The sequence below is a fragment of the Ruminococcus sp. genome, from assembly GCF_017549005.1.
Classification (GTDB): domain Bacteria; phylum Bacillota; class Clostridia; order Oscillospirales; family Ruminococcaceae; genus Ruminococcus.
In genome coordinates this window covers 1-57,671 of sequence record NZ_JAFYYT010000035.1, presented here as the reverse complement: position 1 = coordinate 57,671, position 57,671 = coordinate 1, and the positions used below count along the sequence as shown (strand labels likewise).

Genomic DNA, 57,671 nt, shown 5'->3' with positions numbered 1-57,671 from the left:
GCAGCTGTCCTCAACGGACAGATTTTTTGTCATTCTCACCTTTGCAAAAACCTTGTCCGTGTACTTATGGAAAGCATAGGGAGTCCTCATAGTAAGGAAGCAGCCTTTTTTCCTGTCCAGTATCTTTGCGATGACCTTGTTTATGTTCTTTTCCGCCGCCTCGTTCTGACGGGCGACCTTTTCCTTGTTGCTGAGGTCAAAGGTGACAGTCCAGTTATCTGGCATTTTTATGCTGTAGACCGCACTCAGACGAATACCGTTGTCGCGCAGGAGATGCCTTGCCTCCTCGCCGCTGCAGCCCACGGTAGTTCCGTAGGTGGACGCTATGAAAACATAGTGCTTTCCGCGTCTGTGAAGTCTGAGCTTCTGCAGGAACTCCCTCATCGGCACAGGCAGAGCCCACCAGTGGGTAGGAGTGACGATACCGAAGCATTCGCCGTCCTCAAGGGTAATATCATAGCAGCCGTCCTCTATGGATACGGCTTTTTCATTAAGCGCGGAGGCTATCCGCTCCGCCGCATATTTGCTGTTTCCCGTAGCCGAAAAATAAACTATCATATATTATCCCCCTTGTATCAGTATTCACTGTTAAGGTCATTGCTTCTCGAACATATCAGCTCCGACGCCGCAGATAGGACAGACGTAATCCGCAGGGACTTCCTCCCCAACGTATTCATAGCCGCAGACCGTACATCTCCATATGGTCTCGCCGCTCCCGGTCTTTCCCACAGGGACAGCGTCATGGCCGCCTGTTACCTTCTCGAAATCAGCCTTGCCGTGCTTGCATATCGGACAGATGAAATCGTCGGGAACTTCCTCTCCCACGTACTCATAGCCGCATATCACGCATCTCCATATGGTCTGCCCGTCGGAAGTTGTTCCCACAGCCTCGGGCTTTGGCTTGATATTGCTCTGATAGTATTCGTAGGTCGCAGAAGGCTTGTCGCTGAGAACTTCCATATCAGTCACCTCTGCTATGAACATGGTATGAGTACCGAGGTCTATGCTGTGCCATACAGAGCCGGATATATAAGCATTCGTGCCCTTTGTTACTATAAGGCAGCCGTTTTCCGCGCGTTTGCAGTCGCTAAAGTCCGCAAACTTGTCCGTATCTCTTCCCGACTGGAAGCCGAAACGCCTGAAAAGCGAAAAATCCGCGTCAGTGCTTATAACAGAAGCCGTAAACCTGCCCGTAGCCATAATGAGGTCGTGAGTGTAATTCGTCTTTGCAACGGTAAGGCTCACCTTATTCGGCGAGGACGTTACCTGTGCGAGAGTATTGGTGATACAGCCGTTGTCTTTTCCTTCGCTGCTGGCTGTAACAACGAAAAGTCCGTAGCTTATTTTGTACATTGCTTTCTTATCCATATTGCATACCTCCGTTTATTACGAAATTGATCAAGCACTTTCCGCTCCATCTTACTATAATTTTACCAAAACCCGGTGCTGCATTCAAGTATATTTTGTAAACAATCCCACTCCTTGACAATTACGGCAAAAGTGGTATAATAGATATGAAAAAGGGAGCTTGTTGAACAGGCTGAGAGGGAGTTAAAAACTCCGACCTTACCTGATTTGGATAATGCCAACGTAGGGAAATACTTATGGAAGATAGGTGTGTCTCTCTGCGGGCACACCTTTTTTTGCAAGCTTCTCAATGCCCTGCCGTGGAGTCTGAACGGAACGCCGGTGACGGCGTTCCCTAAAGGCAAACATCTAAGGGCTTGCAGCGTGACATCGGGGGCACCACTTTGTCTCGCTATACAAAATTAATGCTGGGGCATGAGCCCAAATCTGCTGAAAAGGAGCAACATATATGAAAACAGCATTAACGATCGCAGGCAGTGATTCCTGCGGAGGCGCCGGCATTCAGGCGGACATTAAAACAATGACCATGAATGGTGTTTACGCTATGAGCGCTGTTACAGCTCTCACCGCGCAGAACACGACCGGCGTGACAGGTATTATGGAGGTATCGCCTGAATTTCTGGCTATGCAGCTTGACGCTGTGTTTGCGGACATTCGTCCCGACGCAGTCAAGACAGGCATGGTCTCCTCCGAAAAGCTTATACGTATAATCGCGGAAAAGCTTAAACAGTACAAGGCTGACAACATCGTTGTCGACCCCGTTATGGTAGCTACAAGCGGCGCAAGACTCATCGCAGAAGATGCAGTCGAGGCTCTGAAGTCCGAGCTTCTACCTGCTGCGGCAGTTGTTACTCCCAATATTCCCGAAGCGGAGATCCTTGCGGATATGAAGATAGCTTCACGTGAGGACATGGTAAAAGCTGCCGAAAAAATAGGCGGAAAGTTCGGCTGCGCCGTGCTCTGCAAGGGCGGTCACAGTCTCAATGACGCAAACGACCTCCTATGGGATAACGGCAGCTGCACATGGTTCAACGGAAAGCGTATCGACAATCCCAACACTCACGGAACAGGCTGCACACTTTCAAGCGCTATTGCTTCCAATCTTGCAAAGGGCTTCACTCTTGAGAAGTCCGTGGAACGCGCAAAGGACTACATATCCGGAGCCCTTGCGGCAATGCTCGACCTCGGAAAAGGCAGCGGTCCTATGAACCATGCATTCGCTCTCTCCGGAGAGTTCGCTAAGGGGGCAGAATGATGGAAAAGAAACGCACTTCAGTTTATGAAAATGGACTTATATGGTTCGGTGCAGGCGTTTCCATTGCCGAGATAATCACAGGTACATACTTTGCACCTCTTGGCTTCGGCAAGGGACTCCTCGCTGTAATAACCGGTCATATCATCGGCTGCACCATGCTTTTCCTTGCAGGTCTTATCGGCGGCAGGACGCGCCGAAGCGCTATGGAGACCGTAAAGATGAGCTTCGGCAGCAAGGGCGGTATCTTCTTTTCGATACTCAACGTGCTCCAGCTGGTCGGCTGGACCGCTATAATGATATACGACGGCGCACTTGCTGCAAGCAGTATCTTTGACGCAGGAAAATGGATATGGTGCCTCGTTATCGGCGGACTCATTATCCTCTGGATAATGATCGGCATCAAGAACCTCAGCAGGATAAACACTGTGGCTATGGCTGCGCTTTTCATACTCACACTGATACTCTGCAAGGTCATCTTCTTTGACGGCAGCGAGCTGCCTGTCTCTGAGGAGAGCATGAGCTTCGGCGCTGCTGTCGAGCTCTCCGTGGCAATGCCACTTTCATGGCTGCCCCTTATCAGCGACTACACAAGAGAAGCCGAAAAGCCCGTGGCTGCAACAGCTGCAAGCGCTGTAGTTTACGGCATCATCAGCTGCTGGATGTACGCTATCGGCATGGGCGCTGCTATTTTCACTGCCGAAACCGATATCGCTCAGATAATGGTAAAGGCCGGTCTTGGCATAGCAGGTCTTCTTATCGTGGTATTCTCAACAGTTACAACTACATTCCTTGACGCTTACTCGGCAGGTATCTCCGGCGAGTCGGTACTGACAAAGCTCAGGGGCAAATGGGTTGCTGTTGCAGCTGCCGTAATCGGTACAACAGGAGCTATACTATTCCCTATGGAGGATATAACAAACTTCCTCTATCTCATAGGCTCGGTATTCGCACCGATGATAGCTGTTCAGATAGCAGACCATTTCATACTCAAAAAGGACAGCTCCGACAAGAGCTTTGACATAATAAGCTGTATCGTATGGGTACTGGGCTTTGCTCTTTACAGGTTCCTTATGACAAAGGATATCCCCGTGGGCAATACGCTGCCCGATATGGCTGTAACTATTATCATATGCGTTGCTGCAGAGAAAATATTTGCAGTAAATGCAAAATCACTAAAGACCAAAACAGAATAATCAACAGGAGAATAATACAATGAGAAATTACCATACACAGATGGAAGCGGCTAAAAAGGGTATCATAACTCCCGAAATGAAGATAATAGCCGAAAAGGAATATATCAGTGCAGAGGAGCTCTGCGCTCTCGTTGCAAAGGGAGAGGTCTGCATTCCCTGCAATATCAATCACAAGTCCATTTCTCCCGAGGGTATCGGTACGAAAATGCGAACAAAGATCAACGTTAACCTCGGTATCTCGGGCGACGCAAAGAACTACGACATCGAAATGCAGAAGGTGGATATGGCGCTGAAATTCGGTGCAGAGGCTATCATGGACCTTTCAAACTACGGAAAGACCAATACTTTCAGAAAAGCCCTCATCGAGAAGTCTCCTGCTATGATAGGTACTGTTCCTATGTATGACGCGATCGGCTACCTTGAAAAGGACCTCCTTGAAATTACTGCCGAGGACTTCCTCAGAGTCGTCCGCGCTCATGCTGAGGAGGGCGTTGACTTCATGACTATCCATGCAGGCATAAACCGCAGAGCTGTTGAGGCTTTCCGCAGAGACAAGCGCAAGATGAACATCGTTTCACGCGGCGGCTCTCTCCTCTTTGCATGGATGATGATGACAGGCAACGAGAACCCGTTCTATGAGCATTACGATGAAGTCCTCGATATCCTCCGCGAATACGACTGCACTATCTCTCTCGGCGACGCTCTCCGCCCCGGCTGTATAGACGACGCAACAGACGGCGGTCAGATAGCTGAGCTCATAGAGCTTGGAGCTCTTACGGAAAGAGCATGGGCCAAGGACGTTCAGGTAATGGTCGAGGGTCCCGGTCATATGGCAATGAACGAGATAGCTGCAAATATGAAGCTCCAGAAGCGTATATGCCACAACGCTCCGTTCTACGTTCTCGGACCTCTCGTTACCGATATCTTCCCGGGCTACGATCATATCACTTCCGCTATAGGCGGCGCTATCGCTGCTGCAAGCGGTGCCGACTTTCTCTGCTACGTAACTCCTGCGGAACACCTCAGACTGCCCGACGCAAACGACGTTAAGGAAGGTATCATCGCAAGCCGCATAGCTGCTCACGCTGCTGATATCGCTAAGGGAGTACCTCATGCCACAGACCGCGACAACGCTATGGCTGAAGCACGTCATGCTGTTGACTGGGAGAAGATGTTCGAGATAGCTGTTGACGGCGAAAAGGCAAGAGCTTACTTTGAGAGCACTCCGCCTGCTGACAGACACACCTGCTCTATGTGCGGCAAGATGTGCGCTGTAAGGACTACAAATATGATCCTCAACGGCGAAAAAGTCGAGTTCTGCACTGAAAAATAAGAATATACCGACTTCAGGGCGCACTTTATGTGCGCCTTTTCAATTCATTATTATGGCTTTGGCGAAGCGCTTTTCATAAGGGGGCTGAAATCGGTGGTTATTAAACGTTTTTCCGTTTAATAAGGAAAAAATATTTTTCAACTTTGTAAACCTGCACAATTGCAGATGTTTTTATTTGTCTGTTTTGCACCAATGCGTGTACAGCTTGTTTACTTGCTCACTTATTTTACTTGATTACTTACAACATCTATGCTATAATAATAAAGTATATCCAATGATAAACTGATATATTTCAGGAATTTATTTCGTCTATATATATGATACTTCAAGGAAAGGACCTTTTATCATGAAAAAAGTCATAATAATCGGTGCGGGACCTGCCGGTCTTACCGCTGCATATGAGCTCCTCAAGGACGGCTCTGGCGAGTACGACGTCACTGTTCTCGAGGAGACAAACGCTATCGGCGGTATCTCAAAAACTGTCAACTACAAGGGAAACCGCATGGACATGGGCGGTCACCGCTTTTTTTCTAAGATCCCCGAGGTAAATCAGTGGTGGAGCAATATGCTCCCGACTCAGGGTTCGCCATCCTCTGACGATAAATATCTCAAAAGACACGTAAATGTTGAGAAAGGCGGTCCCGACCCTCAGAAGGAAAACCGCGTAATGCTCAAAAGGCACAGGGTCTCGCGTATACTCTTCAATGACAGGTTCTACGACTATCCCATTTCGCTGAAACCCGAGACTATAAAGAATTTCGGCTTTCTCACTACTGTGAAGGTCGGCATAAGCTACCTTAAAGCTGCTCTGCACAAGCGCCCCGAAACAAATCTTGAAAACTTCTACATCAATTGCTTCGGCAAGGAGCTCTATTCCATGTTCTTCGAGTACTACACCGAGAACCTGTGGGGCAGACACCCCAGCGAAATAGACGCTTCATGGGGAGCTCAGCGTACAAAGGGGCTCTCTGTCGTGGGTATCATCAAGGACTTCTTCGGAAAGCTGTTCAAGGTAAAGAACCGCAAGGTCAATACCTCTCTTATCGAGGAATTCAAGTACCCGAAGCTTGGTCCCGGACAGCTGTGGGAAGTTACTGCTGAGGAAGTCAAGAAGTTGGGCGGTCACATCATAATGGAGGCTGCCGTTAAGAAGCTCCGCAAGAATGCAGACAACTCACTTACGGGAGTTACCTATGTGAAAGACGGCATGGAAACAGAGCTCCGCGGAGACTGCGTTATTTCTTCAATGCCTGTGAAAGACCTTGTCGCAGGCATGAACGACGTTCCCGGGGAAGCTGCACGCATCGCCGCAGGTCTCCCCTACCGTGACTATATGACCCTTGGTGTCCTCGTTCCCAAGCTGAAACTCAAGAACAGGACAACTATGAGAACTGTGGGCAATATCGTTCCCGACTGCTGGGTCTACGTTCAGGACAGGCGCGTCAAAATGGGACGTTTTCAGATATATAACAACTGGTCGCCGTATATGGTAAAGGATCTGGGGCACACCGTATGGGTGGGACTGGAGTACTTCGTTTCCGAGGGCGACAGGTTCTGGAACATGACAGAAAAACAGTTCTCCGACTTCTGCGTAAAGGAAATGGTAAAGCTCGGTCTTATAGACAGTGCGGACGAGGTACTGGATACTCACATGGAAAAGGTCAAGAAGGCTTATCCTGCTTATTTCGACACATATGAGGAAATGGACAAGCTCATCGCTTACCTCGATACTATCCCGAACCTTTACTGCGTAGGCAGAAACGGTCAGCACAGATACAACAACATCGACCACTCCATGGTCACCTCCTTTGAGGCTGTAAAGGCTATAAAGAGCGGAAGCACGGACAAGTCCGCGCTCTGGAACGTCAATACGGAAAAGGAATACCACGAGGAGAAGAAGTAATGGAAGAGATCAGGCAGATACTCCGCAGCAGACAGTTCAAGAAGCTGTTTGTGGGCAATACCGACAATACTGTCATACAGTTCTTCCGATATCTTTTCGTGGGCGGACTTGCTTTTTTGGTGGACTTTGCACTGTCATATGTCCTGTTCAGGTTCGCTTTTCAGGAGCAGAAGGAATTCGGCTGCATTGCCAACGCCCTTTCATTCATCGCCGGTCTTATCGTGAACTACCTCATAAGCACGTTCTGGATATTCAAGACCTCAAAGGTCGATAACAAGGTGGTGGAATTTCTCAGCTTCGCTGCTATCGGAGTGGTGGGACTGCTCATTACTGTTGGTATCACCAAGCTCTTTGAGATATGGCTGGGCGATACTACGAGCCTGTTTCAGATAATCGCAAAAATCGTTTCTACAGGCGTTTCATTCTTGTGGAACTTCTTTGCAAGAAAGATACTGCTCTATACTAAAAAGGAAGAACGATAAAAGAGCGCAGCTTACTGCGCTCTGTACATTACAGGAGATAAATCATGGATAATGAAAACAACATAAATGAATACAGCAAAGCTCCGCCCGAAGCCGCTAATGCAGAAGAAGTCATCAGCCTGACGGAGGAAACTGCTGAAACTGCCGAGGAGATAGTCGATCTTACGGAGGTCGCTGCCGAAAACGAAAACGGAGCAGCTGAAAGCGCAGCTCCCGAAGAAGAAAAAAGCACGGAAAGCATCTCCGCGGACAAAAAGGTTGAAAAATCCGGGAAATCAAAGAAAAAACGCTTCGATATACTCAGCAGGATCGTGATTTGGCTGGTAACGGAAGCTTTATTCCTGAGCGTGTTCATCATAACGGGTTACTACGTTACTACCGCTTCAAAAGCGGAATTTCACGCTGACTGCACAGACACTATCATGTGGGCAAACGCTACTGTGGAAAGCGGTCATCTCTACGATCAGGACTTCAAATATGCCTGCTTTCTCCCTTTCGGCACAAGCACTATCATGACTCCGCTGATACATTTTTTCGGACTCAGCATAAAAACTCACATAATCGGCATGACGTGCTTCTTTGTGCTGCTCACGCTGTTCCTGGTGCTGATGATGAGAGAGGTCACAGGCAGTCTGCCTGCCGCTCTTACGGGAACTTCCCTGTTCCTTGCACTGACCCTCTCAACTGAGAAAATGCGCGAGATATTCTGGGGACATACCATTTATTACTCCCTGGGAATATTCTTCCTGGCTGTCGGTACGTTCATGTACTTCCGCATAATGGCTCTTGACAGCAATGTGAAGTCTCTGAAGAAAAAAGGCGAAAGCACAAAGTCCAAGAAGATATGGAAGTTCATCGTTTTCTCTCTGCTCTGCGCTTTCATGCTGCTGACAGGTATGGACGGAGTAACGGGGCTCACGCTTTTCACTATCCCGCTGACAGGTGCGATATTTGCAGAACAGTTCCTCAACAGCAGGCAGAAGCTTTTCGGCACAAAAAGCCTGACTGTTCTGTTCAGAGTGGTCATGTTCCTGGTAATGGCTGTTGTGGGCGTTATCATCAACAATCAGTGCGTCGGAAAGCTCGTGGCAGGCTATCAGGACGCAAATACCGAATTTTCGGACATGAATACCTGGATAGACCATCTTCACTCTCTGCCGCTGGGCTGGATGAAGCTGCTCGGCGTTGATAATCTCCCCGATGTGATGTTCACGGACGAAAAGGGCATTTACAACCTCATCTACATCATGTCCTCCATTGTCTTGGCTGTCGTTCCAATTATCGCGACCTGCTGCTACAAAAAGTACGGCAATGACCGCAGAGGAAGAATGCTAAGGATATGGATATGGATACACTGGGCTGTTTCGGCTGTCGTACTCACGGGCTTCATCTTCGGTATCCTCGCAGCTGCTGAGTGGCGCATAATCCCTATGCTCGGTACTGCAATAATAGTCAGCATACTATTCGTATGCCGTGCTGTTTCGGAAGTTTCTGATATGTCAAGGATATCAGTACTGCTCATGATACCTGTTATAGCCGCTGGAATCCTCAGCTGTGCAAATGTCACTGAGATCAAAAAGGACGCCTACAAGAATAATCTTCAGTATCGGCTTGCTGACTTCCTCGAATCAGAGGGCGTGACAAAGGGCTATTCCACATTCTGGAACGCTAACTCTATCACAGTCATCACAGGCGAGAAAATTAAGGTCCGAGATATCTATGTTGATGAGAACGGCGCAAGACGGCGCGCTTATCAGTCATCCAAAAAGTGGTACAACGACGATCCGCTGCAGAAGGAGTACTTCCTGCTTTTAGGCAGCGATGAGCTGAACAAGCTGTCATCTTCGACCTTCTTCCTGGATCACGAGCCTGTTCGTCAGGCTGAGACCGTTGTAAACGAAATAACATATACTCTCTTTGTTTTCGATCATAATATCGTATAAAAAAGAAGCCATGAGGAAGCGGCTGCTCCTTCATGGCTTTTTCGTATTCTTTATTCAGCAAGCTTCTGATTGATAGCGTTTACAAGCTCGTCAGCGTTTACGCCGTGTACCATTGCTGCCTCTTCGATCGTCTCGCCCTGAGATGCAGGACATCCGAGACAGTGCATTCCGATGCTGAAAAGTATCGGTGATACGTCCTTGTCAAGCTGGAGAAGCTCTCCTATCTTTGTTTCCTTTGTTACCTGTGCCATATTTTTTCCTCCATTTTATGCTTTATGGAACTTGACAAATGTCAGCTCCGCTGATATAATATTATCATAGTCATTTACGTTTGTCAATGTTCTTATCTAAACTTTTACAAAGCGAGGTATTTTGTCCATGTACCAAGGCAGCAACAAATCTGCGCTCCTGTCTCAGAAGCTCATCTCCGACGCTTTACTCAGGCTTCTTGAAAATACTCCATTCAGCGACATAAGCATAAGCGACCTCTGCCGCGAAGCTCAGGTCTCGAGACAGACTTTCTACTCCCTTTTCGGGACGAAGGAAAACGTTATCATGTACGAACTCAGCCATAACTGCTGCTTTCTGCCCGAAAAGAACCCCGCTTCATGCCGTTCCGCAGTCTTCCGCGGCTTCTGCGAGGGCTACAGCAGATATATCGTCGATAAGAAGCATATTATATCCCTCCTTGTGAAAAACGATATGATACACTTCCTTTACGATGTGCAGTACCGCTCGCTCATGGAATGCAAGTACTTTATCAGTGATGTTTCCGACGAGAGCCGCGTTTTTATCGTGGACTTCATCGCCAGCGGTATGAACAGTATCGCCAAGAACTATATCCTCACCGATCAGAAAGCTGATGTGAAATTCCTCGAAAAGCTAATGTTCAGCCTCTTCGGCGGACTTTATTTCAAGAATTACAACTGATATCCAGTAAATATCAATGCCCGGAAGTTCTATGTGTGATACGCATAGAACTTCCGGGCATTTTTCAGCTGTTTATTCAGCTGTTTCAGTTGTATTTTCAGCTTCGGGCTGCTCAGCTGCCTCGGCAGCTGAATCTGTGCGGCCGTTTACGAGCTCTACTATCCTGTCTCCGTAGGAAGCGCACTTGTGCGAGTGTGTTACCTGAAGAATAGTTATTCCCTTATGCTTGTTGATGTCCGAAAAGAGCTTCATTATCTCTCCACCTGCATTGGAGTCAAGGTTACCTGTGGGCTCGTCTGCAAGGATTATCTCAGGGTCGCCGATAACCGCTCTTGCTATGGCAACTCTCTGCTGCTGACCGCCCGAAAGCTCGGAGGGCTTTGCCTTGCGCTTTTCGGTAAGTCCTGTTATGCGGAGTATCTCGTCGAGCTTTTCCTTCATTTCTGCCTTGCTCTTACCCTTTACGCTCGAAGGAAGAAGTATATTGTCCTCAACGTTGAGGTTCTGCACAAGATTGTAGAACTGGAAGATAAAACCTATCTTGTCAAGTCTCAGCTTGGAAAGGTCCTTTTCCTTCATCTTTCCGATGTCCTGTCCGCATACGTTTATGTTGCCGTTAAAGTATCTGTCAAGTCCGCCTATGAGGTAGAGAAGCGTTGATTTACCGCTTCCCGAAGCACCCATGAGAGATACGAACTCGCCCTTTTCAACATTCAGTGAAGCACCCGAAAGCACCTTTGTCATGCCCTCGCCCTTACCGAAAGCCTTGTATACATTGCTTACTTCTATTACATTAGCCATTGTTCTTTCTCCTTTATTCATATTTCAGCTGCGATACGAGGTCCATCTTCTTGACTGCACGTATCGGGAACAGCGATACCAGTGTGAATATCGCATAGAGGAATATCGCATATATCACGCACTTGCCTACAGGCACTATGTTAGGTCCTGCCTGTCCGATAGCCATGAGCATACGCCTGAATACTACGGACATGAATACTCCCACAGGTACTGCGAACAACAGCGCTGCGCCTGCTGATATGAGATTCTCAATAAGGAACATTTTGGAAAGCTTGCTTCTCGGCATTGCAACAGACGTCATTACCGCGCATTCGCGCTTTCTGCCCTCGAGTCCTATGAGCTGGTTGCTCACTACTCCTATGAATGTGAGAGCTACGCCGATAAGTATAAGAAGGTTGAGGACGCCCTTTATGCCTGCCTTTGATATCGCCATTGTCATATCATATTCCTGTCTTGTATAAACAATGCTCACATAATCTGCGGAGTGATCCTGTATCGTCTTCTTTACAGCCTTTGCGTCGTTTCCCTTTACAAGCATGAACAGCGGGAAATCATTGTATATCTCCTTGTAGGTCTTTTCGCTTATTACTAAAGAGCTTCCCTGACCGTTGAAGTAGTCAAAATCTACTGTTCCGCCGATCTTAAGAGTCCTTTCCATGGGAAGATATCCGTCGTACAGGAAGGTAATGTTGATCTCGTCGCCCATGCTGTAGCCGTACTTCTTCATGAGTATGGTGTCAACAAGTATCTCGTCATCGGCTGCTCCGTCCTTTGAGAGATCAACCGTCTTTATCATCTCGTCTACCTTTGACAGACCGAAGATGTTGGCGTCAAGCTTGTGGTCGTCAAGCTTTATCTTGTCAGTGGTCATATAGTGGAATACTGTTCTCTCAACTCCGTCAAGGTCATCAACGTATGAAATTATCTCAGGCTTGCAACCATTTATCTGCACGATAACGTCACTGTCGAAGAGACCGTGGTCGTAAACGGAAACAAGCGAATTTGTGAATATGTAAAGTACTATCGCAAGGGCTGCCGCTGTAAGGCAAAGCACCGAGCTTCCTACAGAGCTCTTCTTGGAGCCTGCCTCTATAGAAGCAAGATGTGCGATAGGCTTGCCTGTTTTCGCAAATATCCCTGTGAGGAGCTTTGCGATGAAGCGCTCAACATAGTTGAACAGCATTGCTGCCGCTGCGATAAAGCTTACAAAGCATACCATGCTGAGTACAAAGCTGTCCTTGAAGAAGAATGTCACCACGGATACTGCGAGAAGTATAAGTCCGATCATTGTGAATATCCTGCTCGGACGGTATTCCGTATCCTTTGTGTTGAAAATGATGTCGCGGATAGGCGTTTTTATAGCCTTTACCGTTTCCTTTATAGGGCAGAGGCACTCGATGAGTATCGCAACTAAAATAACGCCTATGTATACATACGGCTTCGGCGACGGGATAACAGGCTTGATAGCGTCAGGTCCGCCGAATACGAATACTGTATCGAACATCGGCTTCTTTACGAGTACGTAGACGCCTACACCGATAAGTGCGCCGATAAGTCCGTAAATGCTGTTTTCAAGAAGAAGCGCAAATGTGGTCATCTTCGACGATACGCCGAGACTTCTGAACGTTCCGACTACCGACATCTTGTCAACTATCATACGCTCGGAAACGGAGATAGTAACGAAGATAACAAGGAGCATACATACTGCAAAGAGTATGAGGAAGAGCCTTGTTATGCTCTTTATCTGGTCCTGAAGCTCCTTGCTCTCAAGCAGGTTTTCCACCTTTGCTGTGGGGTACTTGTTCTTTATTGCCTTTTCAGCTTCGCCTATACGGCTGTCGTCCTTAACGTCCACCAAAAGCTGGGTTATTTCGATATCGCCGCTGAGGGTGAGCTCCTTCATATCATCAAAACTGATAACTATGAGCTCGCCGTTTGTGAAGATGCCCTGTTTCTTTTCAAGACCTGCAACTGTGAAGTCAACAGCCTTGTCACGGTCGCCGTGAAGGGTTATGGTGTCCCCTTCCTTGAACTCAAATTCCTTTGCAAAACTATCGGAAATATATGCTTTTTTATTGCCGAGCTCAACTCCGTCGCGGAGAAGCCTCATATTCTTTGCCGCTTCCTCTTCAAAGCCGAATACGGGAAGAGTCGAACGGTTGACATAGGAAATGTCAAAGTCGATATGTCTGTCGAATGACGACTGCATTACAGCTATGGGGAGCACGTTGCTGTCGGGAAGTCCTTCTGCGAAATCATCGCCTACAGGTGACTTTGTGCTCACATTGAGGTCTGTTGTTCCCATCATGGAGGAGTAAAGACCTCTTATTATCGTGTTCAGAGAGCCGCTCATATCAAAGCTGAGCATGGCTGTGAAGCTGCATACCGCCACACAAATGATAAGGAGAAATGTCTTGAATTTGTGTGCGAGCATATTCTTAAATGTGTGTTTTAATATCAGTCTCATGGCTTACCACCTGCTTACCCTTTCCTCAGGGGGGAAGTACATCCCGTCACCCTCTTTGACGTCATAGACCTCAATGAATTTCTCGTTTGAGGCAAGCACAGCATTTACGCGGACGCTTCCTGGACTGTGTTCATCATAGTTCAGTGCCAATATACCGTCCGTATCCACCATAAGCGAGCACCATATCTGTGCGTAGTTCTCGAAAAGCACCTTGAGCTGCTCCTTATCGTCGATGATATTGGTTACGCACTCCAGAGCGCCGAGGTCGGCATAGTTCTCGCCGTTGGTCTTTTCACCCTTTACGTGGTAAACTTCCATAACTGTGAATTTGCTGTAATAATCAGCAAGCTTGTCTGCGCGCTCCTCCAGCACCTTTCTGTCTGTCTCGTTTATCCAGTCGGGGTCGAGTATTCCCTCGGGATTGAACTTGATACAGTTGGAGTCGAAGGCGTGACCTATCTCATGTGCCATTACCGTGCCAAGTCTGCCGAGGTTCTCAGCGTCGGAAGCCTTGGGGTCGAACATCGGCTTCTGCATGATGGCCACAGTTACGTTTATGGAGTTGCAGGGCAGATACTGGGCGTTTACAGTCATTGCGGACATATCAACGTCGTCGCGGTCCACCTTGCGTCTGAGAGTTTCTATTGATTTTTCGTTTGCTCTTATGTTTATCTTCTTACAGCTTTCAACAAAGTTGCTGCCGATGATATCGGTGTCCTTCTTAGTCTTTTCACTCGGTTTGGGAGCTGTTATAAGATGGATATTGTGGAGCTTCTTTAAAAGTGCGTCCCTTGTGCCCGATGTGAGCCAGTCCGCTTTCCTGATGAGCTCGTCGTAGCTTCCGATTATCTTATCGAACATCTTGTTCATGGCCTTGTCCAGCTCGGGAGTGTAGAAACGCTCCGCATACTCCTCGCTGAGCTGATCCTGAAGGAACATCTGTACGATACCTATTGCAATTTTGTCCTTTGCTTCCTTGCTGATCGGATTGTAATCGCCGAGGATATCGTTGCTTTCGCGTATGAGATCGCCGTTATTATAGAGATACAGCGCGAATACATAGGTCTTCCACTTTTCGAGGTTCTCCTCGGTGATAAGGTCGTTTATAGCCCTGAGCTGCTCCTTGTCGTAGATGTAGATACCGTCTGTAGCGTTTTCAACTCCGTCGCCGACGAAGAGCTCTATTGCAGAAGTATCAAGGTTGCTTACGATGCTGTCAAATTCCTCAAAGCTTGTCTTTTCGGTCTCCAGCAGGAGCTTGAACTGGTCAATATCGTCGGTATTTGTGGCGTTTGCGATATTGATGCCGAGGTATACCATCTGCTTTGCCTTTTCATTGGCAGTTTCGTAATCGTCCCCCATTACCCTGAGCATATCCCTTGCAATGATGTTGGCGGATTCGCAGTTTGATGACAGCTCCTTTATGTCTTTAAGTTCTGTATCAAAGAACGTATTCACCGGAGAGATACTGATACAATGCTTTGAACCGTCGCGGTAGTCTCTGCCTATCTGGAACTGGAATACGGAGTCCAGTCCGTATTCACGGTGCAGCTCGCCCCATATCTTGAAAAGCTCGTCTGTATCCTCAGCTGCAAGTATCCTCCTGCAGTTGCCCATTATTTCGTCATCGACGGCACTGGTCTCCTGATAATCCATGTACTGGTTGAAAAAGTCGCGGATTATCTTCCTGTTGCTTCCGTCGGCATACTTTTCATCGGAATTGACTATCTCCTTGATAAAATCCTCCAGGACATCATTTGATTCCTTCTCGCCGAAGCCCGATACTCCGCTTTCTCCATAGGGTATCTCAAGCTCATTGAGCGTATCGAAGTTCACATAATCATAGAAATTGTCCTGCGGTCTCAGATCTTCCTTGGTCTTTTTCTTGTCCGACTTTTCGTCGTCGGCAGACTCATCCTTTTTGTCCTCGCTCTCTTCAAGCCCGGAAACTCTGCTCTTGCCGCTGTTTTCGGAAACCGAACAGCCGGCTGCGTTAAGCGTCAGCATTCCTGCAAGAAGAAGCGAGACAAGTCTCAAATGTTTCTGCATATTCACCCTCCAATAATTATTGCAGCATATAATAATTTAATGATGCAGTTTTTATTATACACCTGCGGAATATAATTGTCAATTATTTCACGCCAAAAGTGTATATACACATTATACACACTATCAACATTTTTGTCAAGCCCTGAAATAAAAAAAAGGCAGCGTTTTTCAAACGCTGCCTTTTCGTCATATTTTCATTATTATAAGCTGAAATCCGAGAAGCAATACAAGAAGCGAAACATTCACAGCTGTGAATACGACCATATATTTTCCCGATTTCGCGCCCTTTGAACCTCTGTATATCTGAAATGCGATAAGACTCGCCATAGAAGCTATTATCGTTCCGAAGCCGCCGATATCAACTCCGAGAAGGAGCGCCGTTCCCTTTTCAGTAAATTCCGCAAGCATTACCGCTGCAGGTACATTGCTTATCAGCTGTGAGAGCAGAGCAGCTACTATCAGCTCCTTACCGGTCAGGATATTGGAGAAGAAATCGCTTACTGCGCCGATACGTGCGATATTTCCCACAAAGACGAAAAAGCACACGAATGTGGCAAGAAGTATGTAGTCCACTTTAAGAAGCAGCTTCACGTCGCATATGGCCGCCGCAGCAATTGCAGCTATCAGGCAGACCCAGTCGGGAACAAGTCTGAATACCGCCGCTATGCACAGCAGAAAAAGTACCGTATATACCGACGCCTTGAATATGGGTATCCTTTCTTCCTTTGGCTCGGGAACTTTGCACTTCTCCTTCGGCAGAAGCAGTGTAAGCCCCAGTACAGCCGCAAGTCCGAGTGTTCCAACTGGCAGCATGGTTTTCAGGAATGTCATCGCCGTAAGTCCGTATTTATCGTAAAGGAAGAGATTCTGCGGATTTCCCACGGGAGTCATCATGCTTCCCAGGTTTGCCGCCGCCGATTCAAGCACTACGGTAAGTATCAGGCTCTTTTCGTCATTGATACTGCCATATATCAGCAGCGTCAGCGGAACGAATGTTATCAGTGCAACGTCGTTCGTGACCAGCATTGCGCTGAAAAAACAAATGAGTATCATCACTGCTCCGAGCCTGCGTACTGTTCCTGCCTTTTGCAGTATCAGCCGCGTTGCTTTGTCAAATATGCCTATGCTCCGCAGACCTGCTACAGCCGCCATGAGCGCGAAAAGCTCGATGAGCACCGTTCTGTTGCAGTAGCCTGCGTACTCCCTGTCAGGCGGTACGATGAACATCGTTATTACCGCAAGGATAAATGATATCACCATTACAGGCTGCGCTTTTATAAACTTCCGGATCTTCTCCATAAAACCGTCCTTCCAATTTTTCATGCCTAATGATTATACCACTTTTTTCGCCCAACGTCAACAAAAAAACTCCTGTTTTCCAAGTATTGACACAGAAAATGAATTAATGTATAATGATAAATATAAAATCAAACTATCAGGGAGAAGACAATGGACTGCATTAAAGAAAGAAGAAGCATCAGAAAATACATCTCAAAACCTGTTGACAAAAAGCTTATCAATGAAATACTCAGCGCTGCTGTGCTCGCTCCGTCAGCTAAGAACAGACAGCCCTGGAAATTCATCGTTTACAGTGCCGGCTCCAAAGACGAGCTTCTGAACGCAATGGAAAAGGGTCTGATAAAAACAAAGGCAGAGCTCTCAAATATGCCGAACTCGGAATATTTGCTGTCAGACGCTTTCAATACGCTGAGGATAATGAGAGAAGCTCCGACAGTAATAATGGTTTTGAACACAAACGGCTCCTCTCCTTTCGCGGATATCGACACTTTTGCCCGTATCACCGAAATATGCGACAGCTTATCCATAGGAGCGGCTATCGAAAATATGCTCCTCAAAGCAACAGAGCTCGGACTCGGTACCTTATGGATAGCAAACACCTGTTATGCGTATAATGAGCTTGCAGACTTCATCGGAACCACCGATCTGCTTATCGGCGCAGTCGCTCTCGGCTATGCAGATGAAGCTCCTGCACCGAGGCCACGGAAAAGCCTTGATGAAACTGCCGAATACAGATGAAAACAGTCCGAAAGCAGTCGTTCTGACCGCTTTCGGACTGGATTTTTATGATAAAACTGAGTCAAAGGACTTTATCTCGCCCATGATGAACTTCTTGAGGAGCGTGAGATCCTCGCCGTCGATACTCTCGTCGCCGTTTATATCGGCTGCCGCAAAGCGCTCGGCGTCGCCTTCCAGAGCTGCCTTCCGCATTTGTGCAAGGTCGTAGATATCAACAGCTCCGTCGCCGTTGAGGTCGCCGGGGATAACCGCTGCAGCTGGTGTGTTTGGCTTCCACCAGTTAACGTTGAAGAGATAGCCCTCTTCGCCTGTGAATACAAGATAAACATCATGTCTGCCCGAAGTCTCACTGATAGCGCAGGTCTGAGTCGACCACTTCTGCCAGTCGCCTGTGCCCTTGACGTCGATACTGCCTATGAGCTTTCCGTCGGGAGCGTCAAGACGTACCTCCAGTGCTGCCTGCGCACCGTTTGAAGCAAGCCGGAAGTCGATATCCTTTGCGCCTGTAAGGTCAACGTCGCTGAAGCCGATGTAATCGCCGTTTTCGATGAAGGCTACGTCAAGTCCGCCCTCAGAGCAGGTCTCGGTCTCGACGCCTGACTTGAAAGCGCAGTCCTCAGCCTGTATAACGTCGTCTGCCTCTGCGCTGCCTGTACCGCTGAGACGGAGAAGATGTGAGGACTTGCTAAGCACCTTGCCGCTTGCGTCGAGGACGTATATCCTGTATTCTCCCTCCTTTGAAGGAGTCTTTATTGACCCCTTGCTTCCGCCCGACCTTGTCATGTCATCCCCTGCTTTGAACGTGGTCGTTCCGTCAGGAGCTATCCATACTGTGCCGTCGGTCCTTCTTACAGGAAGCTTGCTGCCGCAGGTTGTCTCGCAGCTTGCAGGAAATACATAGTCCGCTGCGGATTTGAGCCATGAAGGCATAAGTCCGCGGTAATCGTCGGATATTCCCGAATTGAGACATATCTTATACTGCCGGAATGGCCACACGTTGTCAGGAACTACGATAGGAGTGTCGATATCGCTGTACGGCGGATTCTTGCCCATTTTATTGACTGTAGCATAGGTGCGCTTGATGGTGAGGTGGTGCTTGTCGCCGTATTCCTCACAGTTTATGGTATAAGTAACATTCGGGCTTATTTCGAGGACGTTGTCGTTTTCCTCAATGTAAGTCGTTCCCTCATCGTTATGGAGTCCGTATGTTGGAGCTCCGAAGCCGCCTGCGGGAATACCCTGAACATAGTTCTCATTGATGACAGTGCCGGGCATCTGACCGATGGTATAGATTCCGCCGCTGTCGTGGAGACGGTTCAGAGAGTTGATAACTCTGTTATAGCATATCTGATTGTCACGGCAGGTGGTGCTGTCCTTGAAATTGCTCCAGCCCCAGCCGAGATGTATTCCGTTATAAGCAGTCTTTTCAATGGTATTGCTCAGTATCTTTACGGAGTCAACAAAATATGCGGTTATAGCCGCACAGCCGCCGAAGCCGTGTACTACGCTGATATCGTAAAGGAGATTCTGTGTGATGAGGTCGTTTTTGCACACTCCCTCAACGCCTTTCGGGAACTTCTCACGGTTCCTGCCGTCACCGTCGCCGATGTAGATATGCTGAGGGTGACCTACTGTGATACCGCTTGATGTGATATCGGTAACGAAGTTTCCGCTGACCTCTGAATTTATAACGTCGTTTGTCATGGAGATACCGTCAGCGCCCGTATGCTTGACAACATTGCCTGTGAGCCTGATGTTGTCACTGCTGGTTATATGTACAGCCGCAGGGAGAGTATCTACCATTTCGTAATTCTTGCTGTGCCAGTTTGAATCGGCAAAAGCCGTGTAGCACTGCGCTGCCTGACAGGTGGTCTTGCCGTGAGAACCTGCAACGTCAGTCAGCTGATAGTCGGTATTCGCAAAGGTTATGCCGCTGAAAGCGATATTCTCAACTCTGTCGCTCGTGGACTTTCCTGCTATCTTGATGAGACAGTCCGCAACAGGAGCTTCAACGTCTGCTGAAGTCATATCCTCGCCGTTCCTCGGGTAGTAATACAGTACCTTATCGGTCTTGTCGAAGAAGAACTCGCCTTCGCTGTCAACAAATGAAAAGGCATTGTAAATTGTGTGAGTTCCGCCGGTCGTAAAGCCTGCGCCCCAGCCGGGAGTCTGAGCTATGGCGCCGTAGGGCTGCTGCATGAGAAGTATCATACTTCCGCCGTCGTACTTTATATCACGGGAGCAGACTATATTTTCATTCCATGTCGTACCGTTAACGACCTCAAGGTCGTCGAAATTCGAGGTGATACGCGGCATTGAGCCTGCGTCGTAAACGATTCCGTCGCTCTTTTTTCCCGAGTCCCATGCCCAGTCAGCCTGTCCCGCCGTGATGTAATAATCGCCGTAGCCGCCTTTTGCCTGCACCTGCACGCTGCCCATGTTTGCACGTCGGTCGTTGACATAAAGGTTGCGGAGCTTTATATCCCTGTCCAGTGGGGCAGACCAGAGCTTGTCATTGAACTTCTTCCAGCCGGTGACCTTCTGAGCGCCGTTGATAACAGGCGTCTCGCCATTGTAAGCCTCATACCTTACGGTATGACCGCCATTGCCCGAGTCCCTTGTGTCGAACTCCACAGGCTTCGTGATACGGTAGTCGCCGCCGCGGAGATAAACGATGATATCGCCTGTCATGCTGCCGTTTATCTTTCTAACCTCGTCGCGTGCCTTTTCAATGGTCGCAAACGGTGAGCCCACGGTGCCGTCACCGCTGTCGCTGCCGTCGGGAGACACATAGAAAACTGCCTGTACGCCGTCCTCGGCGTTGGCGCTTCCTATGAGCGTTCCCATGTTCAGTGCAGAGATCGCCGTCACCATACTTATGGCGAGGGCTGTCCCTCTTTTTCGGATACTCATAAGTAATTCCTCCTTCTACACCCGTCCCCTGTTTTCTGTTGGGACATGGCATATTAAATTTTAATTCCCCTGCTATGTTATCACTTCAATTGTATAGGATAACCATATTTTTCTTCTATATGTTGATTATATCACATCAAACTGTGCTATAATACAAATATTATGTACTTTTTGGTAAAATGCCCACTTCCGTGTCTTGATTTTTTCCCGAACCTGTGTTATAATAAGCACTATTCAACGGGAGGATACTTATGTTAAAGGATTTCAGGAAAAAATTCATCGGAGACAAAGGCTTTTACAAAATGGTAATGTCAATGGTCGTGCCGATGATACTGCAAATGGCAGTTACAAACCTCGTCAGTCTTATCGACAATATCATGGTGGGCCGACTTGGTACAGAGCCGATGAGCGGCGTTTCTATCATAAATCAGTTCGTTTTCGTCTTCAATGTCACAATTTTCGGAGCTGTTGCAGGTCCGAGCATTTTCGGAGCGCAGTTCTTCGGTAAGGGCGACCATGAGGGACAGAAATACACATTCAGGTTCAGGCTCCTCGTCTGTGCACTGATAATCGTTATAGCCTCCGTCATCTGTCTGATGTTCGGTTCTCCGCTCATATCGCTTTTCATAAGCAAGGAGAGCGAAGCCGCTCAGGCGGCCGCTATACTTGAAAGCGGAACTGACTACCTCAGGATAATGATACTCGGCTTCATACCCTTCGGCATAGGACAGGCTTATTCCAGCGCTGCCCGTGAGTGCGGAAACACCAAAGCTCCTATGGCTGCGGCTATGTCGGCTGTGGGTATCAACGTACTCCTTGACTACTGCCTGATATTCGGAAAGCTCGGTATGCCCGAAATGGGCGTCAGAGGCGCTGCATGGGCTACTGTCATCGCAAAGACCTTTGAGGCTCTTGTGGTCATCGTATGGACTCATTCCCATACCGGCAGGAACAGGTACATTATCGGACTATTCCGCGGCTTCCGCATTCCTGCGCGGCTCATGGCGGACATCACCAGAAAAGGTATCCCCATGCTGGTCAACGAGTTTTTGTGGTCGCTGGGTATGTCCGTAGTTATGCAGTGCTATTCCGTAAGGAGCACCGAGGTTGTGGCTGCGAGAAACATTTCCAGTACCATTACAAACCTTTTCGGCTCAGTATATATCCAGATGGGAGCCTGCATAGCAATAATCGTTGGTGCAAGGCTCGGAGCAAACAAGCTCGGGGAAGCCCGTGACCTGGACAACAAGCTGCTTTTCTTCGCAGTTATTGCAGCTGCTGCGGTAGGGCTCGCAACACTGCCTCTGGCGCCGTTTTTCCCGAAAATATACAACACCGAGGACACTGTCCGCAGTCTCGCCGCTTACATGATAGTCATACAGGCTCTTGCAATGCCACTGTGGAGCTACACCAACGCCTGCTATTTCACCCTGAGGAGCGGCGGAAAAACAGGTATAACCTTCCTGTTCGACTTCGGCTTCACCTGGTTCCTGATGATACCGCTTGCCGCGGTTCTCTCCTACTGCACAGACCTTGACATACGCATAGTATTTGCGATAGTCACCTTCTCCGAAGTGGTAAAGGTCGCCATAGGATATTTCATGGTCCGCAGCAATGTGTGGGTAAAAAACATCGTAAACGATATATAAACGCAGAACACCGCAACTTTTTTACGAAAGCTGCGGTGTTTCTCTTAAAAGGAAGTCAATCTCTTGAAGTCTAAAACTATGCCTTGAAAACCGCACGCACAAAGTTGTAAAGATGTGCATGAATGGAGTTGTCGCCGTGATATCCGCCGTTTACGTAGTGCCATACGTGAGGGACTCCGTTTTTCGTGAAGCTCTCATGATATCCGTTCGGCGTTGAGTATACAACCTCGTCGTTGCTTCCTGCTGTGAGGAATACGAGATGCGGCTCTTCTCCATTCTTCCACTTGAAGTCGCCTGTAACGCCGGGGGCAGGACAGATAGCTCCGATATAGCTGAACAGGTCGGGGCGCTGCATACCTATGAGGAGCGATTCGCGTCCGCCCATTGAGAAGCCTGTTATCGCAGTATTCTCTCTGCCCGTCCTGACACTGTATGTCTTTTCGATATAAGGCATAAGATCCTTTGTGAGGTCATTTATAAAATTGTCATACGCTGCATTGTTTGCGTCGTCCATTGCTGAACAGTCAGCCTGCGTTGCACTGGAGTAGATGTAAGGGAACACAACTATCATATCCTCTGCTTCGCCCTCAGCAATAGCATTGCCTATTATCTGACGGGTATACATAGTGCCGTTGCCCTTGATTATCATTCTGTCCTGGTTTTCCCAGTAGCCGTGCATTACATAAAGGACAGGATACTTTTTGCTCTCATCATAATTGGCGGGAAGAAGTATATTGTACGGCTTGTTGCGCTTGCAGGTAGTCGAGTAGTAAGTACCGCTCTTTATAGTGCCGTATTTCACTCCCGATTTTTCCTGATGTGAGGAATCAGGCTCTTTATTTGCCACCTTTGCTTCGATAAGCTTGGTGTACGCTTCCATAGTATAGGCAGCAGTCTTATTATTGCCCGAGTCGTTATCGTCTGTCTGAGAAGCCTCGGACTTTGTGAACTCACTGATCTTTCCCAGTACAAACTTCTGGATCTGTACAAGGTCGGCAGCCTCAAACTTGCCGTTCTTGTCAACATCGGCAGCCTTTTCGGCTCTGCTGTCCGCAAATTTCTGACTTACAACAGCCTTTCTCGCTGCTGCCACGTCAAAGCTGTCAACCCTCTCGTCGCCGTTGAGGTCGCCGAGTATGGTTTTCACAGGCTTTGGACCGCCTATTGTCGTACCTGAAACTCCGCCTATGGATTCGTCAACGTAGAAGCTGTAATCATCGGAATCAGTCTCCACGTACATCTGCATATTTGTTGCATTATCGGGTATCTTATAGCTTGAATTTGCAAGCTGTACCCACTCGCCCTTGGGTACATCGTCAACTATGGCTATCTTGTCGTACTTGACCTCGTCTGTGCCGTCCTCGTACTGGAGAGTGAGGTAGAATTTCTGCGACGCAGGTCCTTCAGTATACTTTACTACCGTACTGAAGCTGTACTCCTGTCCTGCCTTGAAAACTGCCGATGAAAGGTTCCTTGAAGCGCCGTTCCAGCTTGCTTCTCTGCCTGTGCAGGCAAGGGAGCCGCTGCCCTGATAAGCCTCGGTCTTGTCAGCCGCTACCTTTGCGGAACCTCTTCCCGTCCATGATTCCGTGCCGCTCTCAAAAGTATTATGGAAGTAATAGCCGTTCTCGTCGGGCTCTATTACAACGGGCGTACCGCTGAGTACCTTGCTGCCGTTGCAGCCGTTCCAGGTCTGACGGTCATACTCGAAGAAGTCGATGTCAGCGTAGCCGCCTGTGGTCTTTGTAGGATAGCTGTAGATACCGCTTCTGTAGCCTGTGAAGAGCTTGAGGTCATAGGACATAGAGAGCTCCTGGCCAAGCTTCGTCCAGTTCATACCATCGTATGAATAGTAGAAATTAGCCTTGTCGATGTTGTTTGAGGAGCTTCCGTCAGAGCCTACGTTTGCGAACTTGAAGTCTACCTTGAGGTATACCTCGTCGCCGTTCATATTCTGCTCCGCAATTATCTTGTTGGAGCTGTTTCCTATATCGTTTCCGCCGTTGACGGACATATATACCTTCTTTGAGCCGCTGTCGTCCACGCGGACGCCGATACAGCCGTACATGAGCTGGAACGCCGAAAGTCCTGCATAGTCGCCGGGCTTCATGTTTGAAGCGTCAAGCTTTATGTAGCTGCTGCAGGCAGGTCCCTCTGTACGCATGGTAAGGGTATTACGCGCATTCAGCAGATTTGAAGCCATGTTCTTGTTCTTGAGTCTGAGCCAGCCCTCGCGCTCCGTAACCGACCATGCGGTGTTATCGGGATTGTGGTTCCACTGCCACTCGAGAGCGAGGTCGTTGGAGCTGTAATCGAAGCTGTCATCGCCTGCAAGGTCAGTGCCCTTGCCCGAGCCGATGTCAAGAGTAAGTGGAGCTCGTCCGTTAACGCCCATCATCGGCCAGTCGTTCTGCCATGTTACGGGAACGAGTACGGGAATACGTCCGACAGAACCGTGGTCCTGGAAGAGGAGTCCGTACCACTTACCGTCGGGAGTATCAACTATACCGCCCTGTGCACAGCCGCTTCCGTAGGAGCCGAGTCCCGAATCGAGGAGCGTCTTGTTCTCCCAGCTGCCTGTGAGGCTCTTGGAACGATAGCAGAACTCAAGACGTCCGTGACCTGACGGCCATGCGATACCGAGTATATAATAGTATCCGTTTATCTTATGAATGTGCCAGCCCTCGCCTGCGAGGTTGTCGAAATTTGTCTTGAACAGCTGCTTTTCAAGGCCGCCCTGCTTCCAGCCCGTCATATCGGAATTGAACTCCTTGATGTTACAGGTACCGCCTGCGCCGTAAACCAGGTAGTTCCTGCCGTCATCATCGAAGAGGATAGAAGCGTCGTGGTACATACCATTCAGCTCAACGCGCGACCACTCGCCATGCTCGATATCGTCAGTAGAGCAGATGTAGGACTTGTTGGAGCCGTAGCTTCCGAAGAAAGCATAATACTTGTTGTTCTTCTCGTTATAGCGCAGGCTTGTTGCCCACTGTCCGTGAGAATAGTCATGCTTGCCGTTTTTAAGGTTCTGAACGTCACCGTTTGCATAGGTGTCAAAAACGTAGTTGCATATCTCCCACGAAACGAGATCGTTCGACTTCATAATGGGAGCTCCCGGACTGAAAAACATTGTGGTGCTTACCATATAATATGTGTCGCCTACTCTGATAACGTCGTCATCAGGTACATCCGCCCATATTATAGGGTTTGAAACCGTTGATGCTGCCGATGCCTCTGTCTGCGGAGCACCTAAAACTCCGGTAACAGACGGCATGACAACAGCTGCCGCAAGCAATAGTGCCGCAGCTGCCTTTGACTTTTTGCCAAATCTCATTTTAATACCTCCTGAATCCATTTTCGTATTGTTTGCCTAACATATCCCCTGTTAACACAAAATGAATTATCATGCTCAATCTATATCGTTTTGAGCGTTTTGACATATTGTTGCCTGTTTCAACACTATTCCTTGTTCATTTTACCATTTGTTCAGAATTTATTCAACTGTTATTATGAGGATTAGGTGGACAAAACGAATATGATATGTTATTTAAAACAAATTACATCATAATTTTTTCACAATAATCATTATTTTGACATTTTGGTGATAACTGCTATATCACAAAGAGCTCCCCATATGCATTTTGATACATATCGGGAGCTCCACTATGTATTCAACTGAAAAACAGTATTCCAAAATATGATATCAAAGATTTATGATATATTGCTATTATGATTGTTCTGCAATCTTCCGATTACACATATTTTTCTGAAGTTTTTTTCTTTTTGTTCATTGACTTTCTTTTTAAAATGTGATAATATATATAATGTATTTATATTATTTACTTTTCAAATACCATTTCAAAAACAATCTCATTTAACAATAATATAAAACAATAATCATATATGGTGAATGTTTTTACTTTGAGGCGGTGAATATCAGAAAAGTATCAAAAAAATCAATGCATAATATATAGAAAGAAATGCAGGATCAACGTTAAAAAAGCTCAAGAATTATATTCTTTTCAGCTTTAATAATATTTATAAAAGGAGTATTGGTATGAAAAAAAAGAAAATCATCAGTGCAGCAATGGCTCTGACTATTGTTGCCGCACAATCTATTGGGGGAGTTCCTGAAAACAGCCTGAAGGCAAATGCATTCGGCTACGGCGACAGCATTCTCAGCGATTGGTTACAGGACGTTGGAACAGGAACAAATCTGAACAGCTATCTGGAAAGCTCTTACCTGAAGAGCGTTATCGGAAAGATCAATGACCTTATACGTCGTATGATAAAGAACGAACCCCAGGAAAAGTTTGTTGACGGAGCTGATAACTGGTCGTTCAGCAATTCTTCCGAGAACTTCGGTGATACATACTTCATGGGCAGTGAGTATTGGAACAAGCTCATGGACGGTTTAAAAAATACAGAAAAGGAACGTATAATCAACAATGTAAAGTATGCTCCCTGGGCAGGTTCATGTTATGGAATGGCAACTACTTCCGTACTTGCAAGCCGCGGAGTTATGCAGCCTGACAAATGGCAGAGCGACGCTGCTTCACTGCATGATATTGCAGGTCCTCCTACAAACGATGTTAAGTCGCTCATCAATTACTATTTTGCACTTCAGTTTACAGACCATACTAATCAGAGAATGGCTCTTGCAGTAAGCGGACTTGAGCCCGTAAAGCTCCTTAAGCTCATTAAGTGCCTTGAGGACGGTTCTCCTACATTGTTATGCTTCTACGGATACTTCAACAGAATGTACCTTGCAGGTCACGCTGTTGTTGCATACGATGTTGAGTACGGAACTTATGTCAAGAACGGCAAGAAGTATAACGGAAAGATCCTTATATACGATAATAACAGCGTAGACTACGATGAGGACTTCTGCCTGTATTTCAGCACAACAGACGGTTCATGGACTATTCCTGTATATGAACTCAGCTCGGATTATGATGACTATTTAGGATTAGTAACAGATGATATTGATCTTATCAATTATCACGGATATATTGACGGTTCTGACGAGCCTACATTCAGCAGATATATCGCTACTCTTCAGTCAGCTCAGATAAAGGGCAACTACAAGCTGGTCAAGGAATCTGACAAGAATGTATACTGCGCTAATTCCACATCATCTGATGATGATATCAAGCTTGTTCCGTCACTGGCGGATTATGACTTTAAGAACAGCTCGATCATGTTTGCACTGAACGATTCTTCTTCAAGCTATGTACTTAATGTGCAGACTCCCGAGGAGCTCGATCTTTCAATGTCATATGAAAACAGCTTGCTCAAGGCAAATGCTTCTTCAGGATCAGAGGCAAAGTTCTCACCGGCGGATTCAGTTTCTGTAAGCGGTAAAAACACGGATTATGATCTCAAGATAGTTCTTAATGACGGAGAAAAGGTAACAGACTGGTATAGTTTTTCAGTTAAGGGCAGCGGCGTAGACGACGCAACTCTTACTAAGGAAGATAACGGTTATGTGCTTGAGGCTTCAAATTTAAATGATGTCAAAGCATTTGCATACAATGACGATGTAAGGACTGACGTAACATTCTCAACTGAGTATACTAAGGTATTCCTGTTTGAAAAGGACGAGAATACTATCGGAGTTGCAGTCGATACTGACAATAACGGCTCGTTTGAGACAGAAATAAAGTGAAACTATAATAAACAGTCAGCAGACAGACTGATAACCATTCCACATAAATAGTAAACTAAAACAGACATGATCGATAAAGATCATGTCTGTTTTCATTTTGAAAAATGTTCCTTGCTAAAATTCCAGACACAAGGTATAAACCTTATACCTTGCGGATAAACAAAAAATCCCGATATATCATAATATTTATGGTATATCGGGATAGATCAGATGCTGGAAGCGAGGGGAATTGAAGAGAGCCAAAGCACTTTTTGTAATTTGTGCTATTTCGAGTAATCGCCTGTATTGCGTTGTTTCAGAGCAATTCGTTTAATTTCATTTTTACTGATTTTTAGTGATTTTTTACCACAATAAGTAACAAATAAATAACAAAAATCTAAAGCAGCGTACCTTTCCGTGCTAATAATAATAAAAATTAGCGTCGAATTTGTTGTTCTTTTGCATGATGTCACTCTCAAACGTACCACTTTTAAGGCGGTATTATATGTGATTTTGTAAATTTGATATATTTACTTAAACTGGAGTTTGAAAGAAATAGAATATCTTAGTCTGTTTTTTATTGACATAACTTATCAAAAATGTTATAATGTTTTATGTAATATTGCAGATATATTGTTCAGGAGTGATAAAATGAAAAATGCTCATTCAATAGATAATCGAAATCAAACAATAAAAGAGCATCTTATAGGCGTAGCAGAAAAAGCAGCCTCAAATTCAGTTGAGCTTATGCGTGATTATGCATATAAAGCAGGTATTGCGCATGATCTCGGTAAGTATGCGGAAGATTTTCAGAAAAGACTTAAAGGAAGTACTATAAAATATGAACATTCTGCCTGCGGTGCTATAGAAATAGGAAAACTTGTAAAAAATGAAGTAGATGAACAAATGACATATTTGCTTCAATACTGTATTGCAGGACATCATACAGGATTGCCTGACGGTGGTACAGCTGCTGATAATGCGGACACGGACAGTACTCTTCATGCCAAACTTAAACGCATGGAAAAATATAAAGGTACAGCTGATTACAGTTCATACAAGGACGAAGTAAAGCTTGAACTGCCTGATTATTCAGAGCTTACAGCAATTCTTCACAAATCTAAAGACACGACTGAATTGATTGAGACATACGCTTTTTTCACTCGTTATCTTTTTTCTTGCCTTACTGACGCAGACTATATTGATACAGAGATTTTTTATTCGCCTGATATAGAAAGAGGGCTTAAATCTGATTTTGGAGAAATGCTTGAAATAATTGATAAGAAACTCAATTCTTTCACGTTAGATACTCAGTTGAAAAAAGCAAGGAAGTCATTACAGGATCAAGCTTTTGAAAATTGTCTGAATGATTCGCGAATAAATATTCTTGATATGCCAACTGGTAGTGGAAAAACTCTTTGTAGTATGAAAATAGCTCTGAAAAAGCTTGTTGAGCATAAAAAGAAACGTATAATTTATGTTATCCCATATACCAGCATTATCGAGCAGACAGCTGAGATATTTGAAAAAATGTTTGGTAAATATACAGATATAGTTCAGCATCATTCAAATTACTGCTATGATACAGAAAATGATTCTACGCTTGAAAAGCTTAAGCGTTCTACAGAAAACTGGGATGCTCCTGTTATTATAACTACAAGTGTCCAGTTTTTTCAGTCGTTGTATCATTATAAAGTTTCATCGCTTAGAAAACTGCACAATATTGCCGATTCTGTGATAGTATTCGATGAAGTGCATATGCTTCCAAAAGAGTATTTACAGCCATGTCTGAGAGCCATAGGATATATTACAAAATATCTGAACAGCGAATGTATTTTTCTTTCGGCAACAATGCCTGATTATACCGAGATGTTTAAACGTTACATTGGTGATAATTCTTTTAAAGAGCTGATTACTGATAAGAAAGACTTTAGTTTCTTTCAGAAATGTATATATTCTAATATCGGAATGACTGACATGGAAAGAATTGCTGAAAAAGCTATGAGGTATGGTTCAAGCTTGATTATTGTTAATAGCAGAAAAACAGCCAGAAATACCTATCAGTTATTATCAGGCAGGAAGTATCATCTATCAACATATATGACGCCTCAGCATCGTTCCGAAACAATAGAGCATATACGCGAAGATTTAATAAATCTGCGTGAACATCCGGATACTGCTCCTAAAATAACAGTTGTATCTACTTCGCTTGTTGAAGCTGGAGTTGATTTTGATTTTCAGGCGGTATTCCGACAGCTTGCAGGACTTGACAGCATTTTGCAGTCGGGTGGAAGATGCAACCGTGATGGTAACATGGATCACGGAGATGTTTTTATTTTTGAGACTGATGAGAAACCTCAAGATGATATGAAAGTTCGTTCCAGTATAGTAAAAGATATGCTTGACAAAAGGAATGATATCTCATCCGAAGAATGTATAAAAGAGTATTACAATAGACTTTTTAGTTTTTCTGATGATGTCATAGAAGAGAATACTATTGCTAAGAAATGTAGCGGATTTGACAGAATACCATTCAGGACATATGCAGAAAGCTTTGAGCTTATTAAGGACGAAACGATAAGTATTGTCATAAATAACTGTGATGAAACATCAGATCTTTTAGCTCAAATTAGATTTGGTGGTAAAGATGTCCGAAGGAAGCTACAGCGTTTTTCTGTGTCGCTTAAATTACATGGAGAGTTTGATAATGCGCTGAAATCAGGATTGATACATGACACAGGATATGGTGTATATGTACTTTCAAATAATGATTATTATAAAAATGAAACAGGACTTGATATCAATTATCAGCCGGATTACATTTATTAAAGAAAGGGGAGGTCAATTTGAGTTATGGTTTTAAAATAATGGTTGAGGGCGATTATGCGCTATTTACTCGTCCCGAAATGAAAGTGGAGCGTGTGAGTTATGATGTTCCGACGGTCTCAGCTATGGAAGGACTGATAAAATCAGTCTACTGGAAGCCTGCTATTCGTATTGTTGTGGACAGGATAATAGTTTTCAATCCTATAAAATTCATTAACGTAAGAAGGAATGAAATAAAAACCAAGATTCCTCAAAGATCGGTTTTATCACAGATGAATGGTAATGGTAGTCCTGAGATATATGCTTCTGAGGCAAGAAGTCAACGTGCAGGTATGCTGCTTAAAGACGTAAAGTATGGTGTTGAGTTCCATTTCGAGCTTACAGGACTAAGGTCTGATCATGAAGATGAAAGTGAAGAGAAGCACTATAATATTATGCTTCGACGACTGCGCAATGGTCAATGCTTCAGACAGCCGTGCCTTGGCTGCAGGGAGTTTTCCGTAAGCAGAATAGAACTTGTTGATGATTTTGATTTGTCGCAAGTAGATACTTCACTGAAAGGTGATATTGATCTCGGTTTTATGCTATACGGTGTAAAGTTTGCTGACTGTGGTAAACCTATAAACAATAATTGGGATGAACCCAAATTTTCCGACAAAGCAGATCCGATGTATTACCGTCCTCATATGATAGACGGAGTTATTGATGTTTCAAAATACAGGGAGGGGATAATATGCTGATAAAAGCACTGTGTGATTATGCTGATAAGCAATCATCAAATGATGATTCAAAGAAAATCCCCGATGGTTTTGCGGAACAAGAGATACATTACCGTATAATCATTTCCGAGGCTGGTGATTTAAAGGATATAATTCCGTTTAAAGAGAAAAAGACGATCAAGGATAAAAAAGGCAACGATAAAACTGTTGAGGTACCGAGAAAAGCAATCCTTCCTGTAAGGACTCAGAAACCAGGAATAGAATCAAATTACATTGAGCATCGCCCGTTGTATATTTTTGGTCTGAATTATGATAATGATTCTTTTACTCCTGATGACAAAACAAATAAAGCAAGAAAATCTCATGCTGCATTTGTTGAACATGAACTTGCGTTTTTGGAAGGAATTGAATCTCCAGCTTGTAGTGCATACAGAAAATTCGTCGAAAAATGGACTCCTGAAGGCGGCGTTGAGAATCCTTTGCTGAAAGAGCTGGGAAAGGGATATAAGGGGTCATATTTTGGCTTTTCAATTGAAAATGAGTCCAATTACCTTGAAAAGGATGAAGAATATATCAGTAAATACTTAAAAGGTTTTTCTGAAAAAAATGAAAGCAAAGATGACGAGGTACAATCAATATGTGGTATTTCAGGTGAAAAAGCAGTTCAGGCAAGACTTCATGATAAAATTATGAAGTTTCCTGGCGGACAGGCGTCAGGCTGTCAGCTCGTATGTATGAACGACACTGCATTTGAATCCTACGGCAAAACCCAGTCGTATAATAGCAATGTTTCTGAAAAGACAATGAAAAAATATACAGCTATTTTCAATAAGCTGCTGTCAGATAAAAAACACTATTGTCTTTTAGGAGATATGGTGATTATATGGTTCGCTGTAAAAAATGACGATACAGCAGAATGTGATATTTTCTCGTCATTTTTTGGTAACACTAAAGACAAAAAAGCAGAAGAAGATATTGCTTCATTAATGGCACAAGCAAGAAAAGGCTTTACTACTGATATTTCAATAGACAAAAGTGTCACGTTTTATATTGCAGGTTTGACTCCGAATTCATCAAGGATATGTCAGAAATTTATATATAAAGGTAATTTTGGAGATGTGCTTGGTAATCTTTTGAAGCATCAGCGTGATATTATGATAAATGAAAGCAACACACGTCCCGTGTATTTTGGCAGTATTACAAGAGAATTGATATCGCCTAAATCGACAAACGATAAAGTACCACCGCCTTTAATGTCGGCTATAATGCTTGCTGCACTCAATAGCACAAAATATCCCGATGCATTGTTGTCGACGGTTATAAGGCGTGTGAAAACGGACAGTGATGACGATAAAAATCATTTTATCAAGCTCAATGACACACGAGCAGGCATAATAAAAGCCTGTCTTAACAGAAAAAACAAAAAGGAGGAAATAATCATGGCATGGAATGAAGAAAACAACAATCCTGCTTATCTCTGCGGCGGACTTTTTGCGGTATTAGAAAAGATACAGCAGGATTCTTCGGGAGGAAATCTTAATCGCACTATCAAGGATTCATACTTTGCTTCAGCTTGTTCAAGACCTGCAAGTGTATTTCCCAAGCTTGCAAAGCTATCACAGAACCATTTGAGAAAGTTGAGCGATGGTGCTGAGGTATATTACAATAAAATGATAGGTAATATCATGAATAGTCTTGACGGCGAGTTTCCTGCGACACTTAATCTCGATGATCAGGGACGTTTTATCGTAGGTTATTATCAAATGAACAAGAAATTATATACTTCTAATGAAGGTAAATGAAAGGATGGTCAATTATGGAAAACAATGCAATTAAGAACAGATATGAATTCGTTATGCTTTTTGATGTTGAGAACGGTAATCCCAACGGAGATCCCGATGCAGGCAATATGCCGAGAACTGATCCAGAAACATCATATGGTATCGTTACAGATGTATGTCTTAAACGCAAGATAAGGAATTTTGTTGAGCTGTACAAGGAAGGTGAAGGCGGTTATAATATTCTCGTAAAGGCCGATCGCTCACTTAACTCAAAATTTACTGAAGCATATGATGCATTAGGCTTGGATAAAGGTCAAAAAGGCAAGAAAACAGATGATGTAAAAAAAGCTCAGGAATACATCTGCGCAAACTATTATGATGTTCGTACTTTCGGTGCTGTTATGAGTACCGGTGATGATCCTTGCGGAATAGTAAGAGGTCCTGTACAGATTAATTTTGCAAAGAGTATCGATCCTGTTTATGTTCAGGATATAACGGTTACACGTCAGGCAGTTACAACGGATAAGGATTTTAATGAGAAAAAGCAGAGTGAAATGGGTAAAAAGAGTTTTATTTCTTATGGACTTTATCGTGCAGAGGGCTATATTTCTGCAATGCTCGCACAAAAAGTCACTGGTTTTTCAGATGAAGATCTTGAACTGCTGTGGACAGCGATAATCAATATGTTTGAAAATGACAGAAGTGCTGCAAGAGGTAAAATGTGTCTCAGAAAACTGTATATTTTCAAGCACGAATCTGCTATAGGAAATGCTCCGGCACATATTCTCTTCGATAAGATCAAGATTGAAAGAAAGGCAGGAATTGAACCGCCAAGAAAATTTGATGATTATGATATTACAGTTGATAAGGATATGCCTACGGGCGTTGAACTGATCGAAAAGATATGAACGATCATACTATTAATATCCGTTGTATTCAGCATTATATGTATTGTCCGAGAAGATTTGCACTTCTTGAGTTGAATGATGACTGGTCTGAGAATGCATTTGTGGTCAAGGCAAATCTACAGCATCAGCACGTTCATGACGGTAGTCATTCATATTCTGACAGTCAAAAGATAGTTCGCAGCGGAATTTCTGTCTACAATGATGCGGAGGAATATGATATTTTCGGTATTACCGACTGCATAGAATTTGTTCGCAGTAATTCCGGAACTGTGCTTAATGGGCATGACGGGTATTTTCAGGTGCGAATCATAGAATATAAACCGAAAGCTCCCAAGAGTGATGATTTCAATGAAACTGACGCAATACAGGTGTTTGCGCAGAAAATATGTGCGGATCAAATATGGAAATGTGACAGTGAAGCTTATATCTATTACTCTGATACGCGAAAGCGTGTTAAGCTTCCGTTTGATACGGAGTATAAAAAATACGATGCTATGCTCAGACAGCTGCTTTCCGAAATGAGGAAGCTTCTTGAAGAAAAGAAAATGCCTGTACGAAAAAAGGGGCAGAAATGCTCTGGATGTTCAATGGCAGATATCTGTTTTCCGAAAGAAAAAAAGTACAGTGTCAGGGATATAGTCATGTCTCAGAAAGGAACTGATATCCAATGAAAAAATTGTTGAATTCACTTTATATTCTTGATGAGACTGCTTGGCTTACCCTTGACGGCGAAAACATTCTCTGCAAATGCGAGGATAAAGAAAAGTTCAGACTGCCTTTTTCTAATCTTGAAGATATCTACTGCTTCAACTATCTTGGGTGTTCGCCTGCCTTAATGGGAAAGTGTGCCGATCTGGGCATTAATATCAGCTTTATCTCACCACAAGGACATTTTCTCGCCAGAGTACAAGGTAAAACAAAAGGAAATATTTTCCTTAGAAAGTCTCAGTTTGAGCGTTTTGCCAAGCCTGATATTTTGCTTCCTCAGAATACTGTTGCCGCAAAGCTTTCAAATACAAGATATCTTATAAAGCGCTCCATGAAAGACAACCCTAAGCTCGATGCTGATGGTGAACTGAGCAGATGTATTGAATATCTTGAAAGCGGCATGGAGCACGTTTACGAGCTGAATGATACGGAAACCATAATGGGACTTGAGGGAAGCTGTGCAAAGTCATATTTCAATATTTTTGATAAGCTTATACTTAGTCAGAAAGAAGATTTTGCGGTAACGGGAAGAACCAAACGTCCGCCTCTTGATCCTGTGAACGCTGTTCTTTCGTTTTTATATACTATAATGACAAGCTCATATACTTCTGCTCTTGAAAGTGTGGGACTTGACAGCTGTTATGGCTTTTATCATGCATTAAAATCAGGCAGAAGCAGTTTGTCATGTGACCTTGTTGAGGAAACACGCTGTATAGCTGAAAGATTAGTCCTTACGCTTATCAATTTGAAAAAACTGAACATTTATGATTTTGACAGACAGGAAAGCGGTGCGGTATATCTCTCTAAGGACGGAAAGAAAAAGGTTCTTTCTGCATGGCAGGAAAAAAAGAGAAGTACAATAACACATCCATATCTTGGAGAAAAAATACCGCTTGGAATTCTTCCGTTTATCCAGAGTTCGCTGCTTGCAAAATATATCAGAGGAGAAATAGAAGAATACCCATGTTTCCTTATGAAGTAGGTGATCAATATGATGGTTATAGTTAGCTATGACGTATCTACAACTGATGCAAAGGGAAAAAGCAGACTGAGAAAAGTTGCAAAAGAATGTCAGAATTACGGGCAGAGAGTACAGAATTCAGTGTTTGAGATAGATGTTGATTATGGTACTTTTCTGAAAGTTAAAGACAGCCTTTTAAAGCTTATTGATGAAGCTCATGACAGTATCCGATTTTATTATCTCGGAAATAACTGGAAACGTCGAGTTGAACATTATGGTTCAAAGTCGACATATGATCCCGAAGGTGTTCTTATAATTTGAAAAGCGAACCCATTATAATATTAAAAACGCGGCAGGTTCGCCTGCCTAAAGACAATGCTTATGAATGAAATATGAACAAAATAGTACGATTTTGCTTATAAATGTCCGCTCACAGTGGCTGTGCGGCTCTTTATACACAATATATAGAGTCGCGCCCCACGTGGGCGTGTGAGTTGAAATAGAGAGGTAGCACAGAACAATGGAATTAGAGCTACGTCGCGCCCCACGTGGGCGTGTGAGTTGAAATATGTAATCAGGCTGATATCATTCTCGGTCACGGCTGGTCGCGCCCCACGTGGGCGTGTGAGTTGAAATATTGAGTATGTCGTCTGCCTTTTTTATAAGGTCGTGTCGCGCCCCACGTGGGCGTGTGAGTTGAAATCTTGATGAAGGATTCAGCGTTTTAATGACTAACGTCGCGCCCCACGTGGGCGTGTGAGTTGAAATGCTATTTGTGGAAGCGTGAACGAACCAGAGCCGGTCGCGCCCCACGTGGGCGTGTGAGTTGAAATCAGAGCAGATGTTATATAGGCAAGATAAAATGCGGTCGCGCCCCACGTGGGCGTGTGAGTTGAAATAGCCAGATGCTTGTTGCTCGCCCAGCAGCCACGGTCGCGCCCCACGTGGGCGTGTGAGTTGAAATGATAAGATCAGCCACAAGATTTATAACGTTTATGTCGCGCCCCACGTGGGCGTGTGAGTTGAAATTGACTTATCGGAAACTAACGATAATACTTCAGTCGGTCGCGCCCCACGTGGGCGTGTGAGTTGAAATTCAGCAGCACTCGAAGAAATGAGGGCTGAAGATGGTCGCGCCCCACGTGGGCGTGTGAGTTGAAATGAACCTGTTGCAGCTTCCTGATTTGGCATAACGCGTCGCGCCCCACGTGGGCGTGTGAGTTGAAATACGGCCGGACGTTTGACGAGCTCGAGGACTTTCGTCGCGCCCCACGTGGGCGTGTGAGTTGAAATGAAAAGTTGTCATCGGAAAAAGGCTGTCGGCTGCGGGTCGCGCCCCACGTGGGCGTGTGAGTTGAAATGCGACTATATCAGAATGTTATCAAGTACATTGCGTCGCGCCCCACGTGGGCGTGTGAGTTGAAATTCCGAGCCGTTTTAACTGATATTGACTTTAAAATGTCGCGCCCCACGTGGGCGTGTGAGTTGAAATGCTACTGATAGAAAAGGTAGAATAAGAGTGCGAGTCGCGCCCCACGTGGGCGTGTGAGTTGAAATTGTCAGATCGTCAGCATACTTTGCAAACATGAAAGGTCGCGCCCCACGTGGGCGTGTGAGTTGAAATGAATTTATGAGAGCATATTTGCTCGTTCTTGAAGTCGCGCCCCACGTGGGCGTGTGAGTTGAAATTCCAGGCGTCGGTTTGTGTTTCGTACCAGTGCAGTCGCGCCCCACGTGGGCGTGTGAGTTGAAATTTGTCGTTGTTACGCTATTAACACAGCGGAAACGGTCGCGCCCCACGTGGGCGTGTGAGTTGAAATAAAGATATTTCTTTATATTCCGTAGTAAGATTATCGTCGCGCCCCACGTGGGCGTGTGAGTTGAAATACGGCTGACGCGCGCGCCGAATATGAAAATAAAAAGTCGCGCCCCACGTGGGCGTGTGAGTTGAAATTCAATGCTTCCAGGATTAACGAGATTAAACGTAAACGTCGCGCCCCACGTGGGCGTGTGAGTTGAAATGATACAAGCTTTTATTCGTTCAAGCCTCTTAAGGTCGCGCCCCACGTGGGCGTGTGAGTTGAAATGTAACTATCCAAGAGGGCTTGAAGCGCGTCAATGGTCGCGCCCCACGTGGGCGTGTGAGTTGAAATAGACAGGAATGCAAGAACATGATATCTATCATACGTCGCGCCCCACGTGGGCGTGTGAGTTGAAATTGTAAGAACAGGACCTGTAGCGCTGCCGATCTGGTCGCGCCCCACGTGGGCGTGTGAGTTGAAATTGAATCCTTGCTTTTAAGCCCCTGACATATGCGGTCGCGCCCCACGTGGGCGTGTGAGTTGAAATGAAGCGTATCAATGCAATGTTTGGCACCGATATAGTCGCGCCCCACGTGGGCGTGTGAGTTGAAATGTTATTGCAAGCAACCCGTTAACGGGCAGTATGACGTCGCGCCCCACGTGGGCGTGTGAGTTGAAATTCTGCAAGTATGGTTATATTGAAAGGAGTATGAGTCGCGCCCCACGTGGGCGTGTGAGTTGAAATGACATGTTGCACTTGTTTGTCGGTCAGTTCCAAGTCGCGCCCCACGTGGGCGTGTGAGTTGAAATCCCATAGTGGCTCCGAGACAACAACAGAAGCCTGTCGCGCCCCACGTGGGCGTGTGAGTTGAAATTCTCTCACCGTCGGCGGAGCAACCGGCAGCTTAACGTCGCGCCCCACGTGGGCGTGTGAGTTGAAATATTCATAATGTCATTTAAAATTTCATAGATCTGAGTCGCGCCCCACGTGGGCGTGTGAGTTGAAATGCAGCAGCTTATCACGATGTGCTTGACATTATCATGTCGCGCCCCACGTGGGCGTGTGAGTTGAAATTTTATATACGGGGGTGCAGCGCGTCATGGAAGATGTCGCGCCCCACGTGGGCGTGTGAGTTGAAATATTGATTCCATTAGGAACGTATTCAAAGTATGATTGTCGCGCCCCACGTGGGCGTGTGAGTTGAAATTTACGGTACAAGTGCCGGCTGCAACCGGTGTGAGTCGCGCCCCACGTGGGCGTGTGAGTTGAAATGCTCATGAATATGCTTTCTTCAAACGTCAGATAGGTCGCGCCCCACGTGGGCGTGTGAGTTGAAATCGGATGTGCCATATGTACCATCAATATTTGTACGGTCGCGCCCCACGTGGGCGTGTGAGTTGAAATGTATCTGCGGCTTAACGTCAAGAGCGGCATATCAGTCGCGCCCCACGTGGGCGTGTGAGTTGAAATTCTTTCCGTAAATGATATTATATACGGCGTCGAGCGGTCGCGCCCCACGTGGGCGTGTGAGTTGAAATTGTAGCATTTTGTTATATGCAGTCCATCCAGAGTGTCGCGCCCCACGTGGGCGTGTGAGTTGAAATTCAAAGCTTTCAAAAATTACACAAAATCCTAACGTCGCGCCCCACGTGGGCGTGTGAGTTGAAATTCAGCTTATGATACAGATACTATGAACATAAAGAGGTGGTCGCGCCCCACGTGGGCGTGTGAGTTGAAATTCAGCCCGTCTTTATAGCAGCACAAGTAAAATGCGCGTCGCGTCCCACGTGGGCGTGTGAGTTGAAATACCTAAGAATTGTGCAACATTATTCACAATTGTCGTCGCGCCCCACGTGGGCGTGTGAGTTGAAATTTTGCATTCGTGTATCATGTGCAGATCATGATAAAGTCGCGCCCCACGTGGGCGTGTGAGTTGAAATTACTTTGTTGTCTACTCGGTGACTGTTTTGTTTTGGTCGCGCCCCACGTGGGCGTGTGAGTTGAAATGCAAGCTTCTGAGATACTATTCTGTCAATTCTCAGGTCGCGCACCACGTGGGCGTGTGAGTTGAAATTGACGTGCTTCAGAAGCAGCTTGACAGAAGCCGGTCGCGCCCCACGTGGGCGTGTGAGTTGAAATTTAGATTCCAGTCTGTCGGCTGTGCTGTCGTAAGTGTCGCGCCCCACGTGGGCGTGTGAGTTGAAATATAGAAATATCGGTTGAAGTCAGGGGTTTTGTACGTCGCGCCCCACGTGGGCGTGTGAGTTGAAATCATATACATTTGATGGAAATATAACGCGATTTAAGTCGCGCCCCACGTGGGCGTGTGAGTTGAAATATTAAATCAGCTGCTGAAGTATTCACTGCATATTACGGTCGCGCCCCACGTGGGCGTGTGAGTTGAAATTAAGATTTGCCATCTTAATGTTGTACTTATCGATCGTCGCGCCCCACGTGGGCGTGTGAGTTGAAATCATGGAAGGTTAAAAATGGTCGTGATGATCCATAGTCGCGCCCCACGTGGGCGTGTGAGTTGAAATGATATTCATCGGAGAATATATTAACAGATTCTTGTCGCGCCCCACGTGGGCGTGTGAGTTGAAATTTTTCGTTTACAGCGTGTCATGTTGGTACGATGTTGTCGCGCCCCACGTGGGCGTGTGAGTTGAAATGTCTCAGACATGTCCAAATGGAATAATGCAAAGAAGTCGCGCCCCACGTGGGCGTGTGAGTTGAAATTATTATTGAGAAGGCTTACTCAACAGATAATTGCGTCGCGCCCCACGTGGGCGTGTGAGTTGAAATCTGTGAAGACGGTCTGCACCTGGCTTCAGTCTCCAGTCGCGCCCCACGTGGGCGTGTGAGTTGAAATATTAATGAGTCTACATTTCAAACAAATTGGGAAGGTCGCGCCCCACGTGGGCGTGTGAGTTGAAATCTTGATTACGATTTCCCGAGCTGTCTCCCTGTAATGTCGCGCCCCACGTGGGCGTGTGAGTTGAAATTATCCGTGGCTTAACAATTTACAGAACATCAATGGTCGCGCTCCATGTGAATTGAATGGGAAAATTGGTGTTGGTGGGATTATGAACGATCATGAAAGCTACCCTTATTCCAGCACAGGCTGCTATCGCTTCTAAGTAGTAGTTCTAAAGTCACGATTTCATGGGAGTTTCCGATAACCTTTGAAATGGCGAAAGCCTATAAAAAGGCTCATGGAAGCTATTTACGGAAAAATCAGTGGCGAGATATCAAAATGGTGTTCTGTCTTGAAGTAGGATAAACACTGAAAAATAATTAAAGCCTCGTATCTGCGGTGTTCAATACACTGCCGTTACGGGGCTTTTTTGTTGTTATGAATAAAACGAAAGGAAGGTGTCATGTCATGATCACAACAGTAAGGTGCAGAAGTTCTCCCATATCACAAAATTCAGGAGTTGTCAATACTTTTCCTGAAATTTCTTTGGAGGGCTACAATGCACAAAACAAGGAGTTTGTCAAGAGGTTTTTTGAAAAATATTTTTGTCTCCCCCAAGCACAAAATGAGTCAGTTGTCAATAGTATTTTGAAAATTTCTTTTGATTTTTCAAAAATAGAAGCTGGTGGCATCTGATGGCGTACTGTAAAGTTGAGCTGAAAGGCGGTTTTACCGTAATATCCAATGAATTGATGAGGGACAAAAGGCTCTCCCTGAAGGCAAAAGGACTTCAGGCTCTGGTCCTTTCGCTTCCTCCCGACTGGGATATGACAATTGAAGGGCTATCGTCTATCTGCCTTGAATGTTCGGATACGATCTCCTCTATTTTAAAGGAGCTTGAAGCTGCCGGATATCTCAGCAGATACCGTGAAAGAAACCGTAATGGTAGATACGGTCAGATGCAGTATACTTTTTTTCAGAAACCTCTTAATTCCAGACCTATCATTGATTCACCTGACAGGAATTTTTCCGGACAGGTAAAACCTGGTTGGGATAATTCGGGACAATTAAGTAAAGAGAAATCAAATAAAGAACGATCAAATAAAGACTTACCTGATATCTTATCTATCAATCAGCTGGATATGATGGATAAGATGAGAATTTACAGGGAAATCATTTATGAAAATATCGATTATGAGATACTCAGAGAACAGGTTGACAGTTCAAGGCTTGATGAAATAGTTGAGATCATGCTGGAATGTATATGTTCATCATCTAAGTCAATGATAATCGACAAGGAAGCTGTTCCAACTGAACTTGTAAGAAGCCGATTGTTGAAAATCGACTCCTCTCATATCGAATATGTTCTTTCCTGCCTTGACAACAATACCACAAAAATCAGAAACATCAAGGCATATCTTCGTACAGCTCTTTACAACGCTCCCTCAACTATCAACAGTTACTATGCGGCAGAGGTCAATCACGACCTGTACGGAACAGAATAAACACAAGAAAAAGCAGTTAAGTATTTGTACTTAGCTGCTTTTTTTGTACCTGATGAAGAAAGGAGGCAGTCATGCAGGATTATAATAACGAAAAAATTGTTGCTTTGTCATTCAGATCAACCAAAGTAACTACAAACGTTCTTGTTAAAGTGTTGAAAAAGCTTCTTGAATTACAAAAAAATCGAAATCCTCAAGTAATTCGCGGGAAACAGTCCTTAAAGCAGCTTATCAGAGGAAATGATAATGCTTCGGTCACAAATATCGAGATAAACGACCAGAATATCAAGGCTTTTGAAAAGACCGCCCGAAAATATGGCATAGATTATTCCTTGAAAAAGGACAAATCAGTAGAACCACCAAAATATATCCTTTTTTTCCGTGCGAAGGACAGTGAGATACTGACTAAAGCTTTCAAGGATTTCCTGAATATCCGTGAACAGAAGAAAGAGCAGGAAGAAAAGCAGTCAATAAAAACTCGGCTGAATGAGCTTACTCCTCCAAAGAACAAGGAACTCAAAAGGGAAAAGACAAGAACGAGGGAAGTGGAACTCTGATGAAGTTCAATAAGCAGAAATTTCTTAAGATAGTTCCATTTTTAGGAGTAGGTTTCTTTTTCAACAAAGCTTCTCAGGTATTTACCTCTGCTTCGGGTTCTTCATTCGGGGAGAAGTTCATAGAGGCTATGAACAATTTCGGAAGTGTATTCTCTGTTCCGCTGCCAAGTTTCAGACCTGTTGATCTGCTTATCGGAACTGCGGGAGCAGTTCTTATTAAAGCAATTGTCTGGATAAAAGGCAAAAATGCAAAGAAATACCGTAAAGGCGTAGAATATGGTTCAGCCCGTTGGGGTACAGCAGAAGATATCAAGCCGTATATGGCAGAAGATTTTAAGGACAACATCATTCTGACTGAGACCGAAAGGCTGACTATGGATAACCGTCCAAAATCAGGACCAAAGTACGCAAGGAACAAGAATGTTCTTGTTATCGGCGGTTCAGGAAGCGGTAAAACCCGTTTTTTCGTAAAACCAAACCTTCTTCAGATGCACAGCAGCTATGTAGTGACCGATCCGAAAGGTACAGTTGTAAATGAAGTCGGAAATGCCTTACTGAAAGGAGGGTACAGAATAAAGATCCTGAATACTATCAACTTCGCAAAATCCATGCACTATAACCCATTGGCGTATATTCGTTCAGAAAAAGATATCCTGAAACTGGTAAACACCATAATAGCCAATACAAAGGGAGAAGGAGCGCAGAGCGGCGAAGATTTCTGGATCAAGGCAGAAAGACTGTATTATTCGGCACTTATCGGGTATATCTGGTACGAAGGTCCTGAGGATGAAAAAAATCTGAACACCCTGATAGAAATGATCAATGCATCAGCGACAAGAGAGGATGATGAATCATTCAAAAACCCTATAGATCGCCTCTTTGATGAATTGGAAGCTGAGAATCCGGAGCACTTTGCTGTACGGCAGTACAAAAAGTATAAGCTTGCAGCCGGCAAAACAGCCAAAAGTATCCTTATCTCCTGCGGAGCAAGACTTGCTCCTTTTGATATCAGGGAACTGCGTGAACTCACAGAATATGACGAGCTTGAGCTCGATACGTTAGGCGATGAAAAGACGGCACTTTTTGTCATAATCTCCGATACGGATGATACTTTTAACTTCATCGTAGCCATAATGTACACTCAGCTTTTCAATCTTCTCTGTGATAAAGCAGATGACAAACATGGCGGACGCCTGCCTGTTCATGTCCGCTGTATTCTTGACGAATTCAGTAATATCGGTCAGATACCGAAGTTTGAGAAGCTCATCGCAACAATACGAAGCCGTGAGATATCAGCCTGTGTTATACTCCAGGCTCAGAGTCAACTGAAAGCCATATACAAGGATAATGCTGATACTATCGTTGGCAACTGCGATACAACACTGTTTCTCGGAGGCAAGGAAAAGACCACACTGAAAGAACTTTCCGAAATACTTGGAAAGGAGACAATTGACCTCTACAATACAGGCGAAAGCAGAGGCAAAGAGACTTCCCACTCTCTGAATTATCAGAAAACGGGAAAAGAGCTTATGAGCATGGATGAACTCAGCGTTATGGACGGAAACAAGTGTATTTTGCAGCTTAGAGGTGTCAGACCTTTTCTGAGTAACAAATACGATTATACGAAGCATCCAAAATACGCTCTAACGTATGACGCTGATGAAAAAAACTTTTTCGATATCGAGAAGTACCTGTCTCATAAGCTAAAGATCAAAAGCACAGACACAGTCGAGGTATATGACTGTGGAACCGTAAACGCATAAGGACCAGCGTAACCACGCTGGTTTTTTTATGCCCGAAATCTTTAATTATGAAAGGAAATTTTTATTATGGAATTTTTTACTTCAGCAGTAGGCGTTCTTCAGACACTCGTTATAGCTCTCGGTGCAGGTCTTGGTATCTGGGGAGTTGTCAATCTTCTTGAAGGTTACGGAAACGATAACCCCGGTGCCAAGTCTCAGGGTATGAAGCAGCTCATGGCCGGCGGCGGTGTTGCCCTTATCGGAACAACACTTGTTCCTCTTCTCAAGGGACTTTTCGGTTAAGGTCCTTTTTGAACTCCGCGGAGGTCTGCCGAAAGGCAGACTTCTGCTCTATAAATAAAAGACAGAAAGGTGGTATGTAATGGACAAAATTATAGATGCTATTGGCGACGCAATACACGATTTCTTTGTAGATGCGTGCGGCGGAATGTTCATAGGAATATTTGATGACGCAAACGCTTCTGTCGCTAATGTCAGTAAAGACGTAGCTCTTACTCCTGCCGAGTGGAATAAAAGCATATTCTCTATGATACAGAATCTGTCAAACAATGTTATCATCCCGATAGCCGGCCTTATAATCACTGCTGTTCTATGCTATGAACTTATTACAACAATAACCGAAAAAAACAATATGCATGATGTTGAGACCTTTATCTTCTTCAAGTTCTGCTTCAAGGCTTGTGTAGCGGTAATGCTCCTGTCTCACACATTTGAGATCACAATGGCGATATTTGATGTCGGGCAATGGATAGTTAATAAATCGGCTGCCTCAATTGCAAACGACACATACGTTGATGTAAACGAGATATACCTGGATTTCAGGTCTTCTCTCGACAAAATGGATACAGGTTCGCTTATCGTTCTTATGCTTGAAGCGGCGGTAGTCGGTCTTGCTGTCAAGGCAATAGCTATCCTTGTTACAGTAGTTCTCACAAACAGAATGATCGAGATCTATATGTACTGCTCTGTTGCGCCTATCCCGTTCGCAACTATGACGAACCGTGAATGGGGCAATATCGGTACAAACTATATCAGAAGCCTTGTGGCGCTGGCATTTCAGGCGTTTTTCATAATGGTGCTTGTAGGCATTTATTCGGCTCTCGTAAAGGATATTACTACGGTAAAGGACCTTCACGGTATGCTGATGCGAATAGGCGGATATTCTATCGTATTATGCCTGACGCTGTTCAAAACGTCCTCGATCTCGAAATCAATATTCAACGCACGATAGGAGGCGGAAATATGAATGATAATTTTCAGAAAAAAATTATGAAGCTGCGCTCAGATATAGAAGAAGCGCTTTCAGACTTTATCTATCACTTTGCCGATGATATCCCGAAAGATAGTCCGGCATATCAGCAGATAAGGGAGGACTTTATAAATGCCTTATGTACAGGTTCCTAAGGATTTGAACAAGGTCAAGACAAAAGTCGTATTCAACCTAACAAAAAGGCAGCTTATATGGTTCAGTACAGCGACGGCTACTGCCGTCCCTGTATATTTCCTCACCAGAAGCCATATAGGCAACACTCTTGCAATGCTCCTTCTTATCATCATAGCCATGCCTTTTTTCCTCATGGCTATGTATGAAAAGAACGGTATGCCATTTGAAAAAGTTGCAAAGATCTTCATAACATCACGGTTCATACGACCTAAGAAGCGACCTTACAGAACAGAAAACATCTACGAATACGCACAGAGACAGTATGATCTTGAAAAGGAGGTAAATGACATTGTCTATAATAAAAACAAAACTAACAGGAAAACAGAAAAAAATGGTAGGAGCTGCCGTAAAAAGGGCTCGTCCCGACGGTAATGGAAAAATCCCCGTAACCGCACAGCAGTCTATCAGGTTTCAGCAGATGTACAAGGACGGTATATGCCGTACCGATGACAACCATTATACAAAGACGATACAGTTCTTCGATATCAACTATCAGCTTGCTCAGAACGAAGATAAAACTGCGATATTTGACGGTTACTGCGAATTTCTCAATTACTTTGACTGCTCAATAAATGTCCAGTTGTCTTTCCTGAATCAGTTATCTGACCTTGAAGAATTTGAAAAGATGATAGAACTTGCTCCCCAGGGCGACGGCTTTGATGACATCAGAGGTGAATACTCCGAAATGCTGAAAAATCAGCTTGCAAAGGGTAATAACGGTCTTGTAAGGACAAAATTCATAACATTCGGTATCGAAGCTGATAATCTCAGAGAAGCCAAATCGAAACTGGAGCGTATAGAAGCTGATATTATCAGCAACTTCAAAACTATGGGAGTACTGGCACAGCCTCTTAATGGTGCAGAACGCCTTGCCATACTTCATCGCTGCTTCAATCCCGACGGCAGGGAAAAATTCAGATTTTCATGGGAGCTGCTCCCACAATCAGGACTATCTGTAAAGGACTTCATAGCTCCTTCTTCCTTTGATTTCTCCAAAGGAAACAGTTTCAGAATGAGCGATAAGACGGGAGCTGTATCGTTTATCCAGATAATGGCAAGTGAAATGTCGGATAAAATGCTTGCGGATTTCCTGAATGTCGATCACAGTATTACTCTGTCAATCCACTTCCAGTCAATCGACCAGAACAAAGCCATAAAAACAGTCAAACGAAAGATAACAGACCTTGATAAGATGAAGATGGAAGAGCAGAAAAAGGCTTTCCGCAACGGATACGACATTGATATCATGCCTTCCGATATAAACACATTCGGAAAGGATGCGAAAGCGCTTCTTAATGATCTCCAGAACCGAAACGAACGCCTTTTCATGGTCACTATCCTCATTATGAATACCGCAGATACAAAAAGGAAGCTTGATAATATCATTTTTCAGGAACAGGGTATCGCTCAGAAGTACAACTGTCAGCTCAAACGCCTTGATTATCAGCAGGAAGACGGTATTATGGCTTGCGTACCTATCGGTATCAATGATATTGAGATAAAGCGCGGACTGACCACATCCAGCACAGCAATCTTTGTTCCGTTTACCACACAGGAGCTGTTTCAGGACGGAGAAGCCCTGTATTACGGGTTAAACGCTCTTTCAAACAACATGATACTGTGTGACCGTAAGCAGCTCAAAAATCCAAACGGTATTGTTCTCGGTACTCCTGGAACTGGCAAGTCGTTCTCTGCCAAGAGAGAGATAGCAAATGCCTTTCTGACAACTAAAGATGACATTATTATTTGTGATCCTGAAGCTGAATACTTCCCTCTTGTAAACAGGCTGAACGGTCAGGTAATACGAATATCTCCAAATTCGACGCAATATATCAATCCTCTGGACATCAATCTTAATTATTCAGAAGATGAGAACCCTCTTGCACTTAAATCTGATTTTGTACTTTCAATGTGCGAACTGATCGTCGGAGGCAAAAGCGGTCTTGAGCCTATAGAAAAGACTATTATTGACCGCTGCGTCCGTCTTGTTTACAGGGAATACCTTGCAAATCCTGAAACAGCAGAAATGCCTGTTCTTCAGGACCTTTACAACCTTATCCTAAGTCAGCCCGAACCTGAGGCTATACGAATAGCTACTGCACTTGAAATGTACGTTACCGGCTCACTCAACATCTTCAATCATCGTACAAATGTCGATATGAACAACCGTCTTATCTGCTTTGATATAAAGGAGCTCGGAAAACAGCTTAAAAAGCTGGGAATGCTCGTCGTTCAGGATTGTGTATGGAATCGTGTTACAGTAAACCGTGCAGAACACAAGTCAACCCGCTATTATATCGACGAGTTTCACCTTCTTCTCAAGGAAGAACAGACCGCTGCTTACTCCGTAGAAATATGGAAACGATTCAGAAAATGGGGCGGTATCCCGACAGGTCTTACGCAGAATGTGAAGGACCTGCTTTCAAGCCGTGAAGTTGAGAATATATTTGAAAACTCAGACTTCATCTATATGCTGAATCAGGCTGCGGGCGATAGACAGATCCTTGCTAAACACCTGAATATTTCTCCGCATCAGCTTTCATACGTTACAAACTCAGGTCCGGGAGAAGGTCTTATCTTCTACGGCAATGTTATTATTCCGTTCGTTGACAAATTCCCGAAGGATACTATGCTCTACAAGATAATGACAACGAGACTGGAAGAAACGGAGGTGAACTGATATGAAGTGGTTTATTAGCTGCGTTGTTGGCGGAATCATAGGCGTAACCGCAATGTGGTTATTCCATGAGAAGCATTGCTGGTAAACAAAAAGCCGTATCTCATTGATACGGCTTACATATTTATCATGCTAATTTGAATTCAGCGCCTCTCGATCTGATATGTGAACTTATATTCATAATGAACGATACTGCGAATACAGCCCAGAAAGCGATCATGTTTTCTGTAATAAGTATATGTACAGTAAGAGCAGCGATAAAAGACCACAGAATGGAGAATATCACTGCAAATATCCAGAAACCGGGTTTGGTCTTTTGCAGAAAAAATGCAGCAATAAAGAGAACAACAGCAACTATAAGGCATACAACAGGATTTATCTGTGAGCTGAAAAATGAAACATTGAAAGCTCTGTTGCAAAGATAAAGTGCTATTCCGCCTGCAATTCCGATAACAAAGCTATTAATCATTGTTATCTTAGCCAGAAACGCATAAGAGCATAACAGAACAATATCTAAAACTAAAATAAAAATGGTCAGAATAATTCCAATACAAAATCCTATCATATACCGTCATCTCCTTCTGATAGATAATATTGCTTAAATGGAAAATTATTTCCTATTGAGACCTTATTTTATCACGATTGTCTCAACTTGTCAAGTCTTTTATAAACATTTTTTAAAAGGAGGTAAACCTATGATAGATTCTGAATTTAATGGAAATGAAGAACTTTCCGAGGAAGAAACGAAAGCTCTTTTGAAAAGTAGTAAGAAAGCCATAAAAAAGGCTGTAATTAAGCTTAAAGAACATCAGGATCAAAAGGAATCTAAACTAAAATTCAAGGAAGGAAATCCTAATAGCAAGCTCAATGAAAAAAAGAATTCTTCTGATACTATTTCTCAGGCTCAAAGAAAATCTGCTGTAAAAGAAGCGATGAAAAAAGCTCATCAGAAACAACAGGTCAAAAATGCCGAGAAGAAACGAAAAGCCGCTGCCACTGTCAAAGATGCTGCCGAAAAGGCTGGCAAAAAGGTAATACAGGCTGTTTCTTCCAGTAAATGGGGAATCCTCATTATTATACTGTTCCTTATAGTGTTTATGCTGTTCACAACACTGGCGACGTCTTGCAGTTCATCGTTTGTAGATAGCGGAACGGCATATATCGCAACATCATATATGACCAGTGACGAAGATCTTATTGCCTGTAACGAACAGCTAAATAACCGCGAAAATGAGCTGAGAGAATATATTGATCATATTCCCGACTACTATATCGACTGGAACGAGTATAACTACTACATTGATGATATAGGACACGATCCTTATCAGCTTCTGTCATATCTGAGTGCAATGAAGGTAAACTTCAAGTATGACACAGAGATACAGGAGATGATAAACAAGGTCTATGATTCAATGTATCAGCTTGATATTGAGTCTGTTCATGAAGTAAGGTCAGAAACTCACATAGAAACAGACGCTGATGGAAACGAAACGGAGGTGACAGTGGAATATGACTACTTTATCCTGAATGTTCGCCTGATATCAAGGAGTATCGAAGAAGTAGTTATCCAGGAGCTTAAAGATGCGGGAGTTTATGACCTGTATCTTGCTATGATGCAAACCAAAGGAAACAAACCCGATCTATTTTAAGACAGAAAGGATCAACCTATGTCAGTTGGATTAGAAAAAACCGAACAACAGCTTGAAAAAGCATACAATGAACTTTCGGTCATCAGAGACAGAAAAGCTGATATCATCGAGAAGGAGAAAGCTGTTATGGCGCATATTGAAAAGCTCGAAAATCAGCGTATACTGCAAATCGTCGGTATATTCAATCTGAACGGAGATGATCTGAAAAAGAAGCTTGCAGCGATAATGCCTGCAAATGCACTGCAAACTGATTCAGATGAATTAATAAATAATGAAAGGACAGATGAAGATGAATAAGATACCAAAGCTTATAGGCTCTGTCGCTGCTCTCAGCAGCATTTTAGCTCTATCATCGCTTACAACTGCTTTTGCCGTTGAAGTAACAGAAACTACTGAAACCACTTCTGTAATATCTTCAGAAATTACAGTTTTGGAAAGCACTCTCCCCGTTTCATCAGATACAGAAACTACAGCTGTAATAACCGATATTTCAACAAAGGATAATAAAGAAGTTGAAAAATCTCTTCCCTCGGGTAACGGTACACTGCTTGAAGATGTGCTCAATGAAGATGTAAACCGCCAGTTCCTCACTATACAGAGCAAGAACGGCAACACGTTCTATATCGTTGTAGACAAGGATAATGAAGGTAGAGGCAATGTTTACTTTATGAATCTTGTTGATGAATATGACCTTATGGCTTTTACCGACAAGTTCCCGAACGAAGATAAGGACGGAAGCAAGAAAAAGGCTGAAACAGCGATAACCGACGTTGATGATGAAACGCCAACAGGCACTGAAAACGGAGATAATGAACCAGATAGCTCACAGACAACAGAAACTGCAAAAACAGCAAGTGCGGCAAACACCAACCTTCTTGTCCCTGCTATTGGTATACTCGCCCTTTTAGGCGGAGCAGCATTCTACTTCTTCAAGCTCAGGGGTACTTCATCGAATAATGACAAGAAGCGTGATTCCGATGATGAGGAGGATGATATCGATAACGGCGAAACAGAAAATGATAACAATTAAGCTCTATTAATTTACGAAAGGAATGATTCAATGAAGTTAGTGATCGCAGAAAAGCCAGGTGTCGGCATGGCACTTGCAAAAGTCCTCGGTGTTACCGAGAAGCAGAACGGGTATGTCGAAGGAAACGGGTATATCGTTTCATGGTGCGTCGGACACCTGGTCGGACTTGCCAATGCAGACAGCTATGACGAAAAGTACAAGCAGTGGAACATTGATGATCTGCCTATTATCCCTGAAAACTGGATTTTTAATGTATCACACGATAAGGATGAGCAGTTCAGCGTCCTGCGTTCCCTTATGAATGATGACAGGATAACAGAGGTCATAAACGCCTGTGATGCAGGGCGTGAAGGTGAACTCATTTTCCGTCTTGTTTACAACAAGGCAGGCTGCCGAAAGCCCATTAAACGCCTGTGGATATCTTCAATGGAAGAAAAGGCTATTTCAGAGGGATTTGCCGATCTCAAGGACGGAAAGGATTATGAAAACCTCTATGATTCAGCACTCTGCCGCGCAAAGGCTGACTGGATAGTAGGTATCAATTCATCACGCCTTTTCTCTCGCCTGTACAACAGAACTCTCAACGTCGGAAGAGTGCAGACGCCTACTCTTGCCATGATTTGCGAACGCGAGGGCAAGATATCGAACTTTCAGAAGGAGAAGTATTTTAATGTCCACCTCAGAGCAGACGGACTTGATGCAGTAATGGAAAAGATAAAGGCTCATGATGAGGCTGATAGGATAAGGCGTGAATGTGACGGTAAACAGGCGCAGGTCGCTTCAATAAAGTCTGAACGAAAGACGGTAAATCCACCTAAGCTCTACGACCTGACGTCGTTACAGCGAGAAGCGAATCGCCTCTACGGATTTACTGCTCAGCAGACGCTTGACTACACACAGTCACTGTATGAAATGAAGCTTTGCACCTATCCAAGAACAGACAGCTGTTATCTCACTGAGGATATGGGAGATACTGCGCGAAACATCACGGATATTATTCTAAGACGGCTTCCTCATTTTGAGAATATTACGTTAACCCCTGATGTTCACAGAGTATTGAACAACAAGAAAGTCACGGACCATACAGCAATTATCCTGACCTCCGAACTTGATAATGTCGATCTGGACTCAGTTCCCGAAGGAGAGCGAAAAATCCTTTTCCTTATAGCCAACCGTATGCTCTGTGCTATGTCAGAACCATATATCTACGAGACCGTTACAGGAACCATTAACTGTAGCGGTTATTCTTTTACCGCCAAAGGCAGGTATTCTGTTATAAAAGGGTTCAAAGGAATAGATGAAGCTTTCAGGAAGTATCAGAAATGCAGGGACGATGATGAACCTGAAGATACTGTTATCTCACTTGCCGAGGGACAGTGCTTTAACGATACCGCTGCTGAAATAACTGAGCATTATACGCAGCCGCCAAAGCATTTTACAGAGGATACGCTCCTTTCAGCAATGGAACATGCAGGAACAGAGGAAATTACAGAGGAAGTTGAGCGTTCAGGGCTGGGAACACCTGCAACAAGAGCAGGCGTAATTGAAAAGCTCACAAAATCAGGCTTTATAAAGCGTGATAAAAGAAACCTTGTTGTCACCGACAACGGAAACGACCTCATATCTGTAATGCCCGATATCGTAAAATCGGCAAAAATGACTGCGGATTGGGAAAACAAGCTTGCTCTTGTAGCTCAGGGACGATACACTTCTCAGCAGTTCATGGCTGATATTGAGAAACTGATAGACGATATTATTGCCGCAGGCAAGTCAGATATTGATGAAAGCAAGGTATCTCCGCATGAAAGCGGCGGAGAGGTAGTAGGTATCTGTCCGAGATGCGGAAAGAATGTTGTTATCACACCAAAAGCATATTCATGTGAAGACAGGAACTGCGGATTCGTTATCTGGAAGAATAACCGTTTCTTTGAAACATCGAGGAAAAAGCTCACAAGAGAAATAGTTGAAGCTCTCCTTAAAAACGGAAAGGTTGCTATCAGCGGTCTGTATTCCCCGAAATCACGCAGGAATTATGACGCTGTTGTATGTCTTGATGATACAGGAGATTATGTCAACTTCAAATTGAAGTTTGCACCGAGAAAAGTAAGAAAAGGAGGTAATGCCTGATGCCCGATATCGAAAATGTATCTGCGCAGGAGCGTACAAAGAAAATAACCGATAAACTTGAAAAAGGCATAAAGGAGCTGTTCGAGGGCGAGAAATTCAAGGAATATCTGAATACTATGTCCAAGTTTCATAATTACAGCTTCAACAATACAATGCTTATCGCCATGCAGAAGCCTGAGGCAACTCTTGTAGCCGGCTTTAATTCGTGGAAGAACAAATTCAAGCGTAATGTGAACAAGGGAGAGAAAGGAATCCAGATACTTGCTCCTGCCCCGTACACCATTAAGAAAGAGCAAACAAAAATCGACAAGGACACTCAGCTCCCTGTGCTTGATAATGACGGAAAGCCAATTACTGAAGAAGTCGAGATAAGGATTCCTGCATTCAAGGTCGTATCCGTGTTCGACGTTTCTCAGACAAGCGGAAAGGAGCTGCCTACACTTGGAGTTGACGAGCTTAAGGGCGATGTAAAAGATTATGAAAAGTTCTTTGAGGCGCTGAAAGCCATAGCTCCTGTCCCTGTCAGCTTTGAAGATATCAAAGACGGAGCAAAAGGCTATTTTGACAAGGAACGCAATGTTATTGCCATCAATGAAGGAATGTCTGAAACTCAGACTGTAAAGACCGCCGTTCATGAGATAGCTCACTCTATCCTGCATAATCATAAAATGACGAAATCGGACCTGGATAAGCCCAAAGACAGGAATACCGAGGAAGTCGAAGCTGAAAGTATCGCATATACTGTTTGTCAGCATTTCGGCATAGATACGTCAGATTACAGCTTTGCCTATGTTGCTTCATGGGGTTCGGGAAAGGAAGTTCCCGAGCTCAAGGCTTCACTTGAAACTATCAGAGCAACGGCAAATGATATCATAAACAAGGTGGAAGATATCCTGCTGGGGCGGCAGAAGGAACAGATACAGGACAAGACTCAGGAGCCTGTAAAGACAGAAAGCCGCCCTAAGAACGATGAAAAGCTGAATATCATAGGCAATACGCTGTTCAAGGATATTCCCGATAAAAACTATATGAAGCTGTCAACGGACAAGGCTCTTTCTGTTGCAAAGATACTCGAAGAAAAAGGAATAAAATTCAGCGGCAGGATCAATGATGATAAAACCACACTTACTATCTCAAAATCTGATATTCCTGCATACAAGGAAGCTCTTACGGCGATAGGCAAAAACAGGGTGGCTGAGAAATTGCCTGAGAATGAGGACAGACCTACAGAAACAGATCATTTTTCTATTCCCGTATACCTTAAAACAGCACAGGAAGCCAGAGATTCAGGCGAGATTGGGCTTTTCCGTCAGAACGGCAACGAAAATCAAAGCTGCCGTGAGAGCATAAAAAAGGCGATAAATGACAACTATCACCTTTATGAAAATGGCTTAGGCGGCACATTTGACGCAGACGCAGCCTTGAAACAGGTAATGAAAGAGTATCCGCTTGATCGTATTTCGCTGCTTGTTGCTTCGAGAATAGCGTCATCAGATTGGGACAAACGATTTGATGAAAAGGTTCAGAAATGGGCAAATGACGTTATTTCGCCACTTCCTGATAAAATAAAACCAAGTCTTATCTATTATCAGACAAATGAGCACTCAGGGCTGGTAAATATGTTAGCCGGGAAAATAATGGAAAAGCAGCTTGAACTTGAAAACTCAGTCAATGAAGCTGTAGCCGAGGACGTTCAGAGAGAGCTGGATAAAAGCAGCAGATTCAATTCTGTAGATGAAAGAATTTTAAAGGGTGATCCTGAAAAAGAAGCTATGCTTATGAACAGCAGTAACGATACAGTCGCTATCTATCAGCTGAAACGAACTCCTGAAAATCGTGATATCTCCTTTGCGGGACTCGATTACCTTGAAAAGATGGGAAAAGAGATAGACAGGGATAACTATAACCTGGTTTACTGCTATAACGAAGACTTGTCCAAAGTCGAAAATATGCCTGCTTTCCTTGAATCTGTATTCGGTAAATTCAATAATGATCATCCCAAAGATTATGAAGGTCATTCTCTCAGCGTAAGTGACGTTATCGCCGTAAAGAAAGAAGGACAGATAACAGCTCATTTTGTTGATACCACAGGATTCAAGGAACTATCGCATTTCGGACAGATAGGGCGTGAAAATCCTCTGAAAGCTATTGAGGATACTGTTGAGCAGAATGATAATTCATTCGACGGTATCATAAACAATACTCCTCAGAAACCTGAGATAAAGGAAAAGCCTGAAAAAAAAGCAGAGGCAAAGCGTTCAATAAGAAGCTATCTGCGTGATGCAATGAGCACAAAACAGCCTGAAAACAAAACAGCCAATAAAGAGAAAGGTATGGAACGATGAAGGATTTTACTGTTGAAGAACTCAATTTCCTCTGTATCCTCAGAGGAATTGACCGTAAGGATACTATCAGTAACATTGTTGAAGCTACGCCGTATATCGCCGATGATGACGTCAGAAAGATCGGAGAAAGGCTTCTTTTCACGCTTGAAGCTATGACAGACGCAGAATACAATGATATCAGCTTTGATGAAGCATTTGAGGCATAATCTTCGCGCCCTGTTTCAGGGCGTTACATAAAATTTTCAAATTATAATATATCCTTGGCTTGATTTAGTTCCAACTAATTTTATTCCTGTTAGTCTACCGCTTACAACTTCTTCACGGAGCTTTATAGCGACTCTTTGCGAAGCTGTTCTCCCTGTAAAAAAATCACGGAAGTACAAATGGGTTCCTTTTGGAATGGTTGGTATTTGATTCAGAATTATATTATAGTCATTAGTTTCGTTTGCATTTAGTGTTATCTTCATTTATTTCTCCTCCCTAACGTATAACTGAATATTTGATGAGTTTTTACCAGCATCTTTTATATGGTGAAGTTCAGCGGTATCACGTTTTATAAGATGATAAAAACATCTTCCAAGGGACAGTCTCACTCCTCTTGGAATCTCATGCCAATCAGGAAATAAAGACATAACCGTAAATGGAATTCCTATAGGTTGTGATTTAGCCTGAGTTATTAGAAATCCATATCTAATATTAAACTCATCTTCGCCAATTGGATATCTCTTTACATATTGAGCTAAATCCAAACCAAGATCTGAAGCACTTACTAATGCTGTTTCATATTCTGCATCGGTAAGCGTAATTGTAATGTTTTTTGACATGAAAAAAACCACCTTTCATGTTTACTCGTAAATTATTCTATGAGCTAATCAGAATCTGAAGACATTATATCATATTATTTCTGCAATGTCAAGTGAAGTTTTTAATGTATACATAGGAAAAGCCGAGGTAATCAAGAAATTTGATTCAATAATTGAAATTGACAGACGGCAGCAGAAAAACTTTAAAAAACTATTGACTTTGCCACTTTAATGTGGTATCATGTGAAAGGAGAATGAAATGCCTGCAAAACTTCAAAACGTACAGGAACTGCTGAAAGAACGTATTTCAGCGCTTTGGAAGGATATATATGAGTATACTTCCTTCCTTGAAACAGCTTCACGGCTTTACAAATACAGTTTCAAAGACCAGATCCTTATTCATGCTCAGCGACCTGACGCTGTTGCCTGTGCAGAGTATGATACCTGGGGACGGGAAGATATCACAAACAGATATATAAAACGCGGCAGCAAAGGCATTGCCCTTATAGCCGAAGATAACGGCAAAGCCAGACTCCGATATGTATTTGATTTCGCTGATACTGTAGCTAAAGACGAACGCTCAAGAACGCCTTTCTTCTGGAAAGTAACCGATAGAAACGAGGAGTCGGTCATCAGGCAGCTTTCGCCAACGGCGGAATCGCTTGGCAGAGCCGTAAAGGACAAGGCAAATGAACTTGTAAAGCTCCGTTCTGCCGAGTTTCTTCCCGGTATTTTGGAAGAAAGAGATAACACTTTCCTCAACGGGCTTGATGACCTGAATATACAGTATAGATTTGAAATGCTGCTGAAAGCCAGTGTTTCGTATGCCGTTCTTACAAGATGTGGATATGACGCAGAGGCTTTTATAAATCTTGATGATTTCAGAGGAATATATGAATTCAAAAGTATAAGGGCAATGACTGTTCTTGGAGATGCTGTCAGCAGTATCTCGGAACAGATGTTAAGAAATATCGAGCAAACGCTCAAAGTCGAAAGGAGTAAGAATTATGAGCAAAGCATTACCGAAAACCATGACAGAGAACGGGATACAGTACCGTCTGGACGAAGCAACACAGACTTATCTGCCGGATATGACGACGGAAGAACAGAAAGAGATCGGCAAGTACGGACTTCTCAGGAGAACCTTTCTGAAGGAGAAGAAGAACTGGGAGTATCAG

The 57,671-nt window shown here is 44.3% G+C and carries 43 protein-coding genes, 2 pseudogenes, 1 CRISPR repeat array and 1 riboswitch (1 of these 47 running past the window's edge); of the genes and pseudogenes, 33 read left to right on the top strand and 12 right to left on the bottom strand.

Annotated features, from left to right (window positions below; genetic code table 11):
• Positions 1-558: the 5' portion of an EFR1 family ferrodoxin gene (locus IKW96_RS08420; protein ID WP_296573123.1), read on the bottom strand. Its footprint begins 195 nt before the window's first position; 558 of the gene's 753 nt are visible here — the first part of the coding sequence; it begins with the start codon at positions 556-558; the stop codon falls past the left edge of the window.
• Positions 559-600: 42 nt separating this feature from the next.
• A pseudogene (locus tag IKW96_RS08415) lies at positions 601-1,368 on the bottom strand (flavin reductase); the annotation flags it as partial.
• Between the two features lie 142 nt (positions 1,369-1,510).
• Positions 1,511-1,614: riboswitch (TPP riboswitch) on the top strand.
• Between the two features lie 202 nt (positions 1,615-1,816).
• On the opposite strand from IKW96_RS08415, the gene thiD reads away from it, so the two are divergent.
• The 6 genes from thiD to IKW96_RS08385 all read left to right on the top strand — a co-directional run bounded on the left by thiD (position 1,817) and on the right by IKW96_RS08385 (position 9,477).
• Positions 1,817-2,623 (top strand): bifunctional hydroxymethylpyrimidine kinase/phosphomethylpyrimidine kinase, encoded by an 807-nt coding sequence (gene thiD, locus IKW96_RS08410; RefSeq protein WP_296573118.1) that lies wholly within the window; start codon positions 1,817-1,819, stop codon positions 2,621-2,623.
• Positions 2,623-3,816 (top strand): putative hydroxymethylpyrimidine transporter CytX, encoded by a 1,194-nt coding sequence (gene cytX / locus IKW96_RS08405; protein WP_296573115.1) that lies wholly within the window; start codon positions 2,623-2,625, stop codon positions 3,814-3,816. Before thiD ends, cytX begins: the two co-directional genes overlap by 1 nt.
• Positions 3,817-3,835: 19 nt before the next feature.
• Positions 3,836-5,149, top strand: a complete 1,314-nt coding sequence (gene thiC, locus IKW96_RS08400) for a phosphomethylpyrimidine synthase ThiC (RefSeq protein WP_296573113.1) — start codon at positions 3,836-3,838, stop codon at positions 5,147-5,149.
• A 346-nt stretch (positions 5,150-5,495) separates the two neighbouring features.
• Entirely contained in the window at positions 5,496-7,052 is a 1,557-nt protein-coding gene (locus IKW96_RS08395) for an NAD(P)/FAD-dependent oxidoreductase (RefSeq protein WP_296573110.1), read from the top strand.
• Positions 7,052-7,534: a GtrA family protein gene (locus IKW96_RS08390; RefSeq protein ID WP_296573108.1), complete on the top strand. Its 483-nt coding sequence runs from the start codon at positions 7,052-7,054 to the stop codon at positions 7,532-7,534. The genes IKW96_RS08395 and IKW96_RS08390 overlap by 1 nt, the downstream gene beginning before the upstream one ends.
• Before the next feature lie 44 nt (positions 7,535-7,578).
• Positions 7,579-9,477: a hypothetical protein gene (locus tag IKW96_RS08385; protein WP_296573105.1), complete on the top strand. Its 1,899-nt coding sequence runs from the start codon at positions 7,579-7,581 to the stop codon at positions 9,475-9,477.
• 50 nt (positions 9,478-9,527) lie between these two features.
• Here IKW96_RS08385 and IKW96_RS08380 read toward each other — a convergent pair whose 3' ends face one another.
• A complete protein-coding gene (locus IKW96_RS08380; RefSeq protein WP_109725356.1) occupies positions 9,528-9,728 on the bottom strand; it encodes a DUF1858 domain-containing protein in 201 nt (66 codons plus the stop codon).
• A 127-nt stretch (positions 9,729-9,855) separates the two neighbouring features.
• On the opposite strand from IKW96_RS08380, the gene IKW96_RS08375 reads away from it, so the two are divergent.
• Positions 9,856-10,407 carry a TetR/AcrR family transcriptional regulator gene (locus tag IKW96_RS08375; RefSeq protein ID WP_296573102.1) on the top strand — a complete coding sequence of 184 codons (552 nt, stop codon included), beginning with the start codon at positions 9,856-9,858 and terminating at the stop codon, positions 10,405-10,407.
• Positions 10,408-10,479: 72 nt separating this feature from the next.
• On the opposite strand, the gene IKW96_RS08370 is transcribed toward IKW96_RS08375, so the two are convergent.
• From IKW96_RS08370 to IKW96_RS08355, 4 genes are all read right to left on the bottom strand, one after another.
• Positions 10,480-11,208 (bottom strand): ABC transporter ATP-binding protein, encoded by a 729-nt coding sequence (locus tag IKW96_RS08370; protein ID WP_296573100.1) that lies wholly within the window; start codon positions 11,206-11,208, stop codon positions 10,480-10,482.
• 13 nt (positions 11,209-11,221) lie between these two features.
• Positions 11,222-13,675 (bottom strand): ABC transporter permease, encoded by a 2,454-nt coding sequence (locus tag IKW96_RS08365; RefSeq protein ID WP_296573097.1) that lies wholly within the window; start codon positions 13,673-13,675, stop codon positions 11,222-11,224.
• A 3-nt stretch (positions 13,676-13,678) separates the two neighbouring features.
• Positions 13,679-15,724, bottom strand: coding sequence for a M13 family metallopeptidase (locus tag IKW96_RS08360; RefSeq protein WP_296573094.1), 2,046 nt, complete (start codon positions 15,722-15,724; stop codon positions 13,679-13,681).
• Positions 15,725-15,910: 186 nt separating this feature from the next.
• Positions 15,911-17,023 (bottom strand): SLC13 family permease, encoded by a 1,113-nt coding sequence (locus IKW96_RS08355; RefSeq protein ID WP_296573091.1) that lies wholly within the window; start codon positions 17,021-17,023, stop codon positions 15,911-15,913.
• A gap of 150 nt (positions 17,024-17,173) precedes the next feature.
• On the opposite strand from IKW96_RS08355, the gene IKW96_RS08350 reads away from it, so the two are divergent.
• Positions 17,174-17,761, top strand: coding sequence for a nitroreductase family protein (locus IKW96_RS08350; protein ID WP_296573088.1), 588 nt, complete (start codon positions 17,174-17,176; stop codon positions 17,759-17,761).
• Between the two features lie 45 nt (positions 17,762-17,806).
• Here the strand turns inward: IKW96_RS08350 and IKW96_RS08345 are convergent, their stop codons facing one another.
• A complete protein-coding gene (locus IKW96_RS08345; protein WP_296573085.1) occupies positions 17,807-20,674 on the bottom strand; it encodes a carbohydrate-binding protein in 2,868 nt (955 codons plus the stop codon).
• 251 nt (positions 20,675-20,925) lie between these two features.
• On the opposite strand from IKW96_RS08345, the gene IKW96_RS08340 reads away from it, so the two are divergent.
• Positions 20,926-22,323, top strand: a complete 1,398-nt coding sequence (locus tag IKW96_RS08340) for an MATE family efflux transporter (RefSeq protein WP_296573082.1) — start codon at positions 20,926-20,928, stop codon at positions 22,321-22,323.
• 76 nt (positions 22,324-22,399) lie between these two features.
• Here IKW96_RS08340 and IKW96_RS08335 read toward each other — a convergent pair whose 3' ends face one another.
• Positions 22,400-25,660 carry a family 43 glycosylhydrolase gene (locus tag IKW96_RS08335; protein WP_296573079.1) on the bottom strand — a complete coding sequence of 1,087 codons (3,261 nt, stop codon included), beginning with the start codon at positions 25,658-25,660 and terminating at the stop codon, positions 22,400-22,402.
• A gap of 723 nt (positions 25,661-26,383) precedes the next feature.
• On the opposite strand from IKW96_RS08335, the gene IKW96_RS08330 reads away from it, so the two are divergent.
• From IKW96_RS08330 to IKW96_RS08250, 17 genes are all read left to right on the top strand, one after another.
• Positions 26,384-27,994 carry a hypothetical protein gene (locus IKW96_RS08330; RefSeq protein ID WP_296573076.1) on the top strand — a complete coding sequence of 537 codons (1,611 nt, stop codon included), beginning with the start codon at positions 26,384-26,386 and terminating at the stop codon, positions 27,992-27,994.
• Between the two features lie 630 nt (positions 27,995-28,624).
• Complete coding sequence (gene cas3, locus IKW96_RS08325; RefSeq protein ID WP_296573073.1) at positions 28,625-30,802, top strand: CRISPR-associated helicase Cas3'; 2,178 nt, start codon at positions 28,625-28,627, stop codon at positions 30,800-30,802.
• 17 nt (positions 30,803-30,819) lie between these two features.
• Positions 30,820-31,539 (top strand): type I-C CRISPR-associated protein Cas5c, encoded by a 720-nt coding sequence (cas5c, locus tag IKW96_RS08320; RefSeq protein WP_296573071.1) that lies wholly within the window; start codon positions 30,820-30,822, stop codon positions 31,537-31,539.
• Entirely contained in the window at positions 31,533-33,320 is a 1,788-nt protein-coding gene (gene cas8c / locus IKW96_RS08315) for a type I-C CRISPR-associated protein Cas8c/Csd1 (RefSeq protein WP_296573068.1), read from the top strand. Before cas5c ends, cas8c begins: the two co-directional genes overlap by 7 nt.
• A gap of 14 nt (positions 33,321-33,334) precedes the next feature.
• Entirely contained in the window at positions 33,335-34,207 is an 873-nt protein-coding gene (gene cas7c / locus IKW96_RS08310; RefSeq protein WP_296573065.1) for a type I-C CRISPR-associated protein Cas7/Csd2, read from the top strand.
• Positions 34,204-34,878, top strand: coding sequence for a CRISPR-associated protein Cas4 (gene cas4 / locus IKW96_RS08305; RefSeq protein ID WP_296573062.1), 675 nt, complete (start codon positions 34,204-34,206; stop codon positions 34,876-34,878). The genes cas7c and cas4 overlap by 4 nt, the downstream gene beginning before the upstream one ends.
• A complete protein-coding gene (cas1c, locus tag IKW96_RS08300) occupies positions 34,875-35,897 on the top strand; it encodes a type I-C CRISPR-associated endonuclease Cas1c (protein ID WP_296573057.1) in 1,023 nt (340 codons plus the stop codon). The genes cas4 and cas1c overlap by 4 nt, the downstream gene beginning before the upstream one ends.
• A gap of 9 nt (positions 35,898-35,906) precedes the next feature.
• Entirely contained in the window at positions 35,907-36,197 is a 291-nt protein-coding gene (gene cas2, locus IKW96_RS08295; protein ID WP_296573055.1) for a CRISPR-associated endonuclease Cas2, read from the top strand.
• A gap of 148 nt (positions 36,198-36,345) precedes the next feature.
• Positions 36,346-40,684: a CRISPR direct-repeat array (repeat unit 32 nt; unit sequence GTCGCGCCCCACGTGGGCGTGTGAGTTGAAAT).
• A gap of 380 nt (positions 40,685-41,064) precedes the next feature.
• Positions 41,065-41,292, top strand: coding sequence for a hypothetical protein (locus IKW96_RS08290; RefSeq protein ID WP_296573052.1), 228 nt, complete (start codon positions 41,065-41,067; stop codon positions 41,290-41,292).
• A complete protein-coding gene (locus IKW96_RS08285; protein WP_296573048.1) occupies positions 41,292-42,101 on the top strand; it encodes a DUF6017 domain-containing protein in 810 nt (269 codons plus the stop codon). Before IKW96_RS08290 ends, IKW96_RS08285 begins: the two co-directional genes overlap by 1 nt.
• Before the next feature lie 71 nt (positions 42,102-42,172).
• Positions 42,173-42,655, top strand: coding sequence for a PcfB family protein (locus IKW96_RS08280; protein WP_296573046.1), 483 nt, complete (start codon positions 42,173-42,175; stop codon positions 42,653-42,655).
• Positions 42,655-44,418: a VirD4-like conjugal transfer protein, CD1115 family gene (locus IKW96_RS08275; protein ID WP_296573043.1), complete on the top strand. Its 1,764-nt coding sequence runs from the start codon at positions 42,655-42,657 to the stop codon at positions 44,416-44,418. The genes IKW96_RS08280 and IKW96_RS08275 overlap by 1 nt, the downstream gene beginning before the upstream one ends.
• 66 nt (positions 44,419-44,484) lie before the next feature.
• Complete coding sequence (locus tag IKW96_RS08270) at positions 44,485-44,700, top strand: Maff2 family mobile element protein (RefSeq protein WP_019680688.1); 216 nt, start codon at positions 44,485-44,487, stop codon at positions 44,698-44,700.
• Positions 44,701-44,779: 79 nt separating this feature from the next.
• Positions 44,780-45,649, top strand: a complete 870-nt coding sequence (locus tag IKW96_RS08265; protein WP_296573038.1) for a VirB6/TrbL-like conjugal transfer protein, CD1112 family — start codon at positions 44,780-44,782, stop codon at positions 45,647-45,649.
• Positions 45,650-45,660: 11 nt separating this feature from the next.
• Positions 45,661-45,822 (top strand): hypothetical protein, encoded by a 162-nt coding sequence (locus IKW96_RS08260; protein WP_296573035.1) that lies wholly within the window; start codon positions 45,661-45,663, stop codon positions 45,820-45,822.
• Complete coding sequence (locus IKW96_RS08255; RefSeq protein ID WP_296573032.1) at positions 45,800-46,234, top strand: PrgI family protein; 435 nt, start codon at positions 45,800-45,802, stop codon at positions 46,232-46,234. Before IKW96_RS08260 ends, IKW96_RS08255 begins: the two co-directional genes overlap by 23 nt.
• Positions 46,146-48,542 carry a VirB4-like conjugal transfer ATPase, CD1110 family gene (locus tag IKW96_RS08250; protein ID WP_367112952.1) on the top strand — a complete coding sequence of 799 codons (2,397 nt, stop codon included), beginning with the start codon at positions 46,146-46,148 and terminating at the stop codon, positions 48,540-48,542. The genes IKW96_RS08255 and IKW96_RS08250 overlap by 89 nt, the downstream gene beginning before the upstream one ends.
• A 124-nt stretch (positions 48,543-48,666) precedes the next feature.
• Here the strand turns inward: IKW96_RS08250 and IKW96_RS08245 are convergent, their stop codons facing one another.
• Positions 48,667-49,104, bottom strand: coding sequence for a hypothetical protein (locus IKW96_RS08245; RefSeq protein WP_296573029.1), 438 nt, complete (start codon positions 49,102-49,104; stop codon positions 48,667-48,669).
• A 130-nt stretch (positions 49,105-49,234) separates the two neighbouring features.
• Here IKW96_RS08245 and IKW96_RS08240 point away from each other — a divergent pair, with 130 nt between their 5' ends.
• From IKW96_RS08240 to IKW96_RS08215, 6 genes and pseudogenes are all read left to right on the top strand, one after another.
• Entirely contained in the window at positions 49,235-50,188 is a 954-nt protein-coding gene (locus IKW96_RS08240) for a CD1108 family mobile element protein (protein WP_296573026.1), read from the top strand.
• A gap of 18 nt (positions 50,189-50,206) precedes the next feature.
• The gene (locus IKW96_RS08235; RefSeq protein WP_296573023.1) at positions 50,207-50,485 is read left to right on the top strand and encodes a hypothetical protein; all 279 of its coding nucleotides are present in this window, start codon (positions 50,207-50,209) and stop codon (positions 50,483-50,485) included.
• Positions 50,478-51,218: a CD1107 family mobile element protein gene (locus IKW96_RS08230; protein WP_296573021.1), complete on the top strand. Its 741-nt coding sequence runs from the start codon at positions 50,478-50,480 to the stop codon at positions 51,216-51,218. The genes IKW96_RS08235 and IKW96_RS08230 overlap by 8 nt, the downstream gene beginning before the upstream one ends.
• A gap of 30 nt (positions 51,219-51,248) precedes the next feature.
• Complete coding sequence (locus IKW96_RS08225; protein WP_296573019.1) at positions 51,249-53,345, top strand: type IA DNA topoisomerase; 2,097 nt, start codon at positions 51,249-51,251, stop codon at positions 53,343-53,345.
• Positions 53,346-53,374: 29 nt separating this feature from the next.
• Positions 53,375-55,690, top strand: a pseudogene (locus tag IKW96_RS08220) (YodL domain-containing protein); the annotation flags it as partial.
• Positions 55,687-55,896, top strand: a complete 210-nt coding sequence (locus tag IKW96_RS08215; protein ID WP_296573017.1) for a transposon-transfer assisting family protein — start codon at positions 55,687-55,689, stop codon at positions 55,894-55,896. The pseudogene IKW96_RS08220 and the gene IKW96_RS08215, both read left to right, overlap by 4 nt.
• A gap of 36 nt (positions 55,897-55,932) precedes the next feature.
• Here the strand turns inward: IKW96_RS08215 and IKW96_RS08210 are convergent, their stop codons facing one another.
• Together IKW96_RS08210 and IKW96_RS08205 are read right to left on the bottom strand one after the other, a co-directional pair.
• Positions 55,933-56,157, bottom strand: coding sequence for a hypothetical protein (locus IKW96_RS08210; RefSeq protein WP_296573015.1), 225 nt, complete (start codon positions 56,155-56,157; stop codon positions 55,933-55,935).
• On the bottom strand, positions 56,158-56,514 hold the full coding sequence (locus IKW96_RS08205; protein WP_296573013.1) for a DUF1413 domain-containing protein: 357 nt from the start codon (positions 56,512-56,514) through the stop codon (positions 56,158-56,160).
• 986 nt (positions 56,515-57,500) lie between these two features.
• Here IKW96_RS08205 and IKW96_RS14825 point away from each other — a divergent pair.
• On the top strand, positions 57,501-57,671 hold a 171-nt coding region (locus IKW96_RS14825), incomplete at its 3' end, for a TnpV protein (protein ID WP_367112954.1).

Coding starts and splice junctions, on each gene's coding strand:
- IKW96_RS08230 (WP_296573021.1), top strand. CDS start 50,478: ATGAATAAGATACCAAAGCTTATAGGCTCTGTCGCTGCTCTCAGCAGC.
- IKW96_RS08330 (WP_296573076.1), top strand. CDS start 26,384: ATGAAAAAAAAGAAAATCATCAGTGCAGCAATGGCTCTGACTATTGTT.
- IKW96_RS08390 (WP_296573108.1), top strand. CDS start 7,052: ATGGAAGAGATCAGGCAGATACTCCGCAGCAGACAGTTCAAGAAGCTG.
- IKW96_RS08210 (WP_296573015.1), bottom strand. CDS start 56,157: ATGAAGATAACACTAAATGCAAACGAAACTAATGACTATAATATAATT.
- IKW96_RS08345 (WP_296573085.1), bottom strand. CDS start 20,674: ATGAGTATCCGAAAAAGAGGGACAGCCCTCGCCATAAGTATGGTGACG.
- IKW96_RS08395 (WP_296573110.1), top strand. CDS start 5,496: ATGAAAAAAGTCATAATAATCGGTGCGGGACCTGCCGGTCTTACCGCT.
- IKW96_RS08240 (WP_296573026.1), top strand. CDS start 49,235: ATGATAGATTCTGAATTTAATGGAAATGAAGAACTTTCCGAGGAAGAA.
- IKW96_RS08245 (WP_296573029.1), bottom strand. CDS start 49,104: ATGATAGGATTTTGTATTGGAATTATTCTGACCATTTTTATTTTAGTT.
- IKW96_RS08265 (WP_296573038.1), top strand. CDS start 44,780: ATGGACAAAATTATAGATGCTATTGGCGACGCAATACACGATTTCTTT.
- IKW96_RS08270 (WP_019680688.1), top strand. CDS start 44,485: ATGGAATTTTTTACTTCAGCAGTAGGCGTTCTTCAGACACTCGTTATA.
- cas3 (WP_296573073.1), top strand. CDS start 28,625: ATGAAAAATGCTCATTCAATAGATAATCGAAATCAAACAATAAAAGAG.
- IKW96_RS08375 (WP_296573102.1), top strand. CDS start 9,856: ATGTACCAAGGCAGCAACAAATCTGCGCTCCTGTCTCAGAAGCTCATC.
- IKW96_RS08380 (WP_109725356.1), bottom strand. CDS start 9,728: ATGGCACAGGTAACAAAGGAAACAAAGATAGGAGAGCTTCTCCAGCTT.
- IKW96_RS08370 (WP_296573100.1), bottom strand. CDS start 11,208: ATGGCTAATGTAATAGAAGTAAGCAATGTATACAAGGCTTTCGGTAAG.
- IKW96_RS08280 (WP_296573046.1), top strand. CDS start 42,173: ATGCAGGATTATAATAACGAAAAAATTGTTGCTTTGTCATTCAGATCA.
- IKW96_RS08225 (WP_296573019.1), top strand. CDS start 51,249: ATGAAGTTAGTGATCGCAGAAAAGCCAGGTGTCGGCATGGCACTTGCA.
- IKW96_RS08340 (WP_296573082.1), top strand. CDS start 20,926: ATGTTAAAGGATTTCAGGAAAAAATTCATCGGAGACAAAGGCTTTTAC.
- IKW96_RS08275 (WP_296573043.1), top strand. CDS start 42,655: ATGAAGTTCAATAAGCAGAAATTTCTTAAGATAGTTCCATTTTTAGGA.
- IKW96_RS08260 (WP_296573035.1), top strand. CDS start 45,661: ATGAATGATAATTTTCAGAAAAAAATTATGAAGCTGCGCTCAGATATA.
- IKW96_RS08355 (WP_296573091.1), bottom strand. CDS start 17,023: ATGGAGAAGATCCGGAAGTTTATAAAAGCGCAGCCTGTAATGGTGATA.
- cas1c (WP_296573057.1), top strand. CDS start 34,875: ATGAAAAAATTGTTGAATTCACTTTATATTCTTGATGAGACTGCTTGG.
- thiC (WP_296573113.1), top strand. CDS start 3,836: ATGAGAAATTACCATACACAGATGGAAGCGGCTAAAAAGGGTATCATA.
- thiD (WP_296573118.1), top strand. CDS start 1,817: ATGAAAACAGCATTAACGATCGCAGGCAGTGATTCCTGCGGAGGCGCC.
- IKW96_RS08335 (WP_296573079.1), bottom strand. CDS start 25,660: ATGAGATTTGGCAAAAAGTCAAAGGCAGCTGCGGCACTATTGCTTGCG.
- cas4 (WP_296573062.1), top strand. CDS start 34,204: ATGAACGATCATACTATTAATATCCGTTGTATTCAGCATTATATGTAT.
- cas2 (WP_296573055.1), top strand. CDS start 35,907: ATGATGGTTATAGTTAGCTATGACGTATCTACAACTGATGCAAAGGGA.
- IKW96_RS08385 (WP_296573105.1), top strand. CDS start 7,579: ATGGATAATGAAAACAACATAAATGAATACAGCAAAGCTCCGCCCGAA.
- cas7c (WP_296573065.1), top strand. CDS start 33,335: ATGGAAAACAATGCAATTAAGAACAGATATGAATTCGTTATGCTTTTT.
- IKW96_RS08360 (WP_296573094.1), bottom strand. CDS start 15,724: ATGCAGAAACATTTGAGACTTGTCTCGCTTCTTCTTGCAGGAATGCTG.
- IKW96_RS08285 (WP_296573048.1), top strand. CDS start 41,292: ATGGCGTACTGTAAAGTTGAGCTGAAAGGCGGTTTTACCGTAATATCC.
- IKW96_RS08215 (WP_296573017.1), top strand. CDS start 55,687: ATGAAGGATTTTACTGTTGAAGAACTCAATTTCCTCTGTATCCTCAGA.
- cas8c (WP_296573068.1), top strand. CDS start 31,533: ATGCTGATAAAAGCACTGTGTGATTATGCTGATAAGCAATCATCAAAT.
- IKW96_RS08350 (WP_296573088.1), top strand. CDS start 17,174: ATGGACTGCATTAAAGAAAGAAGAAGCATCAGAAAATACATCTCAAAA.
- cytX (WP_296573115.1), top strand. CDS start 2,623: ATGGAAAAGAAACGCACTTCAGTTTATGAAAATGGACTTATATGGTTC.
- IKW96_RS08250 (WP_367112952.1), top strand. CDS start 46,146: ATGACATTGTCTATAATAAAAACAAAACTAACAGGAAAACAGAAAAAA.
- IKW96_RS08205 (WP_296573013.1), bottom strand. CDS start 56,514: ATGTCAAAAAACATTACAATTACGCTTACCGATGCAGAATATGAAACA.
- IKW96_RS08235 (WP_296573023.1), top strand. CDS start 50,207: ATGTCAGTTGGATTAGAAAAAACCGAACAACAGCTTGAAAAAGCATAC.
- IKW96_RS08290 (WP_296573052.1), top strand. CDS start 41,065: ATGATCACAACAGTAAGGTGCAGAAGTTCTCCCATATCACAAAATTCA.
- IKW96_RS08365 (WP_296573097.1), bottom strand. CDS start 13,675: ATGAGACTGATATTAAAACACACATTTAAGAATATGCTCGCACACAAA.
- IKW96_RS08255 (WP_296573032.1), top strand. CDS start 45,800: ATGCCTTATGTACAGGTTCCTAAGGATTTGAACAAGGTCAAGACAAAA.